The sequence below is a fragment of the Micromonospora inaquosa genome (assembly GCF_003857055.1).
GTDB classification, from domain to species: domain Bacteria; phylum Actinomycetota; class Actinomycetes; order Mycobacteriales; family Micromonosporaceae; genus Micromonospora; species Micromonospora inaquosa.
This window is the reverse complement of the sequence record NZ_QGSZ01000187.1, coordinates 1-56,701: the sequence shown is the minus strand read 5'-3', so window position 1 is coordinate 56,701 and position 56,701 is coordinate 1. Positions and strand designations below refer to the sequence as shown.

The window sequence follows — 56,701 nt, the reverse complement described above, 5'->3', positions numbered from 1 at the left end:
GACAGCGACAACGACGGTCTGCGCGACATCATCGCGTTCGACCTGATGCGGCCGGCGGCCACCGCGCAGGGGCTCAAGGCCCCCGTCGTGATGGACGCCAGCCCCTACTACTCGACGGTCTGCCGGGGCAACGAGTCCGAGTGCAAGGCGGACCTCGACGGCGACGGGCTGCTCGACAAGTGGCCGCTGTTCTACGACAACTACTTCGTGCCGCGCGGCTACGCGGTCATCCTGCTGGACATGGTCGGCACCAACAACTCCACCGGCTGCCCGACCACCAACGCCAACCAGGACAACCTGAGCGCGAAGCAGGCCATCAACTGGCTCAACGGTCGGGCCACCGCCCGCAACGCCGCCGGTGAGATCGTCAAGGCGGACTGGCACAACGGCAAGACGGGGATGATCGGCAAGTCGTACGACGGCTCGCTGGCCATGGCCACCGCGGTGACCGGTGTGAAGGGCCTGACCACTGTCGTGCCCATCAGCGGGCCGACCGAGTACTACGACTACGTGCGCAGCAACGGCGTGATCACCCGCGGCAACAGTTACGTGTCGTCGCTGGCCAACACGGTCACCAACCCGGAGCGTCGGGACTACTGCAAGCCGGTACGCGACGCGATAGGCGTCGCCGACGGCGACGAGCACGGCGACTACACGTCCTTCTGGAACGAGCGAAGCTACGTCAAGAAGGTCCCCAACGTCACCGCCAGCGTGCTGCTCTACCACGGCCTCAACGACGACAACGTCCGGCCGGACCACTTCAGCAAGTTCTGGTACGCCCTGGCGGAGAACAACGTGCCGCGCAAGCTGTGGCTGTCGCAGGAGGGGCACGTCGACCCGTTCGACTCGCGCCGCGCGGTGTGGGTGTCGACGCTGCACCGGTGGTTCGACTTCTGGCTGCAGGGCGTCGCCAACGGCATCATGGACGAGCCGCGGGTGGACCTGGAGCGGTCCGCCGACGTGTGGGAAACCCACGCCGACTGGCCGATCCCGGGCAAGGCCGACACCGAGGTGTTCCTCCAGCCCGGCACCACCGGCGCGGGCGGTCTCGGGTTGGTGCCCACCGCGAAGCCGGCGACCGGGGCGTTCCAGGACAGCCGCACGCAGAGCCAGAACACCATGATCCTCAACCCGGACGTGGTGCAGCCCAACCGGCTGGCCTTCCTCTCCGAGCCGCTCTCCGCGCCGTTGCACATCTCCGGCACGCCCACCGTGCAACTGCGGGCCTCCGCCGACCAGACCGACACCAACCTCGGGGCCATCCTGGTCGACTACGGCACCGACGAGCGGGTCGCGCACCGGGCCTCCGGCGAGGGAATCATCACCCTGACCACTGAGGACTGTTGGGGCCAGAGCAGCCCGACCGACGACGGCTGCTACAAGCAGACGGCGAAACGAGTGGCCACGGCCGACTACGAGCTGGTCACCAAGGGCATCATGGACGCCCAGAACCGGCAGTCGATCCGCGTCGCCGTGCCGCTGGTGCCGGGGGAGTCGTACAACTTCAGCTTCCCGCTGCTGCCCGAGGACTATGTCTTCAAGCCCGGCCACCGGATCGGTGTGATCATCGTGGCCAGCTACCCGCAGTACTCCAGCCAGGCGGACACCACCGCCGCGAACCTGCAGGTCGCGCTGAAGAGCAGCAACATCGTCCTACCTGTGGTCGGCGGCACCGCCGCCGCACACGCCGCCGGCCTCTGACCGGCTGATCGCCGGGCCGCCCAGCCCGTCTCATGACCGGGCGGCCCGGCGATCAACTCTCCGTGGCGGTGCGTCGATCACCGCCTCGTATCTCAGTGCGGGCGACTGACCTCGAACCGGCCGTCGGAGGACACCACCGTGACGGTGATGGTCCTCGGCACGCCGGCGACCTGAGCGGAGCAGGAGAAACGGCTGCCCACCGTGACCGCGCGGCCCGGCGGGCAGGCGACAAGGTCCGCGTCGAGTTGGTAGTCGTCGCGCAGCACCGACAGCACCCCCTGTTGCAGCGCCGCCGTGTCGAAGACCTTCCGGTTGAGAAATCCCGGCCAGAGCAGTCCGAGTACGGCCACCAGTGTCGCCACGGCCACGACCGGCCCGGCCACGGCGATCACGGCTTTGCGGGAGACGCGCCGCCGACGCCCGACGGGGGTGTTCGGCCCCGTGGAATCCGGCCCCCACTGCGCCGGTGGCGCCGGTGCCCAACGCGGGGCGGGCGTCGGAAAGTCGCCGTCGGCTCCCGCGTACGGGTTGGTCATCGTCGTCTCCTCGGGCTCAGCGGGTGGCGGCTGTGGTGGTCGTGCCCACCACCTCGGGCAGAGGCGCGGTTCGCTCACCGGTCGGGCTGATCGCGAACCAGGTGCCACCGACCCCCTGACCGCTGATGTCGCCCGGCTCGGCGTCCTTGGCGAACAGGTAGACGGGCCAGCCGCCGATGGTCACCTGGCAGGTGCCGTCGGCTCGCTCCACGTAACCGACCAGCTTCGGGTCGATCCCGCTCGGGTAGATCTGCCCCGCTGACTTCACGAGCAGCGGCGGCCACGCCTTCGCGCAGTCACCGTTGCAGTTCGACGTCGGCGGCTTGGCCGTGTCCTTGTCGAACCGGTACAGCGTCCGGCCCTGCCCGTCGGCGACGTACATGTCAATGTCGGCGGACGCGGTGCCGTTCAGCTGGATGACGGTGCTGCCCCGCCCCGTATCGGGCGCGGGGGAGAGCGGGACGTCGGAGGGGCCGCTGTAGATCCGTACGCGACCCTGGGTCTTCGCCACCGTCGGCTCTGCGAGCGGGGTCGCCGGAGCGTCGATGACCTCCGGCGGCGTGCCGCTCTCGGGGGTCGAACTCGGGGTCGCCTGCGCCGCCGTGGGGGCCGCCACGGTGGGTGCCGACACGGTGGCCGGCGCAGCCGCCCCGGTCACCTCCTCTGCACACGCGGCCAGGGCCGCCAGGCTGGCCAATGCGATCGCGGTCCGCGCGATCCGGCTGTGCACAAGCATCTCTGCTCCACCTCATGTTCGGAGGACCGCGCCGGTACGCGCGATCCGACACCCACACGACGTGGTCGGCAAAGTGGTTCACCGTCGAGGCCGGCGGGCTGCGCCGTCACGACGTGGAACTTTCACTGAACCGTTCTGGCCCACGGTCCGTGTGGGGGACGACATCGGCGAGAGGCGGCCCAGAACCGACCACCTCAAAGCCGGCGAGATCGAACACACGAGGGAGCGGAACATGGCCACGTACCACATCGTCAGCGAGGACATCGAGGAGTCCTCGACCTGGCTGAAGCAGAACATGCAGACGCTGCTGGACGGGATGAACCAGGCCAAGAGCAAGATCGACACGCTGATCCAGGGTGGCTACAACACCCCGGCCGCCCAGCAGAAGTTCGGCCCGTACTTCGACGAGTACAAGGGCAGCGTCGACCAGACGCTGAACGGCATGGAGGGCATCAGCCAGTACCTCTCGCAGGTCAGCACCGCGTTCTCCGAGACGGACAACCAGACCGGGGCAAGCCTCGGCCGCTGAACGACCGGACAGGCCCGGGGCCGCGCGGTGAGGAATCACCACGCGGCCTCGACCGCTTTTCCGACGGACCATCCGACCAGGAGAACCTCGTGCGCCTGCAGCTCACCGTTGCGGATCCGTCCACCGCCGTCATCGAATACCAGGTCGAGGCGGCCCCCGACACCACCGTCGGGGAACTCGCCGAGGCGCTCGCCGCGCGTCGGCCGGAGCCCGCCGACACACCACCGACGATCTTCGTCGCCGGTGCGCCGCTGGACCCACGACTGACCCTCGCCGAAGCCCCACTGTGCCGGGGCACGGTGCTCGGTCTGGACCGGCCGGTGCCCGAGGCACCCGCGCAACCGCGAGGGCTGGTGGAGGTGCGGGTGGTCAGCGGCACCGACGCCGGTGCGGTCTATCAGCTCGACCTCGGTGAGCACGCCATCGGCGCCGCCAGCGCCAGCCGGGTCCGCCTCAGCGACCCCTCGCTCGCCCCCGTCGTGGCGTCAATCCGGGTCGCCCCGGACGGCGCGTGTCGCGTTCAACCGGCCAGCCCCGGCCTCCTGCTCGACCGGGTCGAGCTCGACGATGAACAGGTGTGGAACTCCGGCGGACAACTCGCCGCCGGCTCCTCCCTGTTGGAGCTGCGCATTCCGGTCCGGGCGGAGGCCGCACTGCAGATCTCCGAGGATCGCACCGCCCTGGACTACAACCGTCCACCTCGGTTGCTCCCGGAGGCCCGCACCACCCAGTTCACACTTCCCACGCCACCGTCGCCGCCGGAACGGCGGCCACTCGTGCTGATCACGGTGCTGGCCCCGCTGGTGGTCTCTGGAGCCGCGTACCTCATCACCGGCAACCCGCTGACTCTGCTCTTCGCCATCCTGTCGCCGGTGGCGCTGATCGTCGGTCAGATCAGCTCCCGCCGCCAGGGCAAGGCCAGCCACCGCACCCGACTCGCCGAGTACGAGGCGAAGCGGGCACGGATCAACGCCGAGGCGCAGACGGCGCTGGCTGACGAGCGGCTGGCCCGGCGGAACAACTTCCCCGACCCCGCCGCCGTACGGCTGATAGCTGGGGGACCTGAACGCCGCCTCTGGGAACGCCGCCGCACCGACCCCGACTTCCTCGAACTGCGGACCGGCAGCGCCGACCTCCCGTCCGAGGTGGTGCTCCGGGATCCGAGCCAGGACGAGCACCGACGGGAGGTCCGGTGGAGCGCCCTCGACGTGCCGGCGACCGTGCCGGTGCGCAAGCACGGTGTGGTCGGCATCGCCGGCGGCGCCGTCGCCCGGGTCACGGCCCGGTGGATGGTCGCCCAGGCAGCCACCCTGCACAGCCCCGAGGACCTGCAGATCTACCTGCTCGCCGGTGCGGGCGACGAGGAGGGCTGGTCGTGGGTCGGTTGGCTGCCGCACGTGGCGCCACGTGACGGCCAGGACACTCTCGCCACCGTCGGTACCGACACCCAGACCGTGGCCCGGCGCGTGGCCGAACTGGTCGCCGTGATCTCCGCCCGCGCTGCCGAGCGGACCGATGGGGCGTTCCGCGACATCCTCGTGGTGCTCGACGGGGCACGCCGGCTGCGGTCCCTGCCCGGCGTGACGCAGGTCCTGCGGGAAGGACCCGCGGTCGGGGTGCACGCGATCTGCGTCGACGCGGAGGAGAAGCTGCTGCCGGAGGAGTGCCAGGCCGTGGTCGCGGAGCAGGCCGACGGGTCACTGCTGGTGACCCGGACGCTCGCCGCGCCGATCCCCGGGGTGCACCCGGACCTGCTCTCGACGCAGTGGCTGCGGACGGTGGCGCGTGCCCTCGCGCCGCTGCGCGACACCGGCGGCACGGACGACGGGGCCGTCCTGCCGGACGCGAGTCGGCTGCTCGACGTGCTCGGCATGGAACCGCCGGAGTCGGACGCCGTCGCGGCCAGGTGGACCACCGGCGGCCGGACCACCGAGGCAGTGCTCGGCATCTCGCTGGACGGGCCCTTCGCCCTGGACCTCAAGCGCGACGGACCGCACGCCCTGGTCGCCGGCACCACCGGCTCCGGCAAGTCGGAGCTGTTGCAGACCCTGGTCGCCTCGCTCGCCGTCGCCAACCGACCGGACGCGATGACGTTCGTGCTGGTGGACTACAAGGGCGGCAGCGCGTTCAAGGACTGCGTCCGGCTGCCACACACCGTCGGCATGGTCACCGACCTCGACACCCACCTGGTGGGTCGGGCGCTGACCTCGCTCACTGCCGAGTTGAAGCGGCGCGAGCACATCCTCGCCGAGGCGGGCGCGAAGGACATCGACGACTACGTCGACCTGCTGCGCCGCGAGCCGACCCGCACATCGATGCCTCGACTGTTGATCGTGATCGACGAGTTCGCGTCGATGATCCGCGACCTGCCGGACTTCGTGACCGGGCTTGTCAACATCGCACAGCGGGGACGATCGCTTGGCATCCACCTGGTGCTGGCCACGCAGCGTCCGGGCGGGGTGGTGTCGCCCGAGATCCGGGCGAACACCAACCTGCGGATCGCCCTGCGGGTGACCGACACCAGCGAGAGCCAGGACGTGCTCAACGCCCCCGACGCCGCCTCGATCCTGAAGTCGACGCCGGGCCGGGCCTTCGTACGCCTCGCTCAATCGTCGCTGGTGCCGTTCCAGGCCGGGCGGGTCGGCGGCTTCCGTCCGGGCGCTCAGACCGAAGTCCGGCAGGCTCCCTGGGTCACGCCCGTCTCCTGGAAGGATCTGGGTCGGTCCAGACCCAACCGTCCCGGTGTGAAGGCCGCGCCATCGGCCGAACTCACCGACCTCGCTGTGCTGGTGGAGGCCGTCCGAGGTGCCAGTGAGCAGCTCGCCATCGAGCCGCCGCACAGCCCGTGGCTACCGGCGCTACCGGACACGCTGACCGTCGACGCGCTTCCCGCGCCGCGCGGCAGCGGCTACCACCTGCCCTCGGTGGCGTACGGCCTGGTCGACCTGCCGGCCCAGCAGGAGCAGGCACCGTTGGAGCTGGACCTGGGAACGCTGGGGCACCTGCACGTCATCGGCTCGTCGCGAAGCGGTCGTTCGCAGGCGTTGCGGACGATCGCTGGCACCATGGTGGGCGCGCACTCGGCCGCCGACGTCCATCTTTACGGCGTCGACTGTGGCAACGGGGCGCTGCTCGCCCTCACCGAGCTGCCGCACTGCGGTGCGGTGGTGCAGCGTACCGAGGCCGAACGGCTCGCTCGCCTGTTCACCCGCCTCGTCGCGGAGCTGGGACGCCGACAGCAGTTGCTCGCCTCCACTGGCTCGGCCGGGCTGGTGGAGTACCGCGCTGCGGCGGCCGAGGCCGACCGGCCGCCGCACATCCTGCTGCTGCTCGACCGGTTCGAGGTCTTCGACAAGACGTTCGCCGACTACGACAACGGCACCGTGATGGCCGCCCTGCTGACCCTGCTACGCGAGGGTGCCGGCGCCGGGATCCACGTGGTGATGGCCGGCGACCGGAGCATGTTCACCACCCGGATCTCGTCGACGACGGACGACAAGCTGGTGCTCCGACTCACCGAACGCAGCGACTACAGCATGGTCGGCATCAACTACCGGCAGTTGCCGGATGAGATCGGCACGGGCCGGGCGATCCGGGCGGTCGACGGCGCGGAGGCGCAGATCGCCCTGCTCACCCAGGACACCTCCGGGCAGGGCCAGGCTCGCGCGCTCGCCGCGATCGCGGAGACGGCGCGGCTGCGGGACGCCGGGGTCGCCGCCGCCACCCGTCCGTTCCGGATCGACGTGTTGCCGGACGAGCTGACCCTGGCGCAGGCGAGCGCCCTGGCCCGGCCGGCCAACCCGCTCTGGACGATGCTGGGGGTCGGCGGGGACGAGCTCTCGGCCATCGGGCCGGATCTCGCGACCAACCCTTCCTTCATCCTGGCGGGGCCACCTCGGTCGGGGCGGAGCACGGCCCTGTTGACGATGGTCGCGGGTCTGTTGGAGCGGGGGACGCCCGTGGTGATCGCGGCGCCCCGCCGATCGCCGCTGCGTGACCTGGCTGGGGTGCCCGGGGTGCTCGACCTGGTGACGAGCGAGAACTTCACCTCCGCCGGGCTCGCGGCGGCCCTCGCCGCGCGCGACGGACCCGCCGTGGTCGTCCTCGACGATGCGGAGCAGCTGCTCAAGTGCGATGCCGGCAGCGATCTCGGTGAGATCGCCCGGGTCGGGGCGGAGAAGGGCCTCGGGTTGATCATGGGTGGTTCCATCGACGGTCTCACCGGCGGATTCGGCGGCTGGCACGTCGACGCCCGCCGCAACCGGCAGGGTGCGTTGCTCAGCCCGCAGGGACTGGGCGACGGTGAGCTGATCGGCGTCAAGCTGTCCCGCAGCCAGCTCGGCGGCGGGCGGCCGGGCCGGCTGCTCGCCCACTTCGGCGACGGCCGGCTGCATCTGGTGCAGGTGCCCCGGACCGAACCGACCGCGTTGCGGGAGCTGCTGGCCGGGGCCAGCGACGCCGGATAGGCGCGACCGCGACGACGGGGTCCGGCCCCGGATCGGGGCCGGACTCGACCGTGTCCAGCCCCGCCGGTACGGCGACGCCCCGCCGACGTACGGGTACCGAAACGACGTTGGGGGGACACCCCCCAACGGTGTCCCCCCAACGCGGGTCGGCAGCTACCCCCTAGCTGCCGACCTCCCCCGGGGAGACCGCCAGCGGCGTGAGCGCGGCGGCCTCACCCTCATCCGAGAAGGTCAGTGTCGCGGTGATCGTGGCGAAGAGCTCGAAGATCTCCTCCGCCTCCGCGAGATTTGGGCTCGAACCGGTCACCACCAACACGTTCGCCGTTCCCGGCAGTGGTACGACCGTGTGCATCACGGCGCAGCGCATGCTGGCGCCTTCCTGGGTGACGTTCTGGATGCCGTGCACCCGGCCGACGGTGCCGATCGCGGGAATCTGGGCGGTGCTCACCCGACGCCAGGTGCCGTCGGCGTGTGCGGGCTGCGCCACCGCGGTCAAGGCCCCGATGATGTCGCCGGTGGCGGGCGGGGTGACCACGGAGAGCAGCATCGTGGCGATGAGCGCGCCGTCCTCGTACACCTGGAATGTGCCGGTGGCGTGCACCGCGCCCACGTTGCGGGCCTGGCGCACCGACCGGCGTAGCTGCTCGGCGTACTGTCCCGCCTGCTCCTCGGTGAACCCACTCTCGCGGGCCCGCGTCCACACCTCGTCCGCGACGCGGTTCTCGCTCGCATCGTCGGCGACCGAGAAGTCGACCCAGTCCTGCGGTGTACGAAGCTCGAATCCGATCGGGACAGCCACTGCCGTGCTTCCTCCGCTGGTCAACTCGTCGCTCCGTCCGACTCGAGCGCGGCTACCGTCTGGTCGTCCGTCTCCCGAAACGCGTCGGCTACCGCCTTCGCGGCGTCGCGGACCCCTTCGAGGTCCTTGGCCACGACGTACCGTCCGTCACCCCAGCGCTTCTCGAACTCGCGTGCGGCCGCTTCCAACTCGTGCTGCCCCAGCGTGTCGACGACCGGACCCATCGACCTGACCGATGAGCCGTCCATCAGCTCCTTGGTGCGCTGCAACAGGTCATGCACTCGCTCCAGCTCCGCGCCGGGTACGTCGATGACGCTCATGCCGCCACCTCGGCGTCGAGCCCGCTCCGCTTGCCCATCCCCGCTCCTCCCCGGTCCGGCCAATGACTCCGCGCCGTACACACGGCCGGCCGGTCGGATCGGTTCAGTCCGGCTGAACCGTTTCCACGCTCGCTACGTGTGCGAGTCGGCTCACGGCGTTGGCCGGAGCGGGAGCGGTCGGTGCGATGGGGAGGTTGGTCATGACGCGTCCGGGAGACGCCGAATGGTCGGTGTTGCAGGTGGACTCCGACCCGGTACCCGGTGATCCGGAGTCCTTCGACGAGATCACGCGGGCGTACCAAGAGCTGTCCACGACCACCCGGGAGGCGCATGACCTGCTCGCCGCCGGTGGCCAGGTCCACCTTGGTCAGGGCAGGGCGATGGAGGCATTCCGTGATCTGATCGGCAAGCTGCCCGGGCGGCTGGATCAGATGGCGAACTCCTATGCCGCGGCGGCGGACGCGTACCTGCGGTACCTGCCGTCGTTGGAGGAGGCGCAGACGATGTCGCTGCGCGCCCTCGACCAGGCCCGGCAGGCCTCCGGCGACCAGACCGCGGCGCAGGCGGCGCTCGCCTCGGCGCAGGCGGCGGTCGCCGCGCTGGGCGCCGACCCGGCGGCGGAGCAGGCCGCGAAGGACAGGGCCAATGACGACGACGCCGCCGCACAGAACCGTGCCGCCGACGCGCAGCAGGCGCTCGACCAGGCGAAGGCGCTGTTGGGCCAGGCGACGGCATTGCGTGATCAGGCTGCCCGGACGGCGGCGCAGACGCTGCGGGGGTTGGCGGAGGATGCTCCCCAGCGGTCGCTCTGGGAGAAGATCGTCGAGGCGTTCCAGGCGTTCATCGACTTCCTCCGCAGCACAGTCATCCAGTGGATCACCGCGATCCTGGACGTGCTCTCGGTGATCGCCTCGTTCATCTTCCCTCCGCTGGGTCAGGCGCTCGGCCTGCTCGCCGGTGCGATCGACCTCGCGGCGGCGGCCGCCAGCGGGGATCCCGCCGCGATCGGGTTGGCCGCTGGAGGTCTGGCGCTCGGTCTGGTGCCGGGCGGACGGCTCGTCGGCCGGATCATCAAGATCGCCGGTAAGGGTGGCAACAAGCTGCCCGGTACGGTCTCGGACGGGATCAAAAACAGCACCAGGGGGATTGGCCGCCCTCCGGGTGGCACCCGAACCGTGGAGAAGGCCCCGGCGCCAGGGGCGGGGATCGACACAGCCGTCACCACCGTCGGCCTCGGCAAGACCGTCAAGGGCGCGTTCACGTCGGTCAACAACAAGATCGACGATCTGCGCTTCACCGCTGAACGGAAGATCGTCAACGCGAAGCGTGACAGGGATCCCACACTCCAGGTCGGGGTGACCGACAGCGGCCGCCTCAAGACCTTCCACGTCGAGGACGTCACGTCCGTCCCGTTGAAAGACAGCAACGGCAAGCAGATCGGCGTCATCTTCCCCAGCACATCGACCGACGTCGAGCACTTCAGCGACTGGGGGCGGCAGCATGGCAATCTCGCCACCGGTAAGAACCTGGACGGCTCGGGGGTACGCCCGAACGACAAGATCATCCGGAAACTGCCTGGCGAGGAGTCCACCCTCGTCGGCAACGAGTACGTGCCGGCTCCCTGGTACGGGCTGAAGAGCGACCCGATTTTCGTCTTCGCGCACGGCAGCCCGGACAGCGCCGCCGTGACCCTGACGAACGGCAAGGTGGTGGACGTCCGCGGCGACACCATGGCCAGAATCCTGAGCAACGACACCACCTTCAAGGCCGCCGCGGGCGCCAACCCGAAAAGCACGATCGCCATGATCTCCTGCAACTTCGCCAACGAGGCTGGCGACGCCGGCCAGAAGTTCGCGGACACCATGCGGGACCTCGGCAACAGACGGCCCATCTTCGCGGCGACCGAGACCGTGAAGGTGACCCGAGGCGTGGATTTCGACGGACGGTTCACCAGTCCCGGCGAGACCATTGCGACCCTGGCGGTCGACAACATGGGCGAGTTCAAGAGGATCAAACCGACGCGGAAGGAGGCGTCGTGATGGACGATGCCGACGTGCAACGTAACTGGATGCTGCTGCTGGACAGCGACGACGACCTCGACGAGGAGTCGCCGGAGGTCCCCCCGGTGGAGACGATCGTCGGCGGCTGGCTGGTCGAGGACGACGGGACCGCTGGGCGCTTCGAGGCCAATCCGCTGTACCAGCCGCGTAACGCCGACTCACCCACGAGCCCGGTGGACGCGGCGGCGAAGCTCGTCGCCACCGACCGGGCTGACGTCAGCCTGGTGCTGCGGGCGCTGCGGGACAGCCTGGTGGCCGTGGCGCTCGACGAGGCGGGCGAGGTGACCGTGGCGTCCGCCCCGGACGGGGTGGCCTGCGTGGTGGTCGCCTCCAGCGGCCTCGACCAGGCGCGCGTCGACGCGCCACAGTGGCGGCAGGTCGATCTGACCGAGCTGGTGCGGCTGATCCCGGAGGGCCTCGACGTGCTGGTCAACCCTGGCGGTCCACGGTCCATGCGCCTGTTGGCGGACGCCCTGCGCGAATCGGTCGACGCCGACGGAGCCGAGTGAGATGTCCGTGACCAGGGCGTACGCCGGGTGCCGGAGCGCCGGCGCGGGAGTGCTGCTGGCGGTGGTGGCCGCTCTGGTCCTGTCGGTCCCCGGCCGGGCCGACGCCGTAGAGCCGTCGGTGCCGTACTGGGTGGTGCCCGGGCAACCGGGCGCGGAGAGCGACATGACGCTGCCCGGGGTCGCCGACCGGGTGCTCGGCGACAGCCGGCGCTGGCCGGAGATCCTCGAGCTCAACCAGGGACGTACCCAGCCGGACGGGGGCATCCTCACGGATCCGGCCCAGCCGATCCCCGCCGGTTGGGTCCTCGTCCTCCCCGAGGGCGCGACCTCCGGCGAGATCCGCGTCGGTCCGCCGCCGTCGGCCGGGCCGAACGAGGGCCAGCAGCCGCAGGTTCCGCCTGTCGAACGACCGCGGGCGGGACAGTCGGCAGCGGCGCCCGCGGCTCCTCCGGTCGACGACGGCGAGACACTCGGGCTCCGAGCGGTCACGGCGACGATGCTCGGCATCGGCGCGGTGCTCCTGGCGGCCGTCGTACCGGTGCTGATCCGGCGGGCCCGCCGCCGCGCGGCCGAGCCGGCCCGACCGGCGCCGGGTTCACGGCAGGTGTTGGACCGCGCCTTGCGGCAGATCGCCGCACAGGCGTCCCAACCCCAGGTGTACGCGGCGATGGTCGGTGCGGACCGGGTGTCGCTGCGGCTGGCGCCAGCACTACCGGACCCGCCGCCCCCGTGGCGGGCACGGGAACAGGGTGCGATCTGGGAAGCGCCGAGCTGGGACCTCGACCAGAACGTCGCTGGTGGTGATGGCGAGCTGCCGCTACTCGCCACCGTCGGCACGGTCGGAGGTGAACTGACAGTCGTCAACCTGGGACGCGCACCCGGCATCATCGCCCTCACCGGGGAGCCGGCGGTCACGCGGCGCCTGGCGGGTGCCTTCCTCGACGAGATCAGCCGGTACGCGGCCCCGTCGGTGGCGATCACCGTGGTCGGCCCGCCACCTCCGCCCTGGCCGATTCCAGAGCGGGTTCGGGTGGTCGTCGACGTGCGTACCGTGCTGGGGTTGCCCGGCGACGACGCGCAGCACGCTCACGGGGCCTTGACGCTTCGCGACCACCTGGTGGTGATCACCGCCCCGCTCCCGCCCGATAAGTGGGAACGGATCGGTGCGGTGGCGGAGGCCTCCGACGGTACGGCGGCCGTGGTGGTCGTTGGCGACGCGCCGAACACCGTCTGGCGGTTCGAGAGCGAGGCCAACGGCGCCCTCGACGTCGGGGTGCTCGGCCTGCACCTCGACCGCCCCACCTCGCGCGGCCGGCTCATCCCGGTCCTCGGTGGTTGACCTCCTTTGTGCACCCGCCCCCGTCGCGTTGCCCGGACGGAGATGAGGCCGCCGCGCCGATCGGCCGAAAGCGCGAAAGTTCACCCACGTGAGCATAGGAACACATTCGTTCCCGATTGCCGGTATTCGGAAGTACGGCAGGCATCCTGGTTACCCGGGTGCACCGGCGGCGACGCCGGTGCGAGGGCAACGGAGGATGGTACGTATGGCGGGTTTGAGGCCCGATCGTCGGCGCGAGGTAGCAGACGAGGCCCTGATCCGATCCCTGTACGAGGAACACGGCCGGGCGATGCTCGCGTACGCGACGCAACTGACCCGCGATCGGGCCATTGCCGAGGACATCGTCCAGGAGGCGCTGGTGCGCGCCTGGCGCCATCCGGACAGTCTCGTCAACGGCAAGGGATCGGTGCGGGGGTGGCTGCTCACCGTGGTACGTAACCTCATCACCGATGCGGTGCGCGCGCGCATGGCGCGACCGTCCGAGGTGCCGGAAAGCCCGACGGACGTCGCGATCGAGCGGGACCACGCCGACCAGGTGGTCAATTCGATGGTGGTGATGGACGCCCTCAACCGCCTCTCGCAGGAGCATCGCGAGGTCCTGGAGCAGGTATATCTACTCGGGAGTACAGTCGCGGAGGCCGCGAAGGCGTTGGGTGTCCCGCCGGGAACGGTCAAGTCACGCTCCTACTACGCACTCCGGGCGCTACGCGACATCGCTGGGCGCTGAACCGGGTGGAACGGTCTGCCTAATGAAATCGGACAGCTTGATGCCGGCCGGTGACCACGTGGACATCGGCGGCTATCTGACGGGCGAGCTCGACCAGGAGCAGCTCCGGCAGGCGGAGGAGCACCTGGCGGGTTGTGCGGAGTGCCGTAGCGAGGTCGAGTCGCTCCAGGGGTGGAAAAACGCCCTGGAGGCCGTACCCGAGGCGATGCTGCTCGACGGCCCACCGGAAGGCGGTGACCTGCTGTTGCAGCGCACCCTGCGTCAGGTTCGCAGCGAATCGTCCGGGCGTCGCCAGCGCCGCCTGGCAATCATGAGCGCTGCCGCAGTGGTGGCTCTCGCCGCCGCGGCCTCCGGCGGCGTCCTGCTGGGCCGCACGACCACTGACACACCCGAGACAGGTGCCCTGCCCGCCCCGTCGACCGCGGTGACCGCCGCGAACCCGGCTACCCGCCAGGCCAGCACGACCGACCCGGGCACGGGTGCCCGGCTCACCGTCGCGTTGACCCCGGCAGCGGGCTGGGTGCGGGTCAACGCAGCAGTGTCCGGCATCCCTCAGGGCGAGCGCTGTCGCCTGCTGGTCGTCGGCGAGGGCGGCAGCACGGTACTGGCGGGCAGTTGGTTGGTGTCCGACGAAGGGTCGGCCAACGGCACCACACTCGACGGCAGTGCCCTGATCGACCCCGCCACGGTCAGCGGTGTCCGCGTGGAGAACACCGACGGCAAGGCGTACGCCACCGTGCGGCTGTAGCCGGACGGTGGCGGGTGGCACGGTGCGCGGTCACGGATCAAGAACAGCGCATTCCGGCGCCCTCGATCTGCGTCGGTCCACCGGGAACTGTCGGGTCACGACTCAGCCGGTACGAAGACGGGTGTGCCGGCCCGGCGTAGAGCCGGACCGGCACACCCGTGGATCGGACGGATGGTCAGCTGAAGCGGACCGAGGCGATGGCGTTGTCGAAGTCGATCGTCGCCAGGTCCGCGATGTCACCGTTGATGACCTGCGATCGGCCGGTGCAGTCGGGGCCCACCCAGATCTTCAGCGAGCCGGGGGCCGCGACCGAGGAGGCGACGCCGGGACGGGCCAGGTTCTGGCACCCGTCGCCGGCCACGGCCACGCCCTGGGAGGCGCCGTTGTCGCTGAAGTTGGCGTCGTCGAAGAAGACGGCACTCGTGGCGGGCGGAGCGGTCACGCCACCGGTGCCCGGGTTGTCCTGACCGCCCTCCGGCGCGCCGGCCTTGCCACCGGTCGGGGTCACCCCGAACCACGTGCCTCCGACGCCCTGGCCGAGGGTGTCACCCCGCTTGGTGTCCTTGGCGAACCGGTACACCGGCCAGCCGCCGATGGTGATCTGGAGGGCGCCGTCGGCGCGCCGAACCGTACCGACCGCCGACTTCTTGACCCCCGCGATGAAGATCTTGCCGTTCGACGCGACCGTGACCGGCGGCCAGGTCTGCGCGCATTCTCCGTTGCAGTTCGAGGTGGGCGGGTTGTTGCTGTCCTTGTCGAAGCGGTAGAGCGTCAGTCCCGCCCCGTTCACGACCACGGGGTTGAGGTCGCCGGCCCTGCTGGCGGTCAACTGGACCCACCGCTGCGACGACTGGCGGGCCGCACCCACCGCGAGGCCGCCGTTCGGCACCGCCCAGTCGCCGCTGTTGGCCTCCGACCGGTTCGACTTCGCGGTGCCGGAGAGTAGCGCGAGATCGCCGCCCACCGCACCATTCGAGGGCTCTGTGGCCTCTCCGCCGGCCGGGGCGGACGCCCTCGCCGGCGCGGGTGCCTCAGAGGTCGAACTGCACGCGGTCAACGCCACGCCGGCAGCCATGAGGGCAGCGAAGGGCACCAGATACTTACGCATGATGTCGGGCTCTCCCAGTTTCTATCCGATTCCGGTACGTCCGGACGTCGTTCGGCATCCACACGGACTCCGCTTGGAATCGGTTCAGTCGACTTCGGCCGCACCCGTTGGCGAGGTTCGGGTGAACCCACCGAGGTTCGCTACGTCGACACCGATATGGAGCCTCAAACCCAGCAACCGCCGGTTCAGGGGGAGCCCTTTCTGGGTTTCTTTCGTGGTGACGTCCACAGCGAACTGGCCGACTATCGTGAGCGGCGGCCGGTGACGCCGCTGCGTCTGCCCGACGGGCGGACCGGCTGGCTCTTGACCCGTCACGACGACGTACGCAGGGCGTTGGCTGACCCTCGCCTGGTCAAGGACGGCCTGTTGTCCCCGCTCGGGTTCCGGCCGCAGCTGCCGCCCGACATCTACGCCGCGACCGCACAGAACATGCTCACCGTCGACCCTCCGGACCACACCCGCCTGCGCCGGCTGGTCCAGGGCGCTTTCACCGCGCGACGCATCGCCCGTCTCACGCCGGCCATCACTGCCGTCGCCGACCAGTTGATCGACGAGCTCGACACGCCGGGCCCGCACGACCTCGTGTCGAAGTTCGCATTCCCGCTCCCGATCACGGTCATTTCCGAGCTACTCGGCGTCCCGGCGGGCGACCGCGACAGCTTCATGGAGTCGGCGAGCATCATCGCCGCGGGCGCGCACCGCAGTCGCGAGTTGCCGGGCGCCATGATCGGGATGATCGGCTACATCCGTGACCTTGTCGCCGCCAAACGTCGGCAACCCGGTGACGACCTGATCTCCGCTCTGATTTCCGAGCGGGACAGTGGTGATCAGCTCACGGAGGACGAGCTTGTCTCGACGGTGTATCTGCTGCTGTTGGCTGGGTACGACACGACGGCGAACCTCATCGGCAACGGTGCCTGGCTGCTGCTCGACGACCCCACGCGGTGGAGTGCGGTCCGCGCCGACCCTGATCAGATGTCTCAGGTCGTCGAGGAGGTGCTGCGCTACGAAAGCCCGGTGCAGCTCGGGACTCATCGCATGACCACCGAAGACGTCACGTACGGCGGCCAGACCATCCCGGCCGGCTCGACGGTTCTGCTCTCGATCCTGGCAGCCCATCGTGATCCCGGTCAGTACACCGAGCCGGAGGCATTCGATACGGCCCGCGAACGGAGCCCGCACCTCGCCTTCGGCCACGGGATTCACCACTGCCTCGGCGCGCCACTCGCCCGGCTGGAAGCGCAAGTCGCCTTCACCAGGTTGGTGTCGCGCCTGCCTGAGCTGCGGCTGGTCGAAGGGTTCGCCCCTCGCTGGCGGGCCAGCGCGTTGATGCACGGACTCGACGAACTCCTCGTGACAACGAGCTGAGGATCCGTCTGCGGGTCGTCGGCACGGACGACGCGTCACCGGCTCACCTGGCATCGGGCCGGTGACGCGTCAGATCTTCGCCCGAGCGCCACCCCGGTAGCGAGGCGGCCGACCGGATCGGGCCGTGGTTCGACAACGCCGTTGTTGCTTCCGGCTCAGTGGGTGCCCAGGATCAGATCGGCCGCCCGTTCCCCGATCATCAGGGTTGGTGCGGCGGTGTTGCCCGCGGGAGTGGTGGGCATGACCGAGGCGTCCGCGATCCGCAGCCCGGTCAGGCCGTGGACGAGAAGCTGCGGGTCGACGACTGCCAGCGGGTCGGTGCCGATGCGCGCCGTACCCACCTGGTGATGACCGCTGTCCGCCGAGGCCTGCACGTAGTCGCGAAGTGCGTCGCGGTTCACGCGGCTCGGTCCGGGGTAGACCTCGGACTTGATCCACTCAGCGAGCGCGGGCTGCCCGGCCAGGTTCCGCAGTGATTCGAGGTGGTCGACGAGGGCCTCCGCGTCGCGGGGATCGGACAGGATGCCGGGGTCGATGAGGAGCGCGTCGGTGGGGTTCGCGGAGCGGAGCCGTACCTGGCCATGGCTGTGCGGGTGGAGCAGGATGGCGAGCGCGGTGAATCCCTGCTCCGGCAGGTTTTCGGTGATTGTGGAATAGACGAAGGAGACGAAGACCGCCTGCCGGTCGGGCTGGAGCGCCCCGGCGTCAGGGGAGTCCGTGATCAGCTGGGCCTCGATGCCAGTCATCCGGGGTGTCGGGACGGTGCGGCGGCTCTCCCACACGATGGGGCTGGCGACGTGGTCGCGGAGGTTGCGTCCGACGCCGGGCAGGTCCCGGACCACCTCGATGCCGTGCTGGCGCAGCTCGTCGGCGGCGCCGATGCCGGAGAGCATGAGGAGTTGAGGCGTACCGAAGACGCCGGCGGAGAGCACGACCTCTTTCTCGGCCCGGATCACGTGACGCACCCCGTCCTGAACGTACTCGACTCCGGCCGCCCGGCCGTTGTCAATGACGATCTTCGTGACCAGCGCGTCGGTGATGACCCGCAGCAGCGGTGAGTCGGCCACTGGCTGCACGTACGACCGCCACGCCGTCACCCGGGCCCCTTGCTCGACCGTGGCCTGGGCGTAGCTGGCCCCACGACTGTCCCCGGTGTTGTAGTCGTCGTTGCGGGGATGTCCGGCCTGCACGGCGGCGTCGACGAAGGCCGTCACCAGCGGGTCAGGGTCGATGTGGCGGTGCACCGGAAGCGGACCACGGGTGCCGCGGGCACCGTCGGTCGGACCGTCGTAGTTCTCCAGCCGGCGGAAGTATGGTTCGACCTCCTGCCAGGACCAGCCGGTGGCGCCGGCGGCCGCCCACGCGTCGTAGTCACTGCGCGCGCCGCGGATGTACAGCATGCCGTTGAGGATCGTGCTGCCGCCGAGGCTCCGGCCGCGCGGCTGGTAGAGGACGCGGCCGTTGGCGTGTGACTGCGGCACGGTGGACAGTGCCCAGTCGACCTCGCTGGCGAACAGGGCCGCTGCTCCGAAGGGACTGTCGATTTCGGGCCGCCCGTCCGTCGGGCCAGCCTCGATGACTGCGACGCGGTGTCCTGCGTCGACGAGCCGCCGTACGACCACGGAGCCGGCGGTGCCGGCACCGACGACCACGATGTCGGCGCTCTGGCTGTTTGTCATGATTTTCTCCTTCGCTACCGCGAACTGCCGGTTGAGCCGGCACCCTTTATATTCTTTTCCGCAAACCTTCTGTCTCGCAACATATGTGCTGGTCAACACGTTGGTCGATCGGGGACAACCTGGGTCTTTCGCGACGCCGTCGCACACACCACCGACTCGCTGCGACCCAGCGGCACGCCGAAGACCGGACCGTCCGGCCCGGTCATCCCCTCCCTGGGGTTGTGGCGGTGACGGTTGGGACGGCGAGTTCCCGGCGGAGCACCGGAGCGACCTCGGTGGCGAGCCGCTCGACGGACGCGAGGAGCTGCGCCTGGGGCATTCCGCCGAAGCCGACGTGCAGGAGCAGTCGACTGATGCCGTACACCTCGTGATAGGCCGTGATCTTGTCGATCACCTCCTGGGCGCTGCCGACGACGAGGGCGCCCTGCGGACCGGTGAAGGCGTTGAACTTCTCCGGGCTGAGTACGAATCCCTGGCCCCGCTGGTGGTTGTTGTCCCGGAAGCCGGCGGTGAAGTGCGGGTACATCGTCCGCCGCGCCTCCGTACTGGTCCGGCCGACGTGACCCTGCACGCCCAGCCCGACCCGCAGGGTGGCCGGATCGCGCCCGGCCCGCTCGGCCGCCCGCCGGTAGAGGTCGACGATCCGGGAGTGGCTGCCGACGGTGCCGAGCAGGACCCCGAGCATCACGGGCAGCCCTCGGGCGCCGGTCTCGACGGCGGAGGTCGGCGTGCCGCCCACGCCGACCCAGATCGGCAGCTCCTTCTGAAGGGACCGGGGCGCGATGTCGGCCTCGCGCAACGGTGGGCGGAAGCGCCCGTCCGACCAGGTGAGCGGGTTCGTCTCGCGGATCCGCAGCAGCAGGTCGAGCTTCTCCCGGAACAGGTCCGCGTAGTCGGCGAGGTCGTAGCCGAAGAGCGGAAAGGACTCGGTGTACGACCCGCGCCCCGCGATGATTTCGGCGCGGCCGCTGGACAGCAGGTCGAGGGTGGCGAACTGCTCCCAGACGCGGACCGGGTCGTCGGAGCTGAGCACCGTGACGGCGCTGGTCAGACGGATCCGTCGGGTGCGTTCGGCCATCGCCGCCAGCACCATCGGTGGCGCCGTCGCCACGAAATCCGAACGGTGGTGCTCGCCGACCCCGATAACATCCAGGCCCGCCTGGTCGGCTACCTCGGCGAGTTCGATGACGCCACGTAGGTGCTGGTGCGGTTCGGGAAGCTGGCCGGTGGCCGGGTCGGCGGTGAGTTCGCCGAAGGTGATCAGGCCGATCTCGAACGACATCGTCGGCCTCCTCTCTGGTCTGTGCCGGCTGCGATCAGGGCATGATCTGTGCGGCATACCTTATGTTGGACAACATGTTTGCCGACCAACTCATTCCCGATGGTTTCGCCAGCTCGGCCGTTATCCTTGGGGCATGTTCGCTGCCGGTGATCAATGCGACCTGCCTGCCGACCGCAGACGCGGTTCGAACTTCGGCTGGTCTCTGGGCATGGTGCTGCGCCGCTGGCAGGAGTACGCCGAGGAGGCGTTGACGGACCTGCCGCATGGCAGTCGCGGCTACCACATCCTGGCGGTGGTGGTCCATGAAGAGGTGCCGACGCAGGGCGCGCTGGCGGCCCGCCTGGTGATCGACCGCAGCGTCCTGACCTATGTCATAGATGACCTGGAGAACGCGGGGCTCATCGAGCGGCAGCTGGATCCACGCGACCGACGCGCCCGCCGGATCGTGGCCACCGAACGCGGGCGCCAAGCACTCGCCGACGCCGAACGTCGGGTGGCCCATGCCGAGAACCACGTGCTGGGCGGGCTGCCCGAGGAGCAGCGGGACGTCTTTCGCAACCTCGCCGAGCGCACCGCCGAGGCGATCCACGCTGCCGCACCGGGGACGGACCCCTGCGCCGCGGTGACCAGCGTGCTACCCCCGGCAGAACAGGCCGCCTCCTGACGCACACGTGCCCGCCGGCCGCTGCACGCCACGCCGACGACGATGTCCTGCCGGAGAGGGCTGGAGGGGCCGCTCTCATCCCGGGCGAGAAGGCCAGTTGCAAGGTGTGGGCGGTGAGGTGCCTCGCTCCTTGACGGCTGACCGTCGGCACAGGAGAGTGCCTGTGCCGACGGCCGAGCTCAGGCGGGAGCGATACCCGGGGTGCCCCCGAAAATGTTCGTCGGGTCGTAGCTGGCCTTGATCTCGGCCAGTCGCCCGTACGTCTCCGGCAGGTACGCCTCGGCGACCGCCTTCGGGGTGGCTTCGGCGGCGGTCAGGAAGTTCAGGAACTGGCGGCCGGTGCTCCACGGCCGGATGCCCTCGAAGACGCGGCCCAGGTGAGCCTGGATCGCCTCGGCCTGGTCAGGCCCACCGATCCCGACGGCGTAACAGGTGAAGGCGGCACCCTGCAGGTCGGTGGCGTTGCCGGAGTAGGGCCGGCGCTCCAGCGCACCGCCGAGGAGCCGAAGCTCGAAGATGGCCAGCGGGCTGCCCGCGTCGGGGCCGGCGTGCGCGACGATGGCATCGACAAGTTCCGGGGTGAACTCGGACAACAGTCCCGACCTGTCCTGGACCGGGATCGGGTTCGGCGGGTCGGCGTGGATCGAGGCGATCGCGGTGTACGGCATCTCGGTGACCGAGTCGATCAGTGTCGGGGCGATGGCCCGCAGCGGTGCGACCAGTCGCTCCCCTTCCTCAGCAGACCCGACGTAGGCGATCCGTACGTGTACCACCATCCCGCCGCGCAGCGGCTCCGGCACCTCGGGAAGGGGCGGCAGCTGGAGCAACGCGATGGACGAGTTCATCTCGTCCGGCACACTGGCGGTCCACCGGCCCCACGCGGTGAGCACCTCGGACGCCCGGTCACCGGTGAAGAAGAGGCCGCCGCCGTAGATGTGGCTGACCGGGAAGAGGTTGAACTCCATGGCGGTCACCACACCGACGGGGGAGCCCTTGCCACCCCGCAAGGCCCAGAACAGACCCGGCTCGTCGGTGGCGGTCGCCACGCGCAGCTGACCGTCAGCAGTGACCAACTCGATCCGGCGTACCTGGTCGGCGGCGAAGCCGAAGGTCCGGCCGATCGGGCTCAACCCGCCGCCCAGGGTGTAGCCGACCACCCCGACGGTGGGCGCCGCGCCGTTCAACGGGGCCAGGCCGTGCTTGCCGGCGGCCTCGACGACCTGCCGCCATCGGACACCGGCCTCAACCCGGGCGGTACGCGCCTCGACGTCGATGGTGACCGCGTCCATCCGCCGGGTGTTGATCAGGACCGTCCCGGCCGAGGAAGGCGCGGAGTGACCGGTGGCCAGCACCGCGACCGGCAGGCCCTGCTCGGCTGCGAATCGGATGGCAGCCTGGACGTCGCCCACACCCTCGGCGCCTACCACGAGCGCCGGCCGCTGCGGGACGGCGAGGTTGTACGACGCGCACTCGGCGTCATACCCGTCGTCGTCCGGAAGGAACACTGGTCCAACCGTCTGGGCGGCGAGGCGTGCTGCCGCATCCGCGTTGATCGCAGAGCCACCCTGGGGTGAATTCTGGCTGGGGTTCATCAAGATAGCCCTTCGTGAGATTGGGAGCGAGCATCCGATTCAGCAGACGCGGTCATGCGCGGCCAAGTTCGAATGTCCGGCTATCTCGTGTCACGCCTCACACCGGCGACGTTAGTTGAAAAATGCCAGGTCAGAGCCGATGGCATGGGCTCTCATCGTTGTCGGCCATGGTGTCCTCATTTGGAGTTCGACTGCGTGGATTTCGGTTCTGTCAGTGATGCGGAAATGCTGAGATGGTGCCGAGTGGCCGAGCAGGATGCGCTGCCGCATTCGAAGACGGCAGCACCGGCTGGAGGCAGTGCCGCAGGCCGGTGCTGCCGCGCGGATCAGAGGGCGCTGACCGGCTCCGCCGGACGGCCCTCGTTCGTGTCACAGTCGTCGGTCAGCGCATCGGGCATGGCGTGTCCCCGGCCAAGGGTCGGCAGGATCCGGTCCAGCCACGTCGGTAGCCACCAGTTGGAACGGCCGAAGAGCATCATGGTCGCCGGCACCAGGACCAGCCTGACGATCGTGGCGTCGAGGGCGACCGCGGTGGCCAGCCCGAGGCCGATCATCTTCGTGACGATGTCGGCGTTCGTCACGAATCCGGCGAACACCACCACCATGATCAGCGCCGCGGCGGTGATGGTCCGAGCGGTGGCGGCCAGGCCACGCACCACGCTCTGGAACGGATCCCCGGTGGCCAGCCACTCTTCCCTGATCCGGGACAGCAGGAAGACCTCGTAATCCATGGAGAGCCCGAACAGGACAGCGAAGAGCAGCAGCGGAACCCAGGTCGAGACCGGTACCGGATGGTCCACCCCGAGCAGTTGGCTGCCCCAGCCCCACTGGAAGACCATGGTCAGCACGCCGTACGCGGCTGCGACGCTGAGCAGGTTGACCAGCGCGGCCTTGATCGGCACCAGGATGCTGCGGAACACGACGGTCAGCAGGATCAGAGACAGACCGACCACCACAACGACCACCAGCCACAGCCGCTCGGCCAGCAGGTCGGCGATGTCGACGAAGACCGCGGTGACCCCGGTGATCTCCGCACCCGCCGGCAACACATCGTCGCGGAGTTGGTTCACCAACTCACCGGAGCGCTCGTCCTGCGGGCCGAACGCCAACTGCACGGTCAGCACGGCTGCCGTGGCGTCGGGTGCCACCATCGTCTCCGAGACCGTCGCTACCCCGGGCACGGCCGCGATCTGGTTCCGCAACGCCGGTACGGACTCCTGCGGCACCGCGGCCAGATCCACGGCCACCACGAGCGGGGCGTACGCGCCAGGACCGAATTCGGCGGCGATGAGGTCGTACGCCCGCCGGACCGTGTTCTCGGTGGGTTGGCTGCCCGCGTCCTGCGGCCAGGTCCGCATGGTCAGCGCGGGCGCGCCGAGCAGCAGCAGGGCCGCGAGGGCGAGCAGGGCCCACCCCGCGGGACGCCGGCCCACCCGTGCCGCCCAGCGGGCGGTCACCGGCGGCCGCTGCGACGCGGTGCTGGGGGGCCGACGACGACCGATGATCCGCCGCCCGCTGATCGCGCACAGCGCCGGTACCAGCGTGACCGCCGCCGTCATCACTGTCGCCACGACGATGGCCGTGGCGTACCCGTACGTCCGGTACGCGGCGAGGCCGGAGAAGACCAGCCCGAACAGGGACAGCAACACCACCGCGCCGGCTACCAGGATTGACCGACCGGCGGTCGCGGTGGCCCGGGCTGCCGCAGCGCGTGGTTCCAGCCCGGCACGCAGCCCCTCCACGTGCCGGGTCACCAGCAGCAGGGCGTAGTCGATACCGACACCCAGACCGACCATCGCGGCGGCGGTCGGCGCGGTGGTGCCGATGTCGGTGAGTGCGGATAGCAGCAGGATTCCCGACGTGCCGATGCCGAGCCCGATCAGCGCGGAGATGATCGGCAGCCCGGCCGCCACCAGCGAGCCGAAGGCGATGATCAGAATGACGAGCGCGACCAGCACGCCAATCAGTTCACCCGTGTGACTTGTGGGCTTGTCGCCCTCCGGCACCTGGCCCGCGTACTCCACCTGAAGGCCCGCGTCCCGGGCCGGCCCGGTTGCGGCACGCAGCTGGTCCACGGCGTCGTCATCGAGGTCGGTCACCGGCGCTGTGTAACGGACATCGATGATCGCACTGTCCTGATCGGAGGAGACCTGCGCGGGGCCGGCCAGACCGACCCGGTCCACGGCACCCAGCGCTGCGACCACCCGGGCGAGCAACGCCCCATCAAGCTGGCCGCCGTCCGGGTCGTGCACCACCACCCGCGCCTCGGTGCCGGACAGACCCGGGAACCGCTCACGGAGGAGGTCTGTGCCGGCCTGCGATGAGGTGCCGGGTACGTCGTAGTCGTCGCGCGGTGTGCCGCCAGCGGCGGCCGCCAGCCCAAGTGCCAGCGCCAGGGTCACGAACCAGGCGGAAAGGGTCAACCAGGGACGGGCCGCGCAGAGCGTCCCGATCCAGTGCAGCGTTCGATTCACCGTCGGGCCCTTCCAGGACGGGGTTCCCGGGTGGGTGCCACAGTCGGCACGTTCAGAATTGAACTCGGTCTCATGCCATTGAAGACGGGGCGAACCGGGGGTCGTTCACCGACTGGTTGATGACGCCGACACTGCCCCACGCCCGGCCAAGTTGCTTTTCGCACTGTGGTGTGCAGAGACTCCGGCTGCGATGTCAAGGTGTCTGAACTGCGAAGACGTGTGCCATCAATCGGCGGTCACCGCTGTTCTCTGCGGCTTCCGAATCGAATCATCGACGTACTCGTCGGTACTGTCGCTTTGCGCAACGGAAGGCCTACGAACGGTCGATCCGCGGTGAGATCGTCGGCTTCGTGACCTGAATTACTGCCGTCGCTGCCTTCGGTTGGGCCTCAAAGAGCCGCCGTTCCGCAGCGGGGGAGCGAGTGTCTCTTCGAGGCGACTTGCGGACTCCTCGTCGCCGAGGACGAGTTCAGCTCCGATCATCGACGGGCGGGAGGTCGACGACCGACGGTCGGCGGAGGAACTGGCGCCAGACGACAACACCGTTGTCGACCAGTTTGCGTTCGGTGAGATTCATCAAGCCGGTCAGGCTGGTGACCTCGGCGGCCAGGGCGCCGTCGGAGCGGCGGACGGTTGACTGAATGACTCTGACGAACTTCGGTGACGGGTACTCGAATCGCGTTTCGACGTCGATCTCGTCGCCGAGCATGAGTTCGCGTCGGTATTTGATGGAAACATCCAGCTCTACCGGGCCGAAACCCGCCGCGGCAAGCTGCTCGACCGACAGCCCTGCCTGGGCGAGCGCGATCCAACGGGCGTGTACGGCGTAGTTGAGGTACTGGGATCCACGAACGTGCCCGTTCGAATCGATGTCGTCGCTGCGGATGATGATGTGCGTCGAGTGCATGGCCGTCTCCGTTGTAGCGTCGTGTGGAGCCTCTGACCTGTACCGACGAGCCCGAGGTGCCAAGGTTCAGTGGACCCGCCCAGCCGGCGGCGTGGCCTGGAGCCCAGCTGGTGACGCGGCCCGGACCGGGCCGTCGCGGCCGCCGTCGTCTCGGCGAGTTTCGGTCGCGTCACATACGTGTGATTGAGGCTGCGGCAATCGTCATGGCTGAAGTCGAAAGATCGGTGGGCGGACGGGCGGTGGTTCATTGTCGTCGTGCGGATAGGTCCCGGTTGCGTACTCAACGGAACGCTGTCGTTACTGGCCGAGTTGGCGAGGGTTGCCGGTAGACTGTCCACGTTCGGTGCGCGGGTATGGTTGGCCTGACCCGGCCGACCAGGCCATAGAACTGAAATTTGTGGATGGGACAGTGCCCCGGGTCGAATTCTGGATGAAATTTCTCCATAGCACTGTGTTCACGGCGGAAAGGCTTACCCGTGACTAACGACGCTGGCGGATCTCCGGCCTTGCAGTTCGAGGTGCTCGGTCCGATCCGGGTTCGGCGCCACGGTCAGGAGCTAGATCTTGGCCCTCGCCAGCAGCGGCTGATCCTGGCGCTTCTTCTTGCTCGCGCCGGTGAACCTGTGGGCACCGGCGAAATAGTCTCGATGTTGTGGGGGAGCCAGCCGCCAACGAGCGCTGTCAACATTGTGCATCGTTATGTGGGCAATCTGCGCCGTCTTGTCGAGCCGACTCTCGGTCCTCGGACGAGAAGCTGTCTGCTCGTTTCCAATGCCGCTGGCTATCGCCTCGTAACGGACGAGAAAAGTCTGGATCTGCTGCTCTTCCGAAGGCTCGCACTGGAGGCGCGGGCGGCGGTCAACGTGCGGCAACCGGATGCGGCGATGGCAGTCTATTCCGAAGCCCTGGAGCTCTGGCGAGGACCGTGCGCGGGCGCTTCAGATCTGCTGGCAGAGCAGTCTGACGCGTTCGACGCGATTGACCACGAATGCGCCAGGATCGCGGGTGAGGCAGCCGACCTCTCGCTGAGCTCGGACGGCGGTCGCTCCATGCTCCGTGCACTGAGATGCATGGCGACCTCCTATCAATATGATGAGGCACTGCAGGCCAAGCTGATGCTGATCCTGTCTGCCGCCGGTCAGCAAGCTGATGCGATCGCCGTCTATCACTCGCTGCGTCGCAAGCTCACGGAGGAGTTGGGGATCGACCCCGGCGCCGAACTCCGCGCGGCCTATCGTCAAATCCTCCAGAGTTCGGGCACGGATGGCGCGCAAGAGAAGGAAAGGCGCCAGCAAAACACCAAGCCGGGGCGCGAGGCGGGCTGTGAAAGTTGCGACGCGCGCAGTGTGACTGCTTCGCCCGAGCATATTTCGCAGTCTCATTATGACGGCGTCACTCATACCACGCCAATTACGGTCAGCGCCGACGATGTCGGTCCCACCGGGCATGTCCGTAGCTCGAGGTACCTCGACTACTCCGTCCAAGCTCGGTGGGCGGCGCTCGCCGACGCCGGTCTGTCAGTCAAGGAGTTGGCGTCAGCTGGCCTGGGGCCTGTGGAACTCGACGTATCCATCAAATACATGCGTGAGTTGGTTTTCGGTGATGAGATCGATGTCGTCACCCGTTTCGAATACCCGTCTCCAAAGATCGTCCGGCTCGTCCAGTCGGTGATCCGGCGCTCCGACGGTGAACTGGTCGCGGTGGTGACCGCCGTTACCGGTCTGATGGAAATCGCATCGCGACGGTTGGTCGACAATGCCGCCGACATTTGGGCGGACTTCCTGCGGGACCTGGCCGTCGTGGGCCTCGCCAGTCCGTCGGAGACCGAGCAACTGTCCTGACCGGCGCGGCCGTGCCATGAACGGAAAGTGATGGCGGCGAGGTCGGCTCTCCGATCACCGGCCGGTTGGCTCAGCCCCGTCCAGGACGTCCCGCAGGAACTTCATGGCGTAATGCGAACGCGACTTCACGGTGCCGACAGGAACGCCGAGCTGCGCGGCGGTCGCCTCCAGCGAGTTGCCCTTCACGTGCAACTCGACGAGGACGGACCGGTGGGCCGGACTGAGCCGGGTGATGGCCTGCTGCAGCGTCAGCTTGGCGATCACCGCTTCGGCAGCTTCGTTTCCCAAGCCGACGGGGTCGGTGTCGACAAGGCTGATCTCCGCCGGTCGCGACTGTCGTTTCCGGTATGCGTCGATGGCCAATCGACGTGCCACGGTAAACAGCCAGCGACGTTGCGAATTGGGCTCGGTAGGCACCGCGTCGAGGTTGCGCCAGGCGCGCAGCATGGTCTCCTGTACCAGGTCCTCAGCGGTGTGGGCCGCGTCCGCAGACACCAGGCCCCGCAGGAAACGCAGCAGAGCTCGGCCATTGTTGCCGTGGATTTCCTTGATGAAGAACTCGGCGCGGGACCCCGGCGACTGGGCGTCGCCGGGGAAGCCCGCAGGTGTGTCTGGGTCGACGCTGCTGAGCGCAGTACCAGTGGTCATGATTCATCCCCCGTAGCTATTCCGGCAGATCCGGGGGCAAGCCTAGGAGGTGCGAGTGTAAATCCACTTAATTGCTGGTTACTTCGCTCTGAGTGATCGACACCACAGGGTCCGGCAGCCCGGACAGCGCGCTATCAAGCAATTTATTCCAGAACTGCCGAGCTCTTCAAAAATGAGGGAATGCCGATTTTCGGGAATGCCCTGTAGAGGTACGCATCCACCATCCGCGACACGGCCGCTCCTTCTTGTTCGACGTCTGCTGGCCCGGAAGGTTCAGTCGCCCTGCGACGTGGCTATCGCGCCGGCGTGCGTTCCCGCTCGACGGCCTCTCGTACGGCAGGTGCGATCTCGGCGCCGAAGCGCTGGGTGATGCTCGGGTCGTCTCCACCGATGATGAAGGCGCTGATGCCGTGCCGGAGTGCCAGGTCGACGATCTGGTCGACCCAGGCAGCGGGCGGGCCGTTGAGAAGCCCACGCGGAGCCGACGAGAGCTGGACGTTCATGAAGTTCATCAGCCGTCGTACGGCTGCCGGATCGCGGCCGGCGTCGTGCGCCGCGCCGTCGATTAGCGCATTGAGTTCGGGTATCGAGTCGGCACCCCGGGGCAGGTACTCGATGCTGGGCAGCCAGCCGTCGGCGACCGCACCGGTGAGCGCGAGCATCTTGGGCTTGTACGCCCCGACCCAGACCGGGATGTCGTGGGCGGGACGCGGTCCGCGTCGGGCGCCGTTGACCGAGTAGTACTGCCCGTCGTAGTTCACCTCACCGGAGATGGTGGTGTCCCAGATCTCGCGGATGATCTCGATTCCTTCGCGCAGCGCGGTGACGCCCTGGGCGGCGCTGAGCCGGCGGCCTCCCATGGCGGCGATGCCGTCCCAGAACGCACCGGCGCCGATGCCGAGTTCGAAGCGGCCGCCGCTGAGGATGTCGAGCGAGGCGGCGGCCCGGGCCAGGACGGCCGGTGGCCGTAGCGGCAGGCTGGTGACGTTGGCGTTGAGGTGGATGCGCTCGGTGCGGGCTGCGGCGAAGGCGAGCAGGGTCGACGTGTCCAGGAACGAGGCCTGGTACGGGTGGTCCTGAAAGCTGACGAGGTCGAGGCCGGCCCGGTCCGCGGTGACCGCCAGGTCGACAACCTGTCGGGCCCGTTGTGCGGCGGGTGTGATGAAAGTTCCGAAGAGCAGGTCGTGTCCGTAGTCGGTCATGCCCGTGGCTCCTTCGTCGTTTGCGGATCGATGTTGAAGTTGTCCCGGAAGAGGTTGTCCGGGTCGTAGCGGCGTTTGAGCGTTCGGAGACGCTCCAACACCGGTGCCGGGAAGGCGTCGAGCAGTCGCTCGGGACTGCGGTCGGTCTCGAAGCTGAGGTAGAGGCCGTCGGAGTGCGGGCGCATTGGCTCCCATACCGCGTTGAGGCGCTGATTGTTCTGGCCCATCGCCGTCAGCTGAAATGCCGGTGTCCGGTGGGTGAAGGACGCTTCGCCTGCTGCGATGTCGGCGATCGCGCCGCCCATGGCCCGCAGCTCGAAGAAGTAGACGCCGCCGCTGCGGAGCATCGCCGCGGCATCATGGGCGAATTCGGGGGTCGCTGCGGGCAGGAACGCCGACCGTGAGTTCGGCTCGCCGAATCCCTGCTGGCCGTTCGGCCCGACGTCGGCGGCGTTCCCCATGACTCCCGAATACGGCGTCATCACCACCTGTTGACGGGCGAGTGTCCCGAGTTCCAGGAACGGTGTCAGGCGCGCAACGACGGTGTCGGGGTCCGGGTTGTCGACGACCGCAAAAAGTTGGATGGTCGACATGCCCTCGCGCGGCTGCCCGGTCACGAAGAACACCGTCGTGTCCCGCGGGGCCGAACTGGCCAGTTCAGCGTAGCGGCGCAGCGACTGCTCGATGTCGGTGGAGAGTAGGACGAGTTGCGCCCAGCCGACCTCGCCCACCTCGTCGACTTCGAATTCGAACGAGGTGGCGATGCCGAAGTTGGCTCCCGCTCCCCGTACGGCCCAGAACAGTTCCGGATTGTGCTCTCTGCTCGCCTGCACCTGTCGTCCGTCGGCGAGCACGAGGTCAACCGACCGGAGATGGTCGATCGTCAGGCCATGGTTGCGTGAGAGCAGGCCGATCCCGGCAGCGGTGGCGAGCCCACCGACGCCGACGCCGCCGTAGTCGCCCGAGCCGAGTGCCCACCCGTGCGGGGTCAGGGCCGCGGCGACCTGCTTCCAGGTCGCTCCGGGGCCGATGCGCACGAGTCGGCGGGCGGGGTCCACCACCCGGATCGTGTTCATGGCGCCCACGTCGATGACCAGGCCGCCCTGGTTTGTCGAGCGGCCGCTGATGCCGTGGCCGGCGCTGCGGATACCGAGGGGCAGGTGCCGGTGTCGCCGGGCGAACTCGATTGCGTCCGACACCTCCGCCGGTGTCCGGGGTCGCAGCACGAGGCCGGGAGCACCACCGCGCAGATAGGTCGAGGACAGGGAGCGGTAGGGCGGATCGCCGGGCTCGACCGCGGTGTCGGCGAGGGACGCTGGTACGCCGTCGTAGTCGATGTTGGGCTTGCGCTGGGCGCGCACCGCCGTCGAGCGCCGGCGTACGCCGCCCTGGTGGTCGCGACCGGCGGCGAGCGCCGCGAGGCGTTCGACGTCCTCGCGCGAATCCACCGGGACCACGACGGGTAGATCGGCCTCGGCGAGGCTGGCCAGCTCCTCCGGCTTCGCGCCCCGTGGCGCGACGACCCAGCCTGAGGGGTCGGAGATGATCCTTCCCTGCGCCAGGATGTCGATGCTGTCCTGCGCCTTGGTGATCACGCTCGGGTAGGGCGCTTCGGGGTCGGTCGGATCGGGAGTGGTGGCGGCGCCAGCGGGGGCACCGATGGCGATTCGGCTGGTCGATCCCGCGAGCCAGACCGCCGCGGTCCAGGGGTCCAGGCCGGCTGACCTCCCGGTCGCTTCGTCGGCGACGACCACAAGGTCCAGGCCCCGTTCCTCTGCGAGGCGGGCCAGTTCGACTGTCTCCAGCGGCGCGCGGGCCAACCGTGACGCGTCGAGAACGATGCCGATCTCCATGACCATCTAAATCTTCCTCATCCCGGACTCGTCGGCGCGAGTGGTCGGCCACTCGCGGCCTGAACTGTGCGCAGCCGGCTCCCACGGATCTGGTACCGGTGTCTTCGCTCAGTAAGACGCTCTGTCGGGGAGATGATATTCCAAGCAAACGATCTGGCAACCAACGCTTAGGATGCCCGCCGCTGTGGCCGGCGGCGCGGCCCGGTCACGCACGGGCACTCCGTCCGCGGCTGCGCCGCTCCAACTGGGGTCGTTGATTCGCCCGTGCGGCGTGAAGTGGGACGCCGTGACCGGGAGGGTTCAGTTCCGCCTGGACGAAACGGGCGGCGGTGCGCCGAGCGCTCGGGGGCGCAGTGCTGGTGACCGGATTCTGCCCCGGCGCGCATGACGTCCGTTACTCGACGCCTGACCGCAGTGGCCGTACGGCCGGGGTGTCACCGGGGTCGGGGACTGGCCTCCGGAGCCTCGGATATCTGTTGGGCCACGTGGCAGGCCACCTCGCGCAAGACGTCGATCTGGCTCGCGGTGAGGCCGTCGATGACGTATTGACGGACGGCCGCGACGTGGCCGGGGGCTGCGGCGACCACAAGCTCCCACCCGGCGTCGGTGAGCGTTGCCACGGTGTAGCGAGGACTTTCCGGGTCGGGTGCGCGGCGTAGCAGTCCTCGCTGTTCGAGGCGCTTGACGACGTTCGACAGTCGGGACAGTGAGCAGCTGAGGTGGCTGGCCAGATCGCTGAGCCGCATCGTTCGCCCGGGTGCCATGGACAGGCCGCTGAGCACGAAGTAGTCGAACAGCGTGAGGTGGTTGTCCCGCAGGAGTTGGGCGTCGAGGGCGCTCGGCAGGTTGAACATGAGTTTGGCCAGCGCAAGCCAGGCGTCGCGCTCGTGGTCGGTCAACCACCGAGGTTCGTCAGGCATGACGCAAGAGTACGTCTCGGCCTGGTCGATGAGAGTGAGGGACGTCTCCCAGGGGTTCAAGCTTGAACAATCTGACCTAGACTCAAGTAGAGTTCAACCTTGAACCTCGCATCTCAGGGAGCACCCATGACCTTGTTCCGGCTTGACGCCAGCATCCGTACGCACGGCTCGGCGAGTCGTGAAATCGCGGACATCGTCGAGGAGGAGTGGCTCGCCAGTCATCCCGGTGACACCGTCGAGCGCCGCCATGTCGGCGTGGACACCCTGCCGTCGACCGTCTGGGCGGCGGCGGTGTCCGCCGGTATGACGCCGGCCGAGGAGCACACCGCCGAGCAGCGGGAGGCGATCGCCCTCGCCGGGACGTTGGTGGACGAGTTGCAGGCCGCCGACGCGTTGCTGTTCGCCGTGCCGCTCTACAACTTCGGTGTCTCCCAGCATTTCAAGACGTATGTCGACGTGGTCCTCGCGGACCCGCGAGCGACTACGGCGCCGTTCCTGGCGGGCAAGCCCACAGTGCTCGCCACTGTGCGGGGCGGCGCGTACGGTGCCGGTACCCCGCGGGAGGGCTGGGACCACTCGACGCCGTACCTGCGCCGGATCATCGCCGACTGCTGGGGCGCCGACCTCACGGTGGTCGAACGTGAGTTCACCCTGGTCGGGGTCAACCCCGCACTCGACTCCTTCGTCGATCAGGCCGCTCAGATGCACGCCGGGGCTCTGCAGTCCGCCCGGGAGGCCGGTCGCGCTCTGGGCGCCCTGAGCGTCCCGAGCTGAGAGCCTGCTCTTCCCGAGAGCCAGAACGCGTGCCAAGCGGTCAAGGCGATCAGGGCTCGGTCACCCCGAATCCGCCGGCTTCAGCGGGTTGATTCGGGGTGGCCGAACCGGCGGCGGGCGGCGAGGCTGACGTAGACGAGGGCGACCAGCACCGGCACCTCGATCAACGGTCCGACGACTCCGGCGAGGGCTTGACCGCTGGTGACGCCGAACACGCCGATCGCCACGGCGATGGCGAGTTCGAAGTTGTTGCCGGCGGCGGTGAAGGCGAGCGTGGTGGTGCGTTCGTAGTTCAGGCCGATCGCCCGACCGATGGCGAACGAACCGAACCACATGATCGCGAAGTACGCGAGCAGGGGTAGGGCGATGCGGGCGACGTCCCAGGGCTGGGCGGTGATCGCGTCGCCTTGCAGCGCGAAGAGCAACACGATGGTGAACAGCAGCCCGTACAGGGCGACCGGCCCGATCCGGGGCAGGAATGTCGCCTCGTACCAGTCGCGGCCCTTGGTGCGTTCGCCAAGCTTGCGGGTGACGTAGCCGGCGGCCAGGGGGACGCCGAGGAAGACCAGGACGCTGCCGGCGATGTCCCAGCCGGAGACGGCCAGTCCGGCCTGTTCCAGGCCGAGCCAACCGGGCAGGACGGTGAGGTAGAACCAACCGAGCAGGCCGAAGGCGAGGACCTGGAAGACGGAGTTGAGGGCGACCAGGACGGCGGCTGCCTCGCGGTCGCCGCAGGCCAGGTCGTTCCAGATGATGACCATGGCGATGCAGCGGGCCAGGCCGACGATGATCAGGCCGGTGCGGTACGCGGGCTGGTCGGGTAGCAGCAGCCAGGCCAGGGCGAACATGACGGCGGGGCCGATCAGCCAGTTGATCACCAGAGAGGACGTCAACAGGCGCCGGTCGGAGGTCACGGTGTCGAGGCGGTCGTAGCGGACCTTGGCCAGAACCGGGTACATCATGATGAGCAGACCAAGGGCGATGGGTACGGAGATTCCGCCGACCTTGACGTGGTCGAGGGCGTCGTCGAGGCCGGGGATCAGCCGGCCCAGGAGCAGACCGGCGACCATGGCGGCGCCGATCCATACCGGCAGGAGCCGGTCCAGCGTCGAGAGTCGGGGTGTGGTGCTCGACGGTGTGGCCAGCGTCGTCATGTGCCTGGTTCCTCTTGGTTCCTGGGGTCCGGTGGGCGGGCGGTGCCGTCGCGGTGTCAGACGGCGAGGCGCAGCTCGGTGAGCAGCTTCTCCACCCGGGTACGGATCTCGTCGCGGATGGGGCGTACGGATTCGACGCCCTTGCCGGCGGGGTCGTCGAGCTTCCAGTCCTCGTAGCGCTTGCCGGGAAAGACCGGGCAGGCATCACCACAGCCCATGGTCACGATGACGTCCGAGGACTCCGCGGTGGCGTACTCAAGGAGCTTCGGTGTCTGGTCGGTGATGTCGATGCCGACCTCGCGCATGGCCTCGACGGCGGCCGGGTTGACGGTGTCCGCGGGCGCGGAGCCGGCGGAGCGGACCTCGACGGTGTCGCCGGCGAGGTGGCGCAGCCAGCCGGCGGCCATCTGGGAGCGGCCGGCGTTGTGCACGCAGACGAACAGGACGCTGGGCTTGTCGGACATCGGGAGCCTTCCTTGCAGTACGTATTGCGGGGCCGGTTGACCGGCACCTGGTCAGGAATCACTGACGGGGTGCGGCCGGGGCTGCTGTTGCGGCCGAGCGGGTAGTAACGGCCGGCGTGACGCGACGGATTTACTAGGCCCCGATACGTCTCGTCCGCCCCACCCTGCTGCGGCTTGGTGCTCATGCGCTGCGGTCGGGCGCCGGATTGCGCTCCGTCATCGCGCAGATAGGGCTGGTGTCAGTCACGGCGGTCGCCCGAACTTATGGCGGAGGTGACAACGGGTGCGACGCGGTCGATGCGGGCGGCGAGGTCGACGAACGCGGCTTCGAACGCGGCGTCGGTGTCGACGCGGGCCGGGTCGGGCACCGACCAGTGCAGCCGGGGCCGGATCGGACCGGTGAGCTCCTCGTGGGCGTTGTCGCAGACGGCGATGAGTAGGTCATCGTCGCGCACGATGTCCGCGACATGCGCGGTGCCGGTCGGATTCAGCGGTAGCCCGTGGCGATGAGCCACGGCGACGGCGCGCGGATGAACCCGCTCTGCGGGCTGCGTTCCGGCGGACGCTGTCGAGGTGTGAGTGCGGTCGGACCAGAGTGCGGCGGCGAGCTGTGAGCGGGCGGAGTTGCGGGTGCAGACGAAGACCACCCGACCCACCCCGGTCAGCGGTGTCGGCGTCAGTGTCGTCAGCGCATCGGGCCGCAGGCGCAAGTAGGTGCGACGGCGGTCTCCCTCGGACCGGCTGCGGACGACGAGACCGGCTTCGCTGAGGACCTTGACGTGGTGGGCGACCAGATTCGTCGGCATCCCGAGGTCGTGGGCGATCTCGCCGGGGGAGGCGTCGCCCAGGGTGAGCGCGTCGACGACCGCCAGGCGCGCCGGGTCGCCGAGCGCGGCGTGGATCCGGGCCCGCGCTTGCAGGGAAGCAACCTCAGTAGTCATTGACTCAACTATTACTGAGCAATTCGGTGCTGTCAAGGGACGACGAGTCAATGGGTGGTGGCGGGCCTGCTGGCTGCGGCCGGTGGCTTGAGGCTCGGCCGAGAGGCCGGTTTCCGCAGGCCTGGATTGGCCAATCTCGCCGGCGATTGCGCCGAGGGGTGATCGACCGGGGTGCGGGTAGACGTCGTGGCTCCCGGGGGCTGTGGTCAGCAGCAGTTCATGAGGTACGACTGCAGCTCGGTCAGCGCCGCTACGGCGCCGTCGCGGTCGGCGCGGTAGTACACGGTCTTCCCCTCGCGCCGTGAGACCACGATCCGCCCTCGTCGCAGCAGCGTCAGTTGCTGCGATGCCGTCGCCTGGCTGATGCCCGTGCGCTCGGCGACTTCCCCGACGGACAGCTCGGCGCCTTGGGAGAACAGCATCATGATCCGCTGTCGCGTTGGGCTGCCCAGCGCCTTGAGGAACTCCTGCGTGTCCGGCTCGAGCCCGGTTAGTGCGGCGCCGGGCGCGACCGCTGCCGGCTCTGGCTGATCCATGGCCCCACCTTCTCGCATCATCATCATATTGTCATTCAACGAAACGACGATATGATGTTGGAGTGACTACCCCTAAAGAACCCGTCGTCATCGTCGGTGGCGGCCAGTCCGGTCTCGCCGCGGCCCGCGCCACCCTGTCCGCTGGCCTGCGCCCCGTTGTCCTGGAGGCAGGTGCTGAGCCAGTGGGATCCTGGCCCGACTACTACGACAGCCTCACCCTGTTCTCGCCGGCCCGATACAGCTCGCTGCCCGGCATGGCCTTCGAGGGCGCAGACCCCGACCGCTATCCGGCCCGCGACGACGTCGTCGCCTATCTACGCCGCTATTCCGCAAGCATCGACGCCGAGATCCGGACCGGCACCCGGGTAACCGCAGTGCACCCGCGCCCAGGCGGTGGCTACCTCGTCCACACCGACAGCGGCGACAACATCACCGCGGCGGGCGTTGTCGCCGCCAGCGGCTCCTTCGGCAATCCGCACCTGCCGGTGCCGCCCGGCCGGGACACCTATGCGGGCGAGGTGCGGCATGTCGCGCACTACCGGCGGCCCGAGCCGTATGCCGGCAAGCGGGTCCTCGTCGTGGGCGCCGGAAACTCCGCCGTCCAGGTCGCCTACGAGCTCGCGCCACACGCGAGGGTCATCCTGGCCACCCGGTCGCCGATCCAGTTCATGCCGCAGCGCATCCGCGGCCGCGACCTGCATCACTGGCTCCACGTCACCGGCGCGGACCTTCTGCCCCGGGCGGTGCTCAATCGCCTGATCCGCCACGCCGCCGTGCTCGACACCGGCGTTTACCGCGACGCGATCGCCTCCGGCCTGCTCGTCCGCCGGGAGATGTTCACCGCCTTCACCGTCCGCGGTGTCATCTGGGCTGACGGTACTGACGAGCCGGTCGACGCGGTGATCTTCGCTACCGGCTACCGCCCGCACCTCGACTACCTCACCCCGCTCGGGACCCTGGTTGACGGCATGCCTCGCCACGTGGGGGGTGTCTCCACGACCCACCAAGGACTGGTCCATCTCGGGTTGGAGTTCCAGCGGTCGTTCTCGTCGAACACCCTTCGCGGCGTCGGGCGCGACGCTGCGCACGTTGTTGCCGCCCTCGCTGCCCACCGGTCCGGCCGATCGCGGCGCTGGCTGCAGCCTATGAAGCGGTTGCCGGTTCGACCGTGAGCAGCGCGGCGAGTTGGCGCAGGACGGCCGGCCGGGCCCGGTAGTACACCCAGGTGCCGCGCCGCTCGGCGTCGACGAGGCCGGCCTCGCGCAGGGTCTTGAGGTGATGCGAGATGGTCGGGCCGCTGAGGTTGAAGGCGGGGGTGAGGTCACAGACGCACACCTCGCCGTTGTCGGCGGAGGCGATCATCGACATCAGCTGCAGCCGGACCGGGTCGCCGAGGGCCTTGAACGCGGGCGCGAGCACTGCGGCGGTCTCGGCCGGCACGCGGTGCCGCGCCAAGGGCTGGCAGCAGACCGCGTCGGCGGTCACGTCGACGAGGGTGCGAGGCGCAGCTTGATTCGACATTTCTCTAGGTTGACATCCCTCTAATCAACGTGCAACTGTCTGTTTCGACAGACGTCAAGACAGCGCGGAACCGACGGTGCCGAGCAGCATGCCCAGCCTCGCTCTGACGTGGCACGGGCTGCCCATCCAGTCCCTGGTTGGTAACGTTGATCGTCTATCGCCGATAAACGATGAAGGGGGGTGGTGAGGATGGCCGAGCTACTCGATCGGACGGTGGCGCAGACCTACGCGTCGTGGTTCCGGGCGCTCGCCGACCCGACCCGGGTGCAGATCGTCGAGTATCTTGCCCGGCACGCTCAGGCGATGAGCGTGGGGGAGATCGTCGCCGCGATCGGCCTGGCGCAGTCCACCGTCTCGCAGCACCTGAAGATCCTGACCGAGGTGCGATTCGTCCTCGTCGAGCCGATCGGCACCGCTCGGCACTACCGGATCAACGACGCCTGCGTCGGCTGTTTCCCTTCCGCCGCGGACGTGGTCATGGGTCGACCCGCCCCCAGTCCGAACGGAGCCTGCTGATGGCCGACATCACGGTGCGCCCTCTGCGCGACGACGACGCCGAGCGGGTCCTGGCCATCTACCAGGCCGGGCTCGACGCCGGCAACGCCAGCTTCGAGATCACCGCACCGACCTGGTCGGTGTTCGACGCGGCGAAGCTGCCCGATCACCGCTTCGTCGCGGTAGACACCGATGACAACGTGCTCGGTTGGATCGCCGTCGCACCCACCTCGGCCCGCAAGGTCTACGCCGGGGTGGTCGAGCACTCCGTCTACGTCGATCCCGCCGCGCAGGGCCGCGGCATCGCCCGGCTGCTGCTGGACACGCTGATCATCTCCACCGAGGCCGCCGGCATCTGGACCATCCAGTCCGGAGTCTTCCCGGGCAACGCCGCCAGCCTCACCCTGCACGAGCGGGCCGGCTTCCGGGTCATCGGCGTACGCGAGCGGATCGGTCGCCACCACGGCCGCTGGCGCGACGTCGTCCTGATCGAGCGACGCAGTCCCGTCGTCACCTGACCAACCGCACCCCCGCACCAGCGGGGGCCCCGTCTACCCCGTTGATTCGACATTTATCTACACAGAGGAGTTTGACCGATGAGCACCCTGAACGAGCTGCCCGTCGTGGTCATCGGCGCCGGCCCGGTAGGCCTGGCCGCCGCCGCGCACCTGCACGAGCGGGGCATCGCCTTCACCGTCCTCGAAGCGGGAGACACCCCGGGCGCCGCCGTACGCCAGTGGGGGCACGTGCGCGTCTTCTCGCCGTGGCGGTACAACATCGACCCGACCGCCCGCCGTCTCCTCGACGAGGCCGGTTGGGTCGCCCCCGATCTGGAGGCCCTGCCCACCGGAGCGGAGCTGGCCGGTGACTACCTCCACCCCCTCGCCCAGCTGCCGCAGCTCAAGCCGCACCTGCGCTACGGCACCCGGGTCGAGGCGATCAGCCGGGTGGGCCTGGACCGGCTGCGCACCGCCGGCCGTGCGTCGACCCCGTTCCTGATCCGCCTCGCCGACGGCGAGGAACTCCTCGCCCGCGCCGTCATCGACGCGTCCGGCACCTGGGGCACCCCGAACGTCCTGGGCGCGTCCGGTTTGCCCGCCCGCGGCGAGTCCACCGTCGCCGCGTTCCTGGAGCACGCGCTGCCCGATGTGCTCGGCGCGGCCCGGGACCGCTTCGCCGGCCGGCACACCCTCGTCGTCGGGGCCGGCCACTCCGCCGCCAACACCCTGCTGTCCCTGGCCGAACTGGCCGAGTCCACCCCGGGCACCACTGTGACCTGGGCGATCCGCACCGCATCACCCGCACGCACCTACGGCGGCGAGACCGCCGACGCCCTCCCGGCTCGCGGCGCCCTGGGCTCCCGGCTACGCGCGCACGTCGACGCCGGCCGGATCCGGCTGCTCACCGGCTTCTCCGTGCACGCCCTCACCCCGACAGCCGGCCGGGTCAGTGTGATGGTGCGCCACGCCGACGGCAGCGAGGAATCGGTCACCGTCGACCGGATCGTCGCCGCCACCGGATTCCGCCCCGACCACTCGATCGCCGCCGAGTTGCGCCTGGACCTCGACCCGGTGCTGGGCGCCACCCGCGCCCTCGCGCCACTGATCGACCCGAACGAGCACTCCTGCGGCACCGTTCCCCCACACGGCGTGAACGAACTCGCCCACCCGGAAACCGGCTACTACGCCGTCGGCATGAAGTCCTACGGCCGGGCACCCACGTTCCTCATGGCCACCGGCTACGAGCAGGTCCGCTCCGTCGTCGCCGCCCTCGCCGGCGACTGGGCCGCCGCCCGCGACGTCCAGCTCGACCTGCCCGAAACCGGTGTCTGCAGCAGCAACCTCGCCGACGCTCAGGCCGGCGCCTGCTGTAGCTGATACCCACCACCGCGACGGTGCCCGCCGACCCCACAGCCGGCGGGCACCACGCCCACGTCTGGTGAACCATCGTCGCCCCATCGGGTCGCCGGGCGAGGGTCGCCGGTGCGTCCGGGTAACTGGCCGGTATCGGCCGGATCGGCAGGGCATGGTGGACGCATGAGGACATCCACCGCGAGCCCCGCTGGCTCTCCGGCCGGTCACCGCGCGGGCGAGGACGCCGTACCCCAGACGTTGCTGCTGCTCGGCGCCAGCGGTGACCTGGCCGCGCGCCTGCTGCTGCCCGGGTTGGGTCGGCTGCTGGCCAGCGGCGCCCTGCCCGACCTGCGGTTGATCGGCAGCGGAATGCACGACTGGGGCGATGAGCGGTGGCGTCGTCGGGTGGCCGATTCCTTCGCGACGGCGGGCCCGAGCGGGCCTCGGGAGACCGAGGTGGTCCGCTCCACCCGGTACCTGGCCGCCGATGTCACGTCGGAGGAGGACCTGCGGCGTTTGCTGGCCGCGTGCCAAGGGCAAACGGTGATCTTCTTCGCGCTCCCGCCGGAAATCACCGGTCGGGCCGCCGCCGTGCTGGCGCGCATCGGCCTACCACCGGGCACCCGGCTGATGGTGGAGAAGCCGTTCGGTACGGATCTCGCCTCCGCGCGCTCGCTCAACGACATCCTCACCCGGCTGGTGCCGGAGGAGCAGGTGCACCGCATCGACCACTTCCTGGGCAAGTCCACGGTGGTGAACATCATCGGGCTGCGCTTCGCCAACCGGATCTTCGAGCCGGTGCTCAACTCCTCCCACGTGGCCTGCGTGGATATCGTCTTCGACGAGTCCCTGGGTCTGGAGGGGCGCGCCGGCTACTACGACAGCGCCGGCGCGTTGGTGGACATGGTGCAGAGCCACCTGTTGCAGATCCTGGCGCTGATGGCGATGGACGCGCCACCCACCCTCGACGCCCAGGACCTGCGTGGCCACAAGGCGCAGGTGCTGCGGGCCACGAGGGTGTGGGACGACGATCCGGTGCGGTGGAGCCGACGCGCCCGGTACACGGCCGGGGAGGTGCACGGGCGGAGGCTGCCCGCGTACGCCGATGAGCCCGGCACCGACGCGACCCGGGGGACCGAGACCCTGGCAGAGGTGGTGCTGGCCGTGGACACCTGGCGGTGGGCGGGTGTGCCGTTCCGGCTGCGCGCGGGCAAGGCGCTGGCCGGTCGGCGTAAGGAGGCGATCATCACCTTCCGGCCGCCGCCCCGGGTGCCCACCGGGCTGACCGGTTACGACCAGTTCGACCGGCTGCGGATCGGCTTCGGCCCGGACCAGCTCGGCCTCGACATCAACATCAACGGCCCGGGCAACCCGCTGGATCTCGATCAGGTGCACCTGTCGGCCGACTTCGGGCCCGGTGAGCTGCCGCCGTACGGGGAGGTGCTGCGGGGCGCCTTCGACGGCGACCCGACGCTCTCGGTGCGGGGCGACACCGCCGAGGACTGCTGGCGCATCGTGGAGCCGGTACTCGACGTGTGGCGGGCGGGGGAGGTGCCGTTGCGGGAGTACCCGGCCGGTGGCCGAGGCCCGGACGACTCCCTCCTGACCCCCGCACCCTCGCCCTGATCCCTATGCCGGTACTACCTGCCGATCATCTGCGGCGTCGTGCGCGGTCATCAGGTCCTGCCGGCCGGGTTCCTCTTTCAGGATGGCGCAGTTCAGCCAGGTGTCCGGGATGGCGAAGCCGTCCACGAGCGTCCGCATGTGCGGGCGCAGCTCTTTGAGCAGGCCGTTCACGACGCCGGTGATCGCCTTGGAGCGGGCCGGCGTGAGCCGGCCGTGCTCCAGAAACCAACCCTTGTTGGCCTCGATCACGCTGAGCGCGTACAGGTCACCGACCCGGGAGAGCAGCGCCCGGACCGCGGGGTCGGCGGTCTCCTCGATGCCGGCGACGAACGACTCCAGGGTGACCCGGTCGATGTGCGCGGTGGCGACCGCGAGAACGTGGTCCTGGACGTCGTTGAAGATGTCGAAGGGACGGTCCTTCTTGGTGGCCGCGCCGTTGCGTAGCCGGCGGACAGCGCCGTCGAGAAGGTGCCTCTCGCGATCCTCGAAGGCCTTGAGCTGCCAGCCGCGGTCGGTGACGGCGACCTCGTCGTCGCGGCCGGGTACGGCGCTGATCAGCCGTTCGATGAGCGACCGCGCGGCGGTGCGCTCGAGCACCATCTCGCGGACCTGGTCGGCGACGAAGGATGCGCGCCCCCAGCCGTCCAACGAGCCGAACGCGTCCCGGTGGCCGGTGAGCAGCCCCTTGGCCACCAGTTGCAGCAGCACCGTGTTGTCGCCCTCGAACGTGGTGAAGACGTCGGTGTCCGCCTTGAGACCGGGTAGCCGGTTCTCGGCCAGGTAACCGGCGCCGCCGCACGCCTCGCGGCACATCTGGATGGTGCGGGTGGCATGCCAGGTCTGCGCGGCCTTGAGGCCGGCGGCTCGGGACTCCAGCTGCCGCTGTCGGTGCTCGTCGACCGGGCCGTCGCCGCCCTGCACCTCGCCGAGCGAGGTGACCAGCTCGGTCTGGGCGAAGTGCAGCGCGTACGTGGTGGCCAGGGCGGGCAGCAGCTTGCGCTGGTGGGCCAGGTAGTCGTTGATCAGCACCTCCCGGTCGGCGCCGGGCGTGCCGAACTGCCGGCGGATGTCGCCGTAGCGCACCGCGATGGTCAGGGCTGACTTGGTGGCCGCGGACGCGGCGCCGCCCACGCTCACCCGGCCGCGGACCAGGGTGCCGAGCATGGTGAAGAAGCGTCGGGAGTCGTTCTCGATCGGGCTTGAGTACGAGCCGTCCTCGGCGACCTGACCGTACCGGTCCAGGAGCATGTCGCGGGGCACCGTCACGTGGTCGAAGCTGAGCCGCCCGTTGTCCACGCCGAGCAGGCCGGCCTTGGGCCCGGCGTCGCCGATGGTCACGCCGGGCAGCGGGTTGCCCTGGGCGTCGCGGATCGGCACCAGCCACGCGTGCACACCGTGCCGTCGCCCGTTGGTGATCAGCTGCGCGAAGACCACCGCCATCCGTCCGTCCCGTGCGGCGTTGCCGATGTAGTCCTTGCGGGCTGCCTCGTGCGGGGTGTGCAGGTCGAAGGTCTGCGTCTGCGGGTCGTACCTGCAGGTGGTGCGCAGTTGCTGGACGTCGGAGCCGTGGCCGGTCTCGGTCATCGCGAAACAGCCGAAGATCCGACCCGAGATGATGTCCCGGAGGTAGGCGTCGTGGTGTCGCCTCGTGCCGAGGGCGGTGACGGCGCCGCCGAACAGGCCCCACTGCACGCCGGCCTTGACCATCAGGGACAGGTCGACCTGCGCCAGCATCTCGCTGGCCACGATCGACCCGCCGGCGTCGGATCTGCCGCCGTACTCGGTGGGGAAGGCCGACGCCACGCCCAGCTCGACGGGGAGGTCGCTGAGTAGTCGGGTGATCCGCTCCCGTGCCTGGTCACCAGTCTCGCCGTACACCGGGAGGAAACGCGCGTCGAGGTGATTCCGGTGCGCGTCGCGGACCTCGGCCCACGGTCCGTCGAGCACTTCGCGCAGGCGAGCGAGGTCGATGTGATCGGGCATGGTCCCCCCTCAGCTGACGGGCAGATGGGTGCAGGCAGTGCCCAGTCAAGAATACCGACGCCTCGGTGGGCCGCTGGGGGAGACCCTTGTGAGAGGGGATACCAGACACGTAATTCTCAGCTTGCTCGATCGCTCGTCCCGATGAGTTGGGGCATTGGCGAAATGGGGACGTTCCCCTCGGGCTTGGCCGGAATCGGGAGCCGCCCCAGTGCGCCGAAGGTGAGATTACGCGATCGAGCCGCGATTAAGTATGACAGTCGTGTGACAGTTTCCTATCAACCCCGTCAAATTCTGGAACTGCTCTCCAGATGGACGTCAACGCGCAGGTGAGGCGCGTTGCAGCGGGACGAGCGGCGCAGGCGGCAACGAATCCGCCCGGTCAGACCACGGTGGTGCGATGGGTTGCATTACATGTCGGGCGATCAATCCGGCACCGGTGCTGCGGCAAATTTTTGTGTGCATATCCACAACCCTGCCGTGCTGACTGGATTTGTCGCGAGGGCGTGGGTAGGTTTCGCCGCCAAGCCTATGTGGCTCGCTGAACGTGATCGATGTTGATATCGACGATGAGACGCGAGATGGCGCCGGCGACGCGATGCGCCAGCCGGTTTCCGTCTCGAAGGGGGATTGTGTCCGCGCTCACAGTGCAATCGCTCTACAAGGTTTTCGGCAGTCGAGCTGACGAAGCGGTACGGCGTCTCGCGGACGGAAAGCCGCGTGCCGAGGCGCTGGCCGGGCTACCGGCCACGGCCGCCGTGATCGACGCGAACTTCGAGGTACGCCCCGGCGAGATCTTCGTCGTCATGGGTCTCTCCGGTTCCGGAAAGTCGACCCTGATCCGGATGCTCAATGGTCTGCTGCGCCCCACCAGGGGCAGCGTGCGGGTCGATGGGGTCGAGCTGACCACGCTCAAGCCGGCGGCGCTACGCAAGCTGCGCCGCGAGAAGATCAGCATGGTGTTCCAGCACTTCGCGCTCATGCCGCACCGGACGGTGCTGGAGAACGCCGGGTACGCGCTCGAGGTTGCCGGGCTGCCCAAGGCGGAGCGACGTGAGCGGGCCATGGACGCGCTGCGTATGGTGGGCCTGACGGAGTGGGCGGACAACCTGCCCCACGACCTGTCCGGCGGCATGCGGCAGCGGGTCGGGCTGGCTCGCGCACTCGCGGCCGGCACCGAGGTCCTGCTGATGGACGAGGCGTTCTCGGCACTGGACCCACTGATCCGCCGGGAGATCCAGGACCAACTCCTGGAACTGCAGGCCGAACTGGGCAAGACGATCATCTTCATCACCCACGACCTGAACGAGGCCATGCGGCTCGGCGACCGGATCGCCGTGATGCGCGACGGTCGGATCGTTCAAATCGGCACCGCCGAGGAGATCCTCACTGACCCGGCCAACGACTACGTGGCGCAGTTCGTCGCGGACGTCGATCGGACTCGGATCCTCACTGCCGCGTCAGTCATGGAGAAGCCCCAGCAGGTGCTGGACGTCAACGCCGGTCCCCGGGTCGCCGCTAAGGCGCTGCGGGAGAGCCAGACCTCGGTGGTCTACGTGACCGGTCCGATGAAGAGGTTCCTCGGCACGGTCACCGAGGACGAGGTGTTGCGGGCGCTTCGCGAGGGCCGCCCCCACCTCGACGGGTTCGTGTCGACCGAGCGGGTTCGCACGGTCACCGGGGACACCTCGGTGGCCGACCTCTTCGCCGACTGCGCGGAGAGCCAGCATCCGGTGGCCGTTCTCGACGAGCGCGACCGGCTGATTGGGGTGATCCCCCGGATCACCCTGCTCAGTGCGCTGGCCGCCGCGACACCGAACGAGCCGACGCAGGGCCAGGACCAGGTGGAACTGGTCGGGACGAAGGGAGAGCCGGCATGAGCCTGACGCAGTCGCCGCTGGACAGTTGGCTGCCCCGGGTGCCGCTGGGCGCCTGGACCGAGGCCGCCGTCGACTGGGCCACCGCCAGCCTCGGTCCGTTCTTCGACGGTGTCGCCACTGTGGTCGAGACGTTGGTGCGACCGCTCGACGACCTGCTCACCGGCGTACCGGCGGTGGTGGTAGTGCTGGTGCTCGCCGGGCTCGGCTGGTGGCTGCGCGGGTGGAAGTTCGCCATCGGCACCGCGGTCGGTCTCGGCCTGGTGGCCGGAATGCCGTACTGGGAGGAGACCATGAGCACGCTGGCCCAGGTGCTCGTGGCCAGCACCCTGGCGTTGCTGATGGCTATCCCGCTGGGCGTGCTCGTCGCGGAGAACAGGCGGGCCTCAGCGGTGGCCCGGCCGGTGCTGGACCTGATGCAGACCATGCCCGCGTTCGTGTACCTCATTCCGGCGATCTTCTTCTTCGGCATCGGCACCGTGCCGGGCGTGCTGGCCACCCTGGTCTTCAGCATGCCGCCCGGGGTCCGCCTGACCGCGCTGGGTCTGCGCCAGGTCGACAAGGAGATCGTCCAGGCCGCCGAGTCGTTCGGTGCGCCACCGTGGATGGTGCTGCTGCGAACCAAGCTGCCGCTGGCACTGCCCACGATCATGACCGGCGTCAACCAGGTCATCATGCTGGCCCTGTCCATGGTGGTGATCGCCGGCATGGTGGGCGCCGGCGGCCTCGGCAAGGTGATCATGTTCGCGTTGTCCCAGATCGAGGTGGGCAGCGGTTTCGAGGGTGGAATCGCCGTCGTGATCCTCGCCGTGGTGCTCGACCGGCTCACCGACTCGGCGGGCGACCGCTTCCCGTCCGCACGGGCGCAACGCCTCGCGCGCGAGGCCGCCTGACCGCCGCACTCCGCCGGCAATCCCTTTCCCGCGTACGCGGGGTCCGCCGGCATACCCGAAAGAGAAAGGACAACCCTTTTGTTCACGACACTGAAGCGCGCTCTCGCGCTCACGGTGACCGCCACCCTGGCCCTCGGTGGCGCTGCCGCCTGCGGCGAGCAGGACGACGCCTCCAGCGACAGCAAGAAGATCACCATCGGTTACATGGCCTGGGACGAGGCGATCGCGGCGTCCCACCTGTGGCAGGACATCCTGCAGGACAAGGGCTACCAGGTCGAGCTCAAGAATCTGGAGGCCGGTTTCGTCTACGGTGGTCTCGCCAACGGCGACATCGACCTGTTCCTGGACAGTTGGCTGCCCCAGACACACGCCTCGTACCTGGAGAAGTACGGCGACAAGCTGGAGAAGCTCGGCGTCTGGTACGACGACGCCAGCCTGAGCATCGCGGTGCCGAAGTACGTCGAGGGCGTCGACTCGCTGGCCGACCTGGCCGACAAGGCCGGCAACTTCGACGGGCAGTTGATCGGCATCGAGCCGGGCGCAGGTCTGACCAAGGCCACCCAGGAGAAGGTCATCCCCGAGTACGGCCTGGACGGCAAGCTGAAGCTGCAGACCTCCTCCACCCCGGCGATGCTGGCCGCGTTGGAGGGCGCGATCGCCGACAAGAAGCCGATCGTGGTCACCCTCTGGCACCCGCACTGGGCCTACGCGAAGTACGAGCTGAAGGACCTCGCCGACCCGAAGGGCACCCTCGGCCAGGCCGAGCAGGTCAACACTCTGGCCCGTACCGGCTTCGGCGAGGACTTCCCCGACGTCACCGCGATGCTGAAGAAGTTCAAGATGGACGGTGATCAGCTCGCGTCCCTGGAGGACCTGATGTTCAACACCCACAAGGGCGACGAGAAGAAGGCCGTCGAGGAGTGGCTGAAGGCCAATCCCGATTACCTCAACACGCTCGCCTGAGCCGCATGACGTGAGGGGCCTCGCCGTTTCGGCGGGGCCCCCTGTCGTCGCCGCCAGTCGCCCGACAGCGTCTGGTGGATGTCGGGGTGCCTACGCCGCTGACGGGGTCGGCTTCGGTCGCGGATGAGCCTCTCCCGCCGCTGGGGTGGCGAGCACCGCGACACAAAGGCGCCAGCGCCGTACGTGCCGGCGGTCCGCAGCCGGATGATGCGGTCCCTGAGCGCGGAACATGGTGGAGCGTCGTGGTGATGAGATCGGTCAGGCAGACAGGTCACGGCGGCGGTAGCCGATCGTGCCGGCGACCGCTCCTGCTGCGGCGATGCCGGCCATCACCGACGCCGCGGGCCAGTCCGGTGCGGTGGCCGGCACCGCGGCCAGGTGCGCGAACGGGGACAGCGCACGGACCCAGGAGGGGGCGTCGACGCTGTCGGCGATGACCTGCCACATGAACCCGCCAACGGCCGGGAGAGCACCGACCGCCGCAACGGTGCGTGGTCTCCATCCGAGCGCCAGGACGGCGGCTCCCAGACAGAGCACCACGATCGGCACGACGTTCCAGGCCCCGGCGATCGCGTCGCCCATCCCAAGGCCGGCGTGGACAGTGGCCGTGCCGGCCCACATGGCGAGGCCCGCGACCGTGATCAGGACCAGCGCGGCGCAGCCAGCGACGGCCACCTCGGCAGCCAGCAGCCGCAGTCGGGTTACCGGTGCGGCCAGTAGCAGGGTGAGGCGCCGGGCATTCTCGTCCGCGGCGACGGCAGCGAGCCGCACGGCGACGAAGACCCCGACCGGGACTGCCAGCAGCGCGAACAGGGTGGCGGCGTAGCCCTCGACCGTGCCGAGGGCGGGGAAGCCTGCCTGGGCCGCCATGGCCGCGAACTGGGGATTGTCGGTCAGGAATTCGGTCATGGACCGGGCAATCAAACCCGGGAGCAGGAAGTACGCGCCGATTCCCGCAGACCATGCGGCCAGCGGTCGCAAGGTGCGCCGTACCGCGAAGGCCGGCACCGAACCGAGCAACGCGGTACGCGCCGGCCGGCTGTCGGCCGTCACGAGAATGCCGGCGCCGACGTCACGCCAAGCCGCAAGCCCACCCGCGAGGGCCAGTAGCAGCAGCGCGGCGCATGCCAGCACCGCCACCGGCAGCCCTCGGTTGGTGTCGAACGGGCGGGTCAGTGCCATGAGCCCGAACGGGGACAGCCACCGAAGCCAGGCCAGTGCCGGCATACCGTCGCCAACCATCCGCGCGAGCAGCCCGCCGACCAGGGCGGCGGCCGCGGCACCGTTGGCCGCCGACCGGCTGGAGAACATCTGTGCGCTGACTCCCCCAAGGGCGACGAAGAAGATTCCGACGGCAGCGAGGCCGATTCCGTGCAACACCGAACCGGTGATGTCCGCTTCCGAGGCGATCATCGCCGCGGCGGTCGCCGCTCCAGCGAGGACCGGGACGACGGCCAGGACACCGAGGTGCTGGCGGACAGCCACGGCGAGGGTGGTGCCGCCGGACAGCAACAGGCTCCACCGGCCGGCGTCCTCCTCCCCACGGGTGATCCGGGTTGCGGCCAGCATCGCCCACACACCGAGCAGGACCGCCAGGACGGTGCCCGTACGCCACACTGTGAACCCGCCCGCCTGGTCGAGCGCGACCGGTTCGCCGAACAAGGTGCGGATCGCCGGGTTGCGGGCCAGCGCCGCCAAGGCGGCCGGATCCAGCGCCTCGCTCTGGTAGCCGACCACCACCAGGGCGGACATCCCCGCGCACACAGTGGTCACGACCAGGGCAGCACGGCGCACCTGGCGCACTGCGAGACCTCTCAGTACACGCTCCGGGCGGGCCGGTGCCGTAATCGCGATCATCGGGCGTTCTGCCCGTAGTAGGCGAGGAAGATCTCCTCCAGGCTCTGCTCACGGACGACGATCGTCGCCACATCAGCGTCAGCGAGGGCACGCAGCGCCGCAGTGGGGGAGCCGTTCAGGGTGAACCGCACTGTCGCGACGCCGTCGTTGTGCAGGCCGTCGACGCCGAGGACGCCGGTGAGGTCCGGGGGCGTGCCGGTGAACGTTGCGGCCACCTCGGTGTGGTGCAGTCGGCGTAGCTGTGCGACGGACGCCACCTCCACCAGCTCGCCAGCGCGCAGGATGCCGACGCGGTCGCAGACGGCCTCGACCTCGGCGAGCTGGTGGGAACTGAGGAACACCGTCTGCCCGTTGTCGCGGGCTACCCCGACGGCCTGCCGGAATTGCAGTTCCATGAGCGGGTCCAGGCCGCTGGTTGGCTCGTCCAGCACCAGCAGAGGCGCCCGGGTGGCGAACGCCGCGATCAGAGCGACCTTCTGCCGGTTGCCCGTCGAGTAGGTGCCGGCCGGTTTGGACACATCCAGCGCGAACCGTTGGATGAGTTCGTCACGGTAGGCGGTGTCCGTACCGGGGCCGACGCGGGCGAGCAGATCCAGCACCTCGGCGCCGGTCATCCGTGGCCACAGCGCCACATCCGCCGGCACGTAGGCGAGCTTGCGGTGGGTGGTGGCGACGTCGGCGGCGTCGGTGTCGAAGATCCGCGCTCGTCCGGCAGTGGGTCGGGCAAGCCCGAGCAGCAGCCGGATCGTGGTTGACTTTCCGGCGCCATTGGGGCCGAGGAACCCGAACACCTCGCCCGCCGCGACGTCGAGGCTGAGGTTATCGAGGGCGAGTAACCGCCCGTACCGCTTGGACAGGTTTTCGGTGCGCAAGGCAGAAACGCCCATCGGAACCTCCGGGAGCCGCAGCACGACATGACCTGCCGACCAGACTTCCCGGCGCACCTGATGTGAATGTACTCCCGGAAGTCACGGCTCGGCGGCCACCCTGTCTGCGCGACTCGGCCACCTGCTCCCACCGAACTCAGTGCGGCTGATTTCGACAACCAGGGCAACCGCTCCGCGAGGCATCGGCAGCACGCATGGCCGAAATCAGGACGGCCTCGTCGTGGTCGGCTGTTCCTCGTAGACGTCGGGCACCCCGTCGGCGTCGCTGTCGCGTTCCTCCAGGGCGCAGACCCCCTGGTAATGCCGATTACGAGCGCGGAGGACGATGGTGGCCAGCACCGCCGACAGCAGCGACCCGAGCAGGACTCCGATCTTGGAGTGGTCGTCGCGTTCGGTGCCGGCCCCGAATGCCAGCTCGCCGATGAGCAGCGACACGGTGAAACCGACCCCGGCCAACAACGCCAGCCCGGCCATGTCCCACCAGGCGAGCCCTTCGGCGAGCCGGGCCCGGGTGAATCGCTGCACGAGCCAGGTGGCCCCGAGGACGCCGGCGGCTTTCCCCACAACCAACCCGACCACCACCCCCACGGCGACCGAGTCGGTCAGGGTCGCACCGAGGCCGCCCGCCCCGACGAGCGAGACGCCGGCGGCGAAGAACGCGAACACCGGGACCGCGACCCCGGCGGACAGCGGTCGAATTCGGTGTTCGAAGTGCTCTGCCAGTCCAGGGCCAGGCCCCGGCTTGCGGCGCAGCACCGGCACGGTGAAGGCCAGGGCGACCCCGGCGACGGTGGCGTGCACACCGGAGGCGTGCACGAGCGCCCATGTCGTGATGGCCAGCGGCAGTAGCAGCCACCAGGACCGCACCCGGCGCTGTACCAGCAGACCGAACAGCGCCATCGGGGCCAGCGCGAGCAGCAGCGGCCCGAAGTGCAGGGAACTGGTGTAGAAGATCGCGATGATCACAATGGCCAGCAGATCGTCGACCACGGCGAGGGTGAGCAGAAAGGTCCGCATCGCCGAGGGCAGACTTGTGTTGATCACCCCGAGCACGGCGAGGGCGAACGCGATGTCCGTGGCGGTCGGGATCGCCCAGCCGGTCAGCGCCCCGTCGCTGGCCCCGACGTTGAACGCCACGTAGATCAGCGCCGGCAGCGTCATGCCGCCGCGTGCGGCGGCGACGGGCAGCATCGCCCGGCGGGGCTCGCGCAGGTCACCGGCGACGAACTCGCGCTTGAGCTCCAGCCCCGCGACGAAGAAGAAGATCGCTAGCAGGCCATCAGCGGCCCACTGCGCCAACGAGAGGTCCAGATGCAGCGCGCCGGGGCCCACGGTGACGTCGGCGAGCGAGCGGTACGCGTCGGACCAGGGCGAGTTCGCCCAGGCGAGGGCAAGCACCGCGGCCACCAGCAGCAGCACTCCACCGACCGTTTCGGTCCGAAGGATGTCCCCGATCCGGCGTACCTCAGGCCAACTCCTGCGGCTGAGCAGAAGTGGCGTGCGGTTCGCCGGTGGTGGGGCCATCGGGGTCCTCCGGTGGGGTCGGTGACAGAAGCGCCGACCAGTCTTCCCGGCACAACACCGACCTCTACGTTAGCCAAACGACGACCATCAGGCTGTCACCGCCCCTGAAAACGAGAGCGTGCCATCCCCGGTCACGCAGCGTGCGGCGCAGTCACCCGTGGTAGTGGCTGCGTCGTGGGCCGCTGAGCCGCAGTGTGTTGCAGATGTCGAAGACGCCGGGCACGTCGGAGGCGAGTTCCGCCGCGACCTGCCGCGTGTTCGGGTCACTCACCACGCCGGCGAGGATGACGACCCGGTTCTGCACGGAGACAACGATCTGCTGGCGCCGGGTGGTCCAGTCGATGCTCAAGCGCTGCGCGACAAGCGCCTCGATTCGTAGGTCCTCGCGGTCCGGCTCGGGCTGGTTCGAGGTGTCGCCGAACCAGTTCTCGTCGGGTAGTGGCCATGGCATGTACACGGTCAGCTCCTTGATCGTGGCGAAGCGGGCGTTCCGGTGCCGGCGCTGCGTCGTCTCCCGTTCATGGGGAGTCGGACGGTTCAGGCTTGGCGGTGGCGACGACGAGCACGACGCCGCCGCCGGCGAGGCCGACCTGGATGACCAGGGTCGGGAGGTTGAGGGTGCCGGTATGAACGCCCGCGAGACGGGCGAGGATGGTGCCCGCCAGCGCGGCGACCACCCCGACGGACACGGTCAGCCAGATCGGGGCTTCCCGGCGTCCCGGGATGATCAGCCTGCCGAGCAGGCCGATTGCGATGCCGACGAGGAGCGCGGTGACGAGACCGGCGATGCTCATGGGCTTCCTCGGATGTCCTTCGAGTGCGGGTGCCGGGGCGAGCGGCGGGCGGCCTCAACGTTCGTGGCAGGGACCGCCGGCCGTTCGAGCTCGGTCAGGAACGGGCAGCCGTCGAGGCGGAGGAGGTTGGCCGCTGCGACACCGAACCCTCGGACAGTTGGGCGAGGGCGTCGTCGCGGCTGTCGAAGATGGGGAAGGCTCCGTCCAGGCGCATCGTGTGCAGGACGGTGCGGATGAACCGCGACGGCGCGGCCAGGCAGAGCGTGGCCCCACGGTCTCGGGCGTCGCGGTGGGCGCGGACGAGGAGGCCGAGACCGGTGGAGTCGATCAGGTGAACTCGGCTCAGGTCGACCACGACGTGTCCGCCCATGTCGGCCGCGTGCCGCAGAGCGTGGCGCAGGGTGTCACCGGTGTCGAGATCGACGTCACCGGCGGCGGCGACAACTGTCACGTCGTCGACGTGGTCGATGCCGAGGATGCCACCGGGACCGTGGTCACCGCACGACGCCTGGCCGCCAGCAGGGGGCGGCAGCAGGCTGCAGTGCGGGCAGCGATGCGGGCCGGTGGCGAACGGAGAACCGCTCCACCCCTGCTCGGACACCAGCGTCCAGACGACCTCCGCGTCGGGGAGCACGCACGCGGTGGCCGTGACGGAGTCGCCGCAGGTGTCGCAGATCAGGGTCATCAGGTGGTCGTCCGGGACAACGGTCATTCTGCTGGTCCTTCCTGGGGCCGTGTCCGAAGAGTGCGGTGGGACACGGCATTCGTGCGGAGCCGAAGCGGGGCTGGCTCCCGAGCCTGATGGTCGCGGCCCGGGTGGCGGTCCAGCCCGATGGTGGGACAGGTGAGGCCGCTGGCGAACGTCAGTTCGCGGCTCTTACCGAGGCGCGGCCATGGGCTACCAACGGCGGCGGTGGGGCGGAGGGTTCCTGCCCCGCCGACGAGGTGCAGGGCGGCGGGGCCGTGTCGACTATCGGCAGGATCTGGTCCAGACGGGCGGTGTGCAGGATGCGTTGGATGCGCGGGTTCGGGTTGCGAACGGTGAGGACCCCGTCGGTACGGGCGAGGCGCCGGTGCACATCGAGCAGGAGGCCGATGCCGGCGGCGTCGATGTGCCGGCAGCCAGACAGGTCGACCACCACCTGTGCGGGATGCAGGGCCAGCAGTTGGTCGAAAACTGCCCCGGTCGCCGGCAGACAGCCCAGGTCGAACTCGGTGACGCACACCTCGACCAGCGGCAGCGTGCACGACGTAGTTGCCAGCGGTCCGCTCACGGGCACACCCCTCTCCTTCACGGACGTGGTCGTCTAGGACCCTGCCGTGCCGGCTTGGCGGTCACCACGCGGATCTGTGACAGTTCCGTGACAAATCAGCCAACCGGCCGCTGCGGTTGGCAGCCGAGCCGGTCGTCTGGGGATGATGCCCGGTATGACGGCCGTACTGGTGATCGAGGACGACGACCGCATCCGTTTGGCGTTGTTGCTCGCACTCGAGGACGAAGGCTACGAGGCTCTCGGCGCGGCCACGGCCGAGGAGGGCCTGCGCACGCAGCGCCGCGACCCGGCCGACTACGTGCTGGTCGATCTGATGCTGCCCGGTCTCGACGGTTTCGAGTGCATTCGGCAACTACGCCGTGACGACGACGTGCCGATCGTGGTGGTCAGCGCCCGCGACGACACCCACGACATCGTCGCCGCCCTCGAAGCCGGCGCCGACGACTACGTCGTCAAGCCGGTGGCGATCAAGGAACTGACCGCTCGGCTGCGCGCCCTGCGGCGCCGTGCCCGTACCGGCGTCGCGGGGCACACGCCGGAGCCCGTGCCGGTGCTCGTGGTCGGTGAGCTGGAGATCAGCCCCGATGGGGGGGAGATTCGCCGCGCCGGGCAACCCGTACCGGTCACCCGCACCGAATTCCGGCTGCTGTGCGAGCTGGCCGAGCACGCCGGCCGGGTGCTGTCCCGCCAGCAACTACTGGAACGGGTCTGGGGGTACGACAGCGGAGACGAACGGCTCGTCGACGTGCACGTGGGCCGGCTGCGGCAGAAGATCGAGCCGGACCCGGCGAACCCGCGGCACCTGGTCACCCTGCGGGGCCTGGGCTACAAGCTGCAGCGATGAGACGCCTCGGCCTGCGTACCCGGGTGACCGCCGCGTTCGCCGTCGGCGCGCTCCTGCTCTCGGCGTCGATGGCCCTGATCTCCTACGACCTGACCCGCCGATCCCTGCTCGACGAGCGGGAACGCACCGCCCTGCGCGCGGCCTACTTCGACGCTACCGTCGTCCGCGCCGGGATCGACACCGACACCCCGGACGTCGTGGAGGTGCTCCGGTCGTTGGACACCGGGGGAAGCCGTCGACCGGTGCTGCACCTCAACGGCGAGTGGTACGCGCGCGCCGCCGACCCCGGCACCACGGCCGCCATCCCCACCGCGCTGCGTCGGATCGTCGCCGCCGGAGAACCCGCGGTGCAGCGGGTACGTGTCGATGGGCAACCCGCCCTGGTCGTCGGGGTTCCGCTGTCCGCGTCCGCGACGTACTTCGAGATCAACTCGCTCCGCGAGCTGGAACAGACGTTCCAGGTCCTGGCCCTCGCGCTGACCACCGTCGCGATCATGGTCGCCGGATCCGGCGCGGCACTCGGCTGGTACGCCACCCGGCACGGGCTGCGCCCGCTGACGGCGGTCGCCGACGCGGCCGAGAAGATCGCCGCCGGTGACTTCACCGCCCGCCTCGACACGGCCACCGACCCCGACCTGACCCGCCTGTCCTCCTCGTTCAACCAGATGGTCGACCGCCTCGCCCACCGCATCGAGCGGGACCGCCGGTTCGCCGCCGACGTCAGCCACGAGCTGCGTTCCCCGTTGCAGACCCTCGCCGCGGCGGCCAGCGTCCTGGCCCGCCGTCGGGAACACCAGGACGAACGGACCGCCATCGCGGCCGGGCTCGTCGCCGACGAGATCGACCGTTTTCAGCGGCTCGTCAACGACCTGATCGACCTGGCCCGCAGCGACCAGCCCGCCCACCGGGCCTCCGTGGACGTCGTGGAGTTGGCCCGCGACGCCTGCCGCGCCCTCGACCTGCCCACCACGCTCGTCCATCTCGCCCCCGACGTGCCGGCGACATGGCTGGTCGAGCGGCGCCGTGTCGCGCAGGTCCTGGCGAACCTGCTCGACAACGCGGTGACCTACGGGGGTGGCCCGGCCGGCGTCCGGCTGGGCCGCGACGGTAACGCCGCAACCATCGAGGTCGAGGATGACGGACCAGGTGTGCCGGTCGAGGACCGCGAGGCGATCTTCGACCGGTTCGTTCGTGGGCGAGCAGCTCACACCCGCGGCACCGGCGACGGCACCGGACTCGGACTCGCGTTGGTCGCGCAGCACGCCGCAGCACACGGCGGACACGTCACCGTCGGTGACCGGCCCGGTGGAGGCGCCCGCTTCCGCGTCACCCTGCCGGAGAGCCTGCCATGAACCATCGTCATCTCGTCGTCCTGGCGCTTGCCGCGCTGCTGACCAGCTGCAGCATTCCCACCGATGACGCCCCCCGGGTGGTGCGGGCACCGCAAGGGCCGTTCCAGAGTTCTGCGTCCGCCGACACGAGCGCACCAGTTGGCCCCGCCGCCGAAACGCTCTGCTTCGTCCGGGACAACCGGATCATCTCGTTCGTCCGGCGGGTCGACCGGCCGCCAACCGTCGAGGACCAACTGCGGCATCTGCTGGCCGGACCCACCACGGCCGAACGCGACACCGACTTGACCACCGCGCTGCCGGGAGCTGTCAACGCCGCCGGTGTCACTGTGACCGGCACCGAGGCCCGAGTCGTGGTCGACAAACCGGGCGAGGAGGCCGGCCGCAGTGACGAGGTCCTCGCCTTCGGGCAGATCGTCTGCACCCTCACCAGCCGTGACGACGTCACCACCGTCACGTTCTCCCGTGACGGCCGGCCGCTCAGGGTGCCCCGCGCAGACGGTTCACTGTCCGAACAGCCCCTCACTCGCGTCGATTTCGCGCCACTGATCGCCCCTCGTTGAACTGCGCCCGTACGGTTGCCGCGCTGGGGTGATGTGGGCGGGCCCGGCCAGACGCCGAGCCCGCCGGCATCAGGCGAGGGGGGCGAGCCGGAACTGTTGGTTGGTTTGTCCGTGGCAGTCGTAGAGCTGGATCTGGGCTCCGTTGCTGGTGCTCCAGGCATCCAGGCAGCGGCCGGATTGGACGCTGCTGATGGTGCCGTTGGAGTTGACGTTCCACTGTTGGTTGGTTTGTCCGTGGCAGCTGTAGATCTGGACTGCCGCGCCGTTGCCGGAACCTGCGGCGTCGAGACACATGTTGCCGTACACCTGTAGTTGTTTGGTTGAGGTGTAGGTCCAGGCCTGGTTGGTCTGCTCGTTGCAGTTGTAGAGCTGCACCCGGGTGCCGTTGTTGCGGGAGGCGTTGGGTACGTCGATGCACCGGCCGGACTGGGTGCCGACGATCTCGCTGGCCGAGCCGGGCGGGTTGGTGGGCGGGTCCGTTGGCGGGTCGGTCGGCGGGTCGGTCGGGGTGGTCGGCGTGGAGG

At 69.4% G+C, this 56,701-nt stretch carries 51 protein-coding genes (1 of these 51 cut by a window edge); 23 read left to right on the top strand and 28 right to left on the bottom strand.

The features are described 5' to 3' along the window. Positions 1-1,701: the 3' portion of a CocE/NonD family hydrolase gene (locus DLJ59_RS11755; RefSeq protein ID WP_124772535.1), read on the top strand. Its footprint begins 195 nt before the window's first position; 1,701 of the gene's 1,896 nt are visible here — the last part of the coding sequence; the start codon falls outside the window, past its left edge; the stop codon is at positions 1,699-1,701. 92 nt (positions 1,702-1,793) lie between these two features. Here DLJ59_RS11755 and DLJ59_RS11750 read toward each other — a convergent pair whose 3' ends face one another. Both DLJ59_RS11750 and DLJ59_RS11745 read right to left on the bottom strand, forming a co-directional pair. Next, a complete protein-coding gene (locus DLJ59_RS11750; RefSeq protein ID WP_124772534.1) occupies positions 1,794-2,237 on the bottom strand; it encodes a DUF4333 domain-containing protein in 444 nt (147 codons plus the stop codon). 16 nt (positions 2,238-2,253) lie between these two features. After that, positions 2,254-2,973, bottom strand: a complete 720-nt coding sequence (locus DLJ59_RS11745; protein ID WP_124772533.1) for a hypothetical protein — start codon at positions 2,971-2,973, stop codon at positions 2,254-2,256. Between the two features lie 232 nt (positions 2,974-3,205). On the opposite strand from DLJ59_RS11745, the gene DLJ59_RS36330 reads away from it, so the two are divergent. Both DLJ59_RS36330 and DLJ59_RS11735 read left to right on the top strand, forming a co-directional pair. After that, positions 3,206-3,502, top strand: coding sequence for a WXG100 family type VII secretion target (locus tag DLJ59_RS36330; protein WP_158630826.1), 297 nt, complete (start codon positions 3,206-3,208; stop codon positions 3,500-3,502). A gap of 89 nt (positions 3,503-3,591) precedes the next feature. After that, entirely contained in the window at positions 3,592-7,968 is a 4,377-nt protein-coding gene (locus DLJ59_RS11735) for an FtsK/SpoIIIE domain-containing protein (protein ID WP_124772531.1), read from the top strand. Positions 7,969-8,128: 160 nt separating this feature from the next. Here the strand turns inward: DLJ59_RS11735 and DLJ59_RS11730 are convergent, their stop codons facing one another. Both DLJ59_RS11730 and DLJ59_RS11725 read right to left on the bottom strand, forming a co-directional pair. Next, entirely contained in the window at positions 8,129-8,767 is a 639-nt protein-coding gene (locus DLJ59_RS11730; protein WP_124772530.1) for a hypothetical protein, read from the bottom strand. A gap of 20 nt (positions 8,768-8,787) precedes the next feature. Next, positions 8,788-9,087, bottom strand: coding sequence for a hypothetical protein (locus tag DLJ59_RS11725; RefSeq protein ID WP_124772529.1), 300 nt, complete (start codon positions 9,085-9,087; stop codon positions 8,788-8,790). 200 nt (positions 9,088-9,287) lie between these two features. On the opposite strand from DLJ59_RS11725, the gene DLJ59_RS11720 reads away from it, so the two are divergent. From DLJ59_RS11720 to DLJ59_RS11700, 5 genes are all read left to right on the top strand, one after another. After that, positions 9,288-11,126, top strand: coding sequence for a hypothetical protein (locus DLJ59_RS11720; RefSeq protein ID WP_124772528.1), 1,839 nt, complete (start codon positions 9,288-9,290; stop codon positions 11,124-11,126). After that, positions 11,126-11,656: a type VII secretion system-associated protein gene (locus DLJ59_RS11715; protein ID WP_244235975.1), complete on the top strand. Its 531-nt coding sequence runs from the start codon at positions 11,126-11,128 to the stop codon at positions 11,654-11,656. Before DLJ59_RS11720 ends, DLJ59_RS11715 begins: the two co-directional genes overlap by 1 nt. 1 nt (position 11,657) lies before the next feature. Continuing rightward, on the top strand, positions 11,658-12,995 hold the full coding sequence (locus DLJ59_RS11710) for a LysM peptidoglycan-binding domain-containing protein (RefSeq protein ID WP_124772526.1): 1,338 nt from the start codon (positions 11,658-11,660) through the stop codon (positions 12,993-12,995). A 253-nt stretch (positions 12,996-13,248) separates the two neighbouring features. Beyond that, positions 13,249-13,722, top strand: a complete 474-nt coding sequence (locus DLJ59_RS11705) for a sigma-70 family RNA polymerase sigma factor (RefSeq protein ID WP_244235974.1) — start codon at positions 13,249-13,251, stop codon at positions 13,720-13,722. Between the two features lie 22 nt (positions 13,723-13,744). Next, entirely contained in the window at positions 13,745-14,470 is a 726-nt protein-coding gene (locus DLJ59_RS11700) for an anti-sigma factor (RefSeq protein WP_124772525.1), read from the top strand. Between the two features lie 175 nt (positions 14,471-14,645). Here DLJ59_RS11700 and DLJ59_RS11695 read toward each other — a convergent pair whose 3' ends face one another. Next, entirely contained in the window at positions 14,646-15,434 is a 789-nt protein-coding gene (locus DLJ59_RS11695; protein ID WP_244235971.1) for a hypothetical protein, read from the bottom strand. A 405-nt stretch (positions 15,435-15,839) separates the two neighbouring features. Between DLJ59_RS11695 and DLJ59_RS11690 the strand changes: the two genes are divergently transcribed. Continuing rightward, entirely contained in the window at positions 15,840-16,946 is a 1,107-nt protein-coding gene (locus tag DLJ59_RS11690; protein WP_208648642.1) for a cytochrome P450 family protein, read from the top strand. A 155-nt stretch (positions 16,947-17,101) separates the two neighbouring features. Here DLJ59_RS11690 and DLJ59_RS11685 read toward each other — a convergent pair whose 3' ends face one another. Further along, entirely contained in the window at positions 17,102-18,625 is a 1,524-nt protein-coding gene (locus DLJ59_RS11685; protein WP_124772522.1) for a GMC family oxidoreductase, read from the bottom strand. Positions 18,626-18,827: 202 nt separating this feature from the next. Next, on the bottom strand, positions 18,828-19,907 hold the full coding sequence (locus DLJ59_RS11680; protein WP_124772521.1) for an LLM class flavin-dependent oxidoreductase: 1,080 nt from the start codon (positions 19,905-19,907) through the stop codon (positions 18,828-18,830). 133 nt (positions 19,908-20,040) lie between these two features. On the opposite strand from DLJ59_RS11680, the gene DLJ59_RS11675 reads away from it, so the two are divergent. Further along, the gene (locus DLJ59_RS11675; protein ID WP_124772520.1) at positions 20,041-20,571 is read left to right on the top strand and encodes a MarR family winged helix-turn-helix transcriptional regulator; all 531 of its coding nucleotides are present in this window, start codon (positions 20,041-20,043) and stop codon (positions 20,569-20,571) included. Positions 20,572-20,750: 179 nt separating this feature from the next. Here DLJ59_RS11675 and DLJ59_RS11670 read toward each other — a convergent pair whose 3' ends face one another. From DLJ59_RS11670 to DLJ59_RS11660, 3 genes are all read right to left on the bottom strand, one after another. Then, positions 20,751-22,076, bottom strand: coding sequence for an FAD-binding oxidoreductase (locus DLJ59_RS11670; protein ID WP_208648641.1), 1,326 nt, complete (start codon positions 22,074-22,076; stop codon positions 20,751-20,753). Positions 22,077-22,489: 413 nt separating this feature from the next. Then, positions 22,490-24,637 (bottom strand): MMPL family transporter, encoded by a 2,148-nt coding sequence (locus DLJ59_RS11665; protein WP_124772518.1) that lies wholly within the window; start codon positions 24,635-24,637, stop codon positions 22,490-22,492. Positions 24,638-25,106: 469 nt separating this feature from the next. After that, positions 25,107-25,544, bottom strand: a complete 438-nt coding sequence (locus DLJ59_RS11660; RefSeq protein WP_124772517.1) for an acyl-CoA thioesterase — start codon at positions 25,542-25,544, stop codon at positions 25,107-25,109. A gap of 476 nt (positions 25,545-26,020) precedes the next feature. On the opposite strand from DLJ59_RS11660, the gene DLJ59_RS11655 reads away from it, so the two are divergent. Next, positions 26,021-27,385 carry a BTAD domain-containing putative transcriptional regulator gene (locus DLJ59_RS11655; RefSeq protein ID WP_124772516.1) on the top strand — a complete coding sequence of 455 codons (1,365 nt, stop codon included), beginning with the start codon at positions 26,021-26,023 and terminating at the stop codon, positions 27,383-27,385. Positions 27,386-27,439: 54 nt separating this feature from the next. Here DLJ59_RS11655 and DLJ59_RS11650 read toward each other — a convergent pair whose 3' ends face one another. From DLJ59_RS11650 to DLJ59_RS11635, 4 genes are all read right to left on the bottom strand, one after another. Continuing rightward, entirely contained in the window at positions 27,440-28,033 is a 594-nt protein-coding gene (locus tag DLJ59_RS11650) for a sigma-70 family RNA polymerase sigma factor (protein ID WP_124772515.1), read from the bottom strand. A 293-nt stretch (positions 28,034-28,326) separates the two neighbouring features. Further along, the gene (locus tag DLJ59_RS11645) at positions 28,327-29,235 is read right to left on the bottom strand and encodes an LLM class flavin-dependent oxidoreductase (RefSeq protein WP_124772514.1); all 909 of its coding nucleotides are present in this window, start codon (positions 29,233-29,235) and stop codon (positions 28,327-28,329) included. Next, positions 29,232-31,094, bottom strand: a complete 1,863-nt coding sequence (locus DLJ59_RS11640; RefSeq protein ID WP_244235970.1) for an LLM class flavin-dependent oxidoreductase — start codon at positions 31,092-31,094, stop codon at positions 29,232-29,234. Before DLJ59_RS11640 ends, DLJ59_RS11645 begins: the two co-directional genes overlap by 4 nt. 428 nt (positions 31,095-31,522) lie before the next feature. Further along, complete coding sequence (locus DLJ59_RS11635; RefSeq protein WP_167493845.1) at positions 31,523-32,008, bottom strand: MarR family winged helix-turn-helix transcriptional regulator; 486 nt, start codon at positions 32,006-32,008, stop codon at positions 31,523-31,525. Positions 32,009-32,134: 126 nt separating this feature from the next. Between DLJ59_RS11635 and DLJ59_RS11630 the strand changes: the two genes are divergently transcribed. After that, positions 32,135-32,782 (top strand): FMN-dependent NADH-azoreductase, encoded by a 648-nt coding sequence (locus DLJ59_RS11630; protein ID WP_124772513.1) that lies wholly within the window; start codon positions 32,135-32,137, stop codon positions 32,780-32,782. Positions 32,783-32,862: 80 nt separating this feature from the next. Here the strand turns inward: DLJ59_RS11630 and arsB are convergent, their stop codons facing one another. The 4 genes from arsB to DLJ59_RS11610 all read right to left on the bottom strand — a co-directional run bounded on the left by arsB (position 32,863) and on the right by DLJ59_RS11610 (position 35,877). After that, positions 32,863-33,936 (bottom strand): ACR3 family arsenite efflux transporter, encoded by a 1,074-nt coding sequence (gene arsB / locus DLJ59_RS11625; RefSeq protein ID WP_124772512.1) that lies wholly within the window; start codon positions 33,934-33,936, stop codon positions 32,863-32,865. 56 nt (positions 33,937-33,992) lie between these two features. Continuing rightward, entirely contained in the window at positions 33,993-34,400 is a 408-nt protein-coding gene (locus tag DLJ59_RS11620; RefSeq protein WP_124772511.1) for an arsenate reductase ArsC, read from the bottom strand. Positions 34,401-34,639: 239 nt separating this feature from the next. Then, positions 34,640-35,341 (bottom strand): arsenate reductase/protein-tyrosine-phosphatase family protein, encoded by a 702-nt coding sequence (locus DLJ59_RS11615; RefSeq protein WP_124772510.1) that lies wholly within the window; start codon positions 35,339-35,341, stop codon positions 34,640-34,642. Positions 35,342-35,547: 206 nt separating this feature from the next. After that, complete coding sequence (locus DLJ59_RS11610) at positions 35,548-35,877, bottom strand: ArsR/SmtB family transcription factor (RefSeq protein WP_124772509.1); 330 nt, start codon at positions 35,875-35,877, stop codon at positions 35,548-35,550. A 62-nt stretch (positions 35,878-35,939) separates the two neighbouring features. On the opposite strand from DLJ59_RS11610, the gene DLJ59_RS11605 reads away from it, so the two are divergent. Beyond that, the gene (locus tag DLJ59_RS11605; RefSeq protein ID WP_124772508.1) at positions 35,940-37,049 is read left to right on the top strand and encodes a flavin-containing monooxygenase; all 1,110 of its coding nucleotides are present in this window, start codon (positions 35,940-35,942) and stop codon (positions 37,047-37,049) included. On the opposite strand, the gene DLJ59_RS11600 is transcribed toward DLJ59_RS11605, so the two are convergent. Beyond that, positions 37,021-37,398 carry an ArsR/SmtB family transcription factor gene (locus DLJ59_RS11600; RefSeq protein ID WP_124772507.1) on the bottom strand — a complete coding sequence of 126 codons (378 nt, stop codon included), beginning with the start codon at positions 37,396-37,398 and terminating at the stop codon, positions 37,021-37,023. The two genes, DLJ59_RS11605 and DLJ59_RS11600, sit on opposite strands and share 29 nt — an antisense overlap. A 189-nt stretch (positions 37,399-37,587) precedes the next feature. On the opposite strand from DLJ59_RS11600, the gene DLJ59_RS11595 reads away from it, so the two are divergent. The 4 genes from DLJ59_RS11595 to DLJ59_RS11580 all read left to right on the top strand — a co-directional run bounded on the left by DLJ59_RS11595 (position 37,588) and on the right by DLJ59_RS11580 (position 41,372). After that, a complete protein-coding gene (locus tag DLJ59_RS11595; protein WP_124772506.1) occupies positions 37,588-37,914 on the top strand; it encodes an ArsR/SmtB family transcription factor in 327 nt (108 codons plus the stop codon). Further along, the gene (locus DLJ59_RS11590; protein WP_124772505.1) at positions 37,914-38,411 is read left to right on the top strand and encodes a GNAT family N-acetyltransferase; all 498 of its coding nucleotides are present in this window, start codon (positions 37,914-37,916) and stop codon (positions 38,409-38,411) included. The genes DLJ59_RS11595 and DLJ59_RS11590 overlap by 1 nt, the downstream gene beginning before the upstream one ends. Before the next feature lie 78 nt (positions 38,412-38,489). Next, a complete protein-coding gene (locus DLJ59_RS11585; RefSeq protein WP_124772504.1) occupies positions 38,490-39,770 on the top strand; it encodes an FAD-dependent oxidoreductase in 1,281 nt (426 codons plus the stop codon). 159 nt (positions 39,771-39,929) lie between these two features. Then, positions 39,930-41,372: a glucose-6-phosphate dehydrogenase gene (locus DLJ59_RS11580; protein ID WP_124772503.1), complete on the top strand. Its 1,443-nt coding sequence runs from the start codon at positions 39,930-39,932 to the stop codon at positions 41,370-41,372. Between the two features lie 3 nt (positions 41,373-41,375). On the opposite strand, the gene DLJ59_RS11575 is transcribed toward DLJ59_RS11580, so the two are convergent. Beyond that, positions 41,376-43,355 carry an acyl-CoA dehydrogenase family protein gene (locus DLJ59_RS11575; RefSeq protein ID WP_124772502.1) on the bottom strand — a complete coding sequence of 660 codons (1,980 nt, stop codon included), beginning with the start codon at positions 43,353-43,355 and terminating at the stop codon, positions 41,376-41,378. A 629-nt stretch (positions 43,356-43,984) separates the two neighbouring features. Here DLJ59_RS11575 and DLJ59_RS11570 point away from each other — a divergent pair. The 3 genes from DLJ59_RS11570 to DLJ59_RS11560 all read left to right on the top strand — a co-directional run bounded on the left by DLJ59_RS11570 (position 43,985) and on the right by DLJ59_RS11560 (position 47,085). Further along, entirely contained in the window at positions 43,985-45,232 is a 1,248-nt protein-coding gene (locus DLJ59_RS11570) for a quaternary amine ABC transporter ATP-binding protein (protein WP_244235969.1), read from the top strand. Next, positions 45,229-46,122 carry an ABC transporter permease gene (locus DLJ59_RS11565; RefSeq protein ID WP_124772501.1) on the top strand — a complete coding sequence of 298 codons (894 nt, stop codon included), beginning with the start codon at positions 45,229-45,231 and terminating at the stop codon, positions 46,120-46,122. The genes DLJ59_RS11570 and DLJ59_RS11565 overlap by 4 nt, the downstream gene beginning before the upstream one ends. A 78-nt stretch (positions 46,123-46,200) precedes the next feature. Beyond that, positions 46,201-47,085 (top strand): glycine betaine ABC transporter substrate-binding protein, encoded by an 885-nt coding sequence (locus DLJ59_RS11560; RefSeq protein ID WP_124772500.1) that lies wholly within the window; start codon positions 46,201-46,203, stop codon positions 47,083-47,085. A gap of 258 nt (positions 47,086-47,343) precedes the next feature. Here the strand turns inward: DLJ59_RS11560 and DLJ59_RS11555 are convergent, their stop codons facing one another. From DLJ59_RS11555 to DLJ59_RS11525, 7 genes are all read right to left on the bottom strand, one after another. Continuing rightward, on the bottom strand, positions 47,344-48,888 hold the full coding sequence (locus DLJ59_RS11555; protein ID WP_208648640.1) for a hypothetical protein: 1,545 nt from the start codon (positions 48,886-48,888) through the stop codon (positions 47,344-47,346). A 50-nt stretch (positions 48,889-48,938) separates the two neighbouring features. After that, on the bottom strand, positions 48,939-49,829 hold the full coding sequence (locus tag DLJ59_RS11550; protein ID WP_124772498.1) for an ABC transporter ATP-binding protein: 891 nt from the start codon (positions 49,827-49,829) through the stop codon (positions 48,939-48,941). Between the two features lie 204 nt (positions 49,830-50,033). Further along, entirely contained in the window at positions 50,034-51,353 is a 1,320-nt protein-coding gene (gene nhaA, locus DLJ59_RS11545) for a Na+/H+ antiporter NhaA (protein WP_124772497.1), read from the bottom strand. 151 nt (positions 51,354-51,504) lie between these two features. Further along, a complete protein-coding gene (locus DLJ59_RS11540) occupies positions 51,505-51,804 on the bottom strand; it encodes a BON domain-containing protein (RefSeq protein ID WP_124772559.1) in 300 nt (99 codons plus the stop codon). Between the two features lie 67 nt (positions 51,805-51,871). After that, positions 51,872-52,147 carry a GlsB/YeaQ/YmgE family stress response membrane protein gene (locus tag DLJ59_RS11535; RefSeq protein ID WP_124772496.1) on the bottom strand — a complete coding sequence of 92 codons (276 nt, stop codon included), beginning with the start codon at positions 52,145-52,147 and terminating at the stop codon, positions 51,872-51,874. Between the two features lie 94 nt (positions 52,148-52,241). After that, positions 52,242-52,859: an STAS domain-containing protein gene (locus DLJ59_RS11530; RefSeq protein ID WP_124772495.1), complete on the bottom strand. Its 618-nt coding sequence runs from the start codon at positions 52,857-52,859 to the stop codon at positions 52,242-52,244. A gap of 151 nt (positions 52,860-53,010) precedes the next feature. Continuing rightward, entirely contained in the window at positions 53,011-53,421 is a 411-nt protein-coding gene (locus DLJ59_RS11525) for an STAS domain-containing protein (RefSeq protein ID WP_124772494.1), read from the bottom strand. A 154-nt stretch (positions 53,422-53,575) separates the two neighbouring features. Between DLJ59_RS11525 and DLJ59_RS11520 the strand changes: the two genes are divergently transcribed. From DLJ59_RS11520 to DLJ59_RS11510, 3 genes are read left to right on the top strand one after another with little or no spacing between them, the layout of a single operon-like run. Continuing rightward, complete coding sequence (locus DLJ59_RS11520) at positions 53,576-54,265, top strand: response regulator transcription factor (protein WP_124772493.1); 690 nt, start codon at positions 53,576-53,578, stop codon at positions 54,263-54,265. After that, positions 54,262-55,617: a sensor histidine kinase gene (locus DLJ59_RS11515; RefSeq protein ID WP_124772492.1), complete on the top strand. Its 1,356-nt coding sequence runs from the start codon at positions 54,262-54,264 to the stop codon at positions 55,615-55,617. The genes DLJ59_RS11520 and DLJ59_RS11515 overlap by 4 nt, the downstream gene beginning before the upstream one ends. Continuing rightward, positions 55,614-56,177, top strand: a complete 564-nt coding sequence (locus DLJ59_RS11510; RefSeq protein WP_124772491.1) for a GerMN domain-containing protein — start codon at positions 55,614-55,616, stop codon at positions 56,175-56,177. Before DLJ59_RS11515 ends, DLJ59_RS11510 begins: the two co-directional genes overlap by 4 nt. Positions 56,178-56,246: 69 nt before the next feature. Here DLJ59_RS11510 and DLJ59_RS11505 read toward each other — a convergent pair. Beyond that, positions 56,247-56,701, bottom strand: a 455-nt coding sequence (locus tag DLJ59_RS11505) for an RICIN domain-containing protein (protein ID WP_148096944.1), incomplete at its 5' end; no start/stop codon positions are given.

Bases quoted from the DNA above. Each gene is read 5' to 3' on its own strand.
- DLJ59_RS11585 (WP_124772504.1), top strand. From the start codon at position 38,490: ATGAGCACCCTGAACGAGCTGCCCGTCGTGGTCATCGGCGCCGGCCCG.
- DLJ59_RS11680 (WP_124772521.1), bottom strand. From the start codon at position 19,907: ATGTCGTTCGAGATCGGCCTGATCACCTTCGGCGAACTCACCGCCGAC.
- arsB (WP_124772512.1), bottom strand. From the start codon at position 33,936: ATGACGACGCTGGCCACACCGTCGAGCACCACACCCCGACTCTCGACG.
- DLJ59_RS11640 (WP_244235970.1), bottom strand. From the start codon at position 31,094: ATGGTCATGGAGATCGGCATCGTTCTCGACGCGTCACGGTTGGCCCGC.
- DLJ59_RS11645 (WP_124772514.1), bottom strand. From the start codon at position 29,235: ATGACCGACTACGGACACGACCTGCTCTTCGGAACTTTCATCACACCC.
- DLJ59_RS11540 (WP_124772559.1), bottom strand. From the start codon at position 51,804: ATGCCATGGCCACTACCCGACGAGAACTGGTTCGGCGACACCTCGAAC.
- DLJ59_RS11700 (WP_124772525.1), top strand. From the start codon at position 13,745: ATGAAATCGGACAGCTTGATGCCGGCCGGTGACCACGTGGACATCGGC.
- DLJ59_RS11685 (WP_124772522.1), bottom strand. From the start codon at position 18,625: ATGACAAACAGCCAGAGCGCCGACATCGTGGTCGTCGGTGCCGGCACC.
- DLJ59_RS11510 (WP_124772491.1), top strand. From the start codon at position 55,614: ATGAACCATCGTCATCTCGTCGTCCTGGCGCTTGCCGCGCTGCTGACC.
- DLJ59_RS11520 (WP_124772493.1), top strand. From the start codon at position 53,576: ATGACGGCCGTACTGGTGATCGAGGACGACGACCGCATCCGTTTGGCG.
- DLJ59_RS11550 (WP_124772498.1), bottom strand. From the start codon at position 49,829: ATGGGCGTTTCTGCCTTGCGCACCGAAAACCTGTCCAAGCGGTACGGG.
- DLJ59_RS11580 (WP_124772503.1), top strand. From the start codon at position 39,930: ATGAGGACATCCACCGCGAGCCCCGCTGGCTCTCCGGCCGGTCACCGC.
- DLJ59_RS11650 (WP_124772515.1), bottom strand. From the start codon at position 28,033: ATGACCACTGGTACTGCGCTCAGCAGCGTCGACCCAGACACACCTGCG.
- DLJ59_RS11620 (WP_124772511.1), bottom strand. From the start codon at position 34,400: ATGTCCGACAAGCCCAGCGTCCTGTTCGTCTGCGTGCACAACGCCGGC.
- DLJ59_RS11715 (WP_244235975.1), top strand. From the start codon at position 11,126: ATGGACGATGCCGACGTGCAACGTAACTGGATGCTGCTGCTGGACAGC.
- DLJ59_RS11530 (WP_124772495.1), bottom strand. From the start codon at position 52,859: ATGACCGTTGTCCCGGACGACCACCTGATGACCCTGATCTGCGACACC.
- DLJ59_RS11535 (WP_124772496.1), bottom strand. From the start codon at position 52,147: ATGAGCATCGCCGGTCTCGTCACCGCGCTCCTCGTCGGCATCGCAATC.
- DLJ59_RS11710 (WP_124772526.1), top strand. From the start codon at position 11,658: ATGTCCGTGACCAGGGCGTACGCCGGGTGCCGGAGCGCCGGCGCGGGA.
- DLJ59_RS11750 (WP_124772534.1), bottom strand. From the start codon at position 2,237: ATGACCAACCCGTACGCGGGAGCCGACGGCGACTTTCCGACGCCCGCC.
- DLJ59_RS11630 (WP_124772513.1), top strand. From the start codon at position 32,135: ATGACCTTGTTCCGGCTTGACGCCAGCATCCGTACGCACGGCTCGGCG.
- DLJ59_RS11660 (WP_124772517.1), bottom strand. From the start codon at position 25,544: ATGCACTCGACGCACATCATCATCCGCAGCGACGACATCGATTCGAAC.
- DLJ59_RS11590 (WP_124772505.1), top strand. From the start codon at position 37,914: ATGGCCGACATCACGGTGCGCCCTCTGCGCGACGACGACGCCGAGCGG.
- DLJ59_RS11675 (WP_124772520.1), top strand. From the start codon at position 20,041: ATGTTCGCTGCCGGTGATCAATGCGACCTGCCTGCCGACCGCAGACGC.
- DLJ59_RS11745 (WP_124772533.1), bottom strand. From the start codon at position 2,973: ATGCTTGTGCACAGCCGGATCGCGCGGACCGCGATCGCATTGGCCAGC.
- DLJ59_RS11575 (WP_124772502.1), bottom strand. From the start codon at position 43,355: ATGCCCGATCACATCGACCTCGCTCGCCTGCGCGAAGTGCTCGACGGA.
- DLJ59_RS11600 (WP_124772507.1), bottom strand. From the start codon at position 37,398: ATGTCGAATCAAGCTGCGCCTCGCACCCTCGTCGACGTGACCGCCGAC.
- nhaA (WP_124772497.1), bottom strand. From the start codon at position 51,353: ATGGCCCCACCACCGGCGAACCGCACGCCACTTCTGCTCAGCCGCAGG.
- DLJ59_RS11515 (WP_124772492.1), top strand. From the start codon at position 54,262: ATGAGACGCCTCGGCCTGCGTACCCGGGTGACCGCCGCGTTCGCCGTC.
- DLJ59_RS11565 (WP_124772501.1), top strand. From the start codon at position 45,229: ATGAGCCTGACGCAGTCGCCGCTGGACAGTTGGCTGCCCCGGGTGCCG.
- DLJ59_RS11595 (WP_124772506.1), top strand. From the start codon at position 37,588: ATGGCCGAGCTACTCGATCGGACGGTGGCGCAGACCTACGCGTCGTGG.
- DLJ59_RS11720 (WP_124772528.1), top strand. From the start codon at position 9,288: ATGACGCGTCCGGGAGACGCCGAATGGTCGGTGTTGCAGGTGGACTCC.
- DLJ59_RS36330 (WP_158630826.1), top strand. From the start codon at position 3,206: ATGGCCACGTACCACATCGTCAGCGAGGACATCGAGGAGTCCTCGACC.
- DLJ59_RS11635 (WP_167493845.1), bottom strand. From the start codon at position 32,008: ATGCCTGACGAACCTCGGTGGTTGACCGACCACGAGCGCGACGCCTGG.
- DLJ59_RS11615 (WP_124772510.1), bottom strand. From the start codon at position 35,341: ATGACTACTGAGGTTGCTTCCCTGCAAGCGCGGGCCCGGATCCACGCC.
- DLJ59_RS11610 (WP_124772509.1), bottom strand. From the start codon at position 35,877: ATGGATCAGCCAGAGCCGGCAGCGGTCGCGCCCGGCGCCGCACTAACC.
- DLJ59_RS11725 (WP_124772529.1), bottom strand. From the start codon at position 9,087: ATGAGCGTCATCGACGTACCCGGCGCGGAGCTGGAGCGAGTGCATGAC.